Below are 55,780 nucleotides of genomic sequence, written 5' to 3'. Positions count from 1 at the left end.
AGCGTGTAGCGCTCGGTGTTGATCTGGTTCTCGTGGCGGTTGTTGTCCTCGCCGATGAAGATCGAACCACCGTTCGCGGTCTCGATCTCGACTTCAGGCTGGTCGACCGGGTTGCCGTTGACCTGGTCGAACTTCTGGTGGCTCAGCTTGATCTCGGTCGAGAAGTTCTCGGTCCAGTCGCTGAACAGCTGCAGCGAGGTGTTTTTGGTGATGTTGTCGATGTTGTACCAGTGGCTCGACAGCACCACGTTTTCCGGGAACGCATCGTACGGCGACGGGCGGAATTCCTCGGTCTGCTGGTAGGTCAGGCTGGCGCGGTGGTAGTCGCTGATGTTCCAGTCGAGCTTCACCAGGTAACGCTTGTTGTCGAGGTTGACGCCGGTCGAACCGTAGGTGCCCGGCTGCAGGCCGAGCGCCTGGGCGGTAGCGATCGCTTCCTGGACTTCATCGGAGGTGACGAAGCCGTTGCTCACGCCATCGGCAGCGGACACGCCGCCGAAATCGGTGATTTCCTGCTCCTCGTACGAGGCGAAGAAGAACAGCTTATCCTTCACGATCGGCCCGCCGACCGTCACGCCCATGGTCCGGTCGCGGCCGAACAGGTCGTAATCCTCGCCATCGCGGCTGCCGACCATGTCCTTGGCGTTCTTGTAGACGTAGTAGACCGAGCCGTGGAATTCATTGGTGCCGGACTTGGTCACGGCGTTGACCGCCGCGCCGACCGTGTCGGAGGCGACGTCGTAGTCGGAGACCTTGATGTCATAGGCCTCGATCGTGTCGACCGAGATCGGGCTGCCGGTATACGGCATGCCGTTGCCGTTCAGGCCGAAGGGGTCGCCCTGCGAGAGACCATCGACGGAGATGGTGTTGTAGCGGTTGTTCATGCCCGCGACCGAGATCGCGCCGCTGGCCTGGTCGGTCACCGAGACCCGCGGATCGAGGCGCGCGACGTCGTCGAGCGAGCGGCTGCCCTGGGGCATGATTTCGAGCTGGCGGCCGCCGATCGAGGTGCCGACGCCCTTGTTTTCCGCACTGAACACGGCAGAGCCGGCCACGCCGACCACCGAGACGGTCTGCAGGGTCGACACGTCGCCGGTCAGCGTGGTGTTGATCGCGTTGACCTGGTTCAGGGACAGGTAGACGTTGTCCTCGGTCCGGGTGCCGGCACCGGCCTTGGTGATCGTGATCTCGTACGGGCCACCCACGCGCAGGCCGCGGGCGTTGTAGCGGCCGCTGGCATCTGTGGTGGCGCGGCTGACGGTGCCGGATTCGACGTGGGTGATGACCACTTCCGCGCCCGCGACGGGCTGGCCACTGTTGTCGGTCACCGTGCCGCCGACGCCGGCGGAGGTGCTCTGCGCGAATACGGGGGCTGCGGCGAGCGCAGCGATCAGACCGATCGACAGCTTCGACAGTCGGATGCGGTTGCGGTGGGTCATGGGTTTGCCTCGATGCGGGGTGGTCGTGATGGCGGGACACCGGAACGCGCACCCACATGCGCCTGCGTCTGGGCAGGCCGTGGAGCGACTTCCGGTTAACTTCAGATTAACACGTTAACGGTTGCACATGACAGCAAAAAGACAGCTGTCAAAGTCGCGGAAGTGCTTGACCGGGCTGGATTTCATGCCAAGTCCAGATAGCGGCCCCAAGTGCTTGTTGTTGCTATGCAACATCAGCCCGGGAAGGAAAGCCGGAAGTACCCGGCCAGTCCGTCCAGCAGCATCTGCACGGAGATGGCGACCAGCAGCATTCCCATCAGGCGCTCGATCGCGGTCAGCGCGCGCGCACCGAGCAGCCGGTACAGCGACGTGGCCGAGAACAGGATGGCCGCGGTCGCGGCCCAGGCCACGAACAGCGCCAGGCTCCACTCGCCCAGGCGGTCGGGTTCCTTGCTGCCCATCAGCATCACCGCTGCCATGCCGGACGGGCCGGCCACCAGCGGGATCGCCATCGGCACGATGAAGGGTTCCCCACCGGGGATCTCCCCCATCAGCCCTTCGGGCGGCGGGAAGATCATGCGCAGGCCGATCAGGAACAGGACGATGCCGCCGGCGATCGCCACCGACTCCTGGCGCAGGTGCATGGCCTCCAGCGCGTACTTGCCGGCCCACAGGAACAGCATCAGCACCGCCAGCGCGATCAGCAGTTCGCGCGCCAGCACGATGCGCTGGCGCTGCGGTTCGAGCCGGCGCAGCATGCTCAGGAACACCGGGATGTTGCCCAGTGGATCCAGGATCAGGAACAGCAGCAGCGCGGCCTGGAGGATGGTCATCGGGGCGTGCCCGGCGCGGCGAGCAACGCGATGCACTCGGCGGCGAAGTGCGCCGGGTCGCGCGCCAGGCGGTCGTCCTCGGCGGCGTAGGCGCGGGCGCGCAGCGGCGTGCGCATCGGCCCGGGGCGCAGCGCGCGCACCCGCAGCGGCGTGGAGGCGGTTTCCGCGTCGAGCATCGCCACCAGCGCCTCCAGGCCGTGCTGGGCGATGCCGTAACCGCCCCAGTAGGCCGGCGCCGCGCACGGCGCGGAATCGATCGCGAACACCAGCGTGGCCGCGTCGGAGGCGCGCAGCAGCGGCAGGCAGGCCTGGCTGAGCCACCAGCGCGCGGTCAGGTCGACGTGCAGGGCGCGCGCGAAGGCGGCAGGATCGGTGTGTTCGAGGGGCGTGAGCCCGGCGAACTCGGCCGCGCAATGGACCACGCCGTCGAGCCGGCCGGGGCGCTCGCCCAGCCGCGCGGCCAGTTCGGCGTAGTCGTCGGGCACGGCGCCTTCCAGGTCGAGCGGGTACAGCAGCGCGTCGCCACCGGCCTTCTCGATGGCGTCGGCCACCTGTTCGAGCCTGCGCGACTTGCGGCCGAGCAGGACCGCGGTGGCGCCCGCCTGCGCACAGGCCAGCGCGACGGCGCGACCCAGTCCGCCGTAGGCGCCGGTGACCAGGATCGCCCGGCCTTCCAGCGCGCGGCCCGGCGTCGTCATGGCGCCCTCGCTCACGCCTTCTGGACTTCCGCGATCATCCGCGCCAGCTCGCCGCTCTCGTGCAGTTCCAGCGTGATGTCGCAGCCGCCGATCAGCTCGCCGTGGATGAACAGCTGCGGGAACGTCGGCCAGTTGGAAAAGCGCGGCAGGTTGGCGCGGACTTCCGGGTCGGCCAGCACGTTCACCGTGTGGATGCCGGTCGCGCCGGCGGCCTTGAGCACTTCGACCGTGCGACTGGAAAAGCCGCACATCGGGAACTGCGGAGTGCCCTTCATGAACAGCACCACGGGATGGTTTTTGACTTCGGCCTTGATGCGGTCCAGCGGCGTCATCACGCAACTCCTGTGCGGCGGCGTGCCGCGACGGCGCGCCCCCGGAAAATAGGTTTTGCGTATTGTATGCCGCGCTTTCCCGCTCCGCCCCGTCAACCGGACCCGCCATGCCGATCCAGCCGCATCCGCTGCCCCGCGAACCGACCGCGTTCGAGCCCCACCTCCCGGCCGAGGTCGTGGTGCGGCACCGGTCCGCGCAGCAGGCAGGGATCGACGCACTCAATGCGCTGCTGGGCGAGGCGTCGGCCGGAGATCCACCGGCGCTCGACGACCTGGCCCGCGAGGCGCGCGGGGCGCTGGCCGCGCATGCGGCCCAGGCCTGGGCCGAGGATTTCTACTGGTCGGCGCTGCGGCCGCCGGACGCCGGCCACCAGGACGAGCCGCGTGGCCCGCTGGCCGAGTCGATCGCGCAGTCGTTCGGCGACCTCAAGCGGATGCGCGAGTGCTTCGCCGAGGCGGCATCGCGGCTGTCCGGGCCGGGCTGGCTGTGGCTGGTGCAGCGCGGCGACCGTCGTCTGGCGATCCTCGCCACGCCACGATCGGGCACGCCCCTCACCGGTGCCGACACACCGCTGCTGGCCTGCTGCCTGTGGCCGCACGCCCTGCCCGATGAACGGCCGGACGCGCGCAGCCGGCACCTGGCCGCGTTCTGGGCTCTGCTGGACTGGAAGGCGGTGGGCGCGCGGATGCGTTGACCCGGGCGTCGGCCGGCGACATGCGCCGCCCGGCCCTCAGGCGTCCGTCGCCCCGAGCGCCCGCAGTACCGGCGCCACCTGCGCCTGCCGTCCCAGCGCCTCACCCGTGGCCCGCAGGCTCCGCGCCAGTTCGCCGGCATCGTCCGCGCGCAGCGTGGCGTGGCCGACCTTGCGGCCTTCGCGCGGCTGCTTGCCGTAGTCGTGCCAGTGGCCACCGGGCTGGCGCAGCACCGCGTCGGCCTCCGGCATCGAGCCGATCCAGTTGAGCATGCAGGCGTGGCCCAGCGCGCGGGTCTCGCCCAGCGGCCATCCGAGCACGGCGCGCAGGTGGTTCTGGAACTGCGAGGTTTCCGCGCCCTCGATGGTCCAGTGCCCCGAGTTGTGCACGCGCGGCGCCATCTCGTTGGCCAGCAGCACGCCGTCGCGGCAGAACAGCTCCAGCGCGAACACGCCCACGTAGTCCAGGCGCTCGGCCAGCGCGCGCGCATACGCGTGCGCCTGCGCGGCGAGCCCGGGCTCGCAAGCCGCAGGGGCCAGGCTCGCGGACAGCACGCCGTCGACGTGCCAGTTCTCGGTGAGCGGCCAGGTGCGGAACTCGCCATCGCGACCGCGCACGGCGACCACGCTCAGCTCGCGCTCGAACGGCACGAACGCCTCGAGGATCAGGCCCACCGTCTGCGCCTGCGCGCCCAGCGCCTGCCAGGCCGCCTCGACATCGTCCAGCGAGCGGATCCGGAACTGGCCCTTGCCGTCGTAGCCCAGTCGCCGCGTCTTGAGGATGCCCGGAACGCCAACCTGCGCGACCGCCGCATCGAGTCCTTCGCGCGTCTCGACCGGCATGAAATCGGGCACCGGGATGTCGAGTTCGCGGAACAGGGACTTTTCCACCAGCCGGTCCTGCGCCGACGCCAGCGCTCGCGGCCCGGGATGCACGTGCACCCGCTGCGCCAGCCATTCGGCGCTGGCGGCGGGCACGTTCTCGAAATCGAAGGTCGCCACGTCGATGCGCGAGGCGAATCCGGCCAGCGCGGCCTCGTCGCGATAGTCGCCCACCACCAGCGGCGCGCACTGGCCGGCGCAGGCATCGGCGACGGTGTCCATCACCAGGAAGCGCAGGCCCAGCGGCGCGCCCGCCAGCGCCAGCATGCGCGCGAGCTGTCCGCCGCCGAGGATGCCGACCGTCGTCATCGGCCGCTCACCGGCGCGGGTCGTCGGCGCCGGTGACCTCGTCGGTCTGGCGCTGGCGGAAGTCGGCCAGGGCAGCCGCGACCTCCGGCTGCCCGTGCGCGAGCATCGCGGCGGCGAACAGCGCGGCATTGGCGGCACCGGCCTGGCCGATCGCGAACGTCGCCACCGGCACGCCGGCGGGCATCTGCACGATCGACAGCAGCGAATCGAGCCCGTTCAGCGCGCGGCTCTGCACCGGCACGCCCAGCACTGGCACCGCGGTCTTGGCCGCGAGCATGCCCGGCAGGTGCGCCGCGCCGCCGGCGCCGGCGATGATCGCGCGCAGGCCGCGCGCCTGCGCCGTGGCGGCGTAATCGAACAGCACGTCGGGGGTGCGGTGCGCGGACACCACGCGCACCTCATGGGCGACGCCCAGCGCTTCGAGCTTCTGCACGGCGTGCTGCATGGTCTCCCAGTCGGAGCGCGAACCCATCACCACCCCGACCAGCGGGCTTGCAGGAGAAGCGGACATTCGGTGTCCCCGGACCTAAAGACGTATTCTAGCGGTTCATCCGATCGCCTTCCCGCCATGGACCGCAAGCTGCTCGACCTCCTCGTCTGCCCCGTCAGCCGGCAACCGCTGGCCCTGCTCGACCCGGCCGGCCTGGCCGCGATCAACGCCGCGGCGGCCGACGGCGCCCTGCGTCGCGCCGACGACTCCGCGCAGTCCACGCCGCTGCGCGAAGCGCTGGTGACGCACGATCGCAAGCTGGTTTACCGCATCGACGACGGCATCCCGGTGCTGCTGGCCGAGGAAGCGATCCCCACCGGGCAGGTCGCGGATTTCCCGAAGGCCGACAGGTCGCACGCCTGACGCCGGCCTGGCATTGCCCCGCTGGCGACGTGCGATCGCGCAGCCGTCGCCGCGCCGGGCCCGGGCCTTCCCATTCCAGCCGTGCGGAGCGCCATGATCGCCACTGACCTTTCCGAACCCGACAGCATCGAGGCGGACGTCGCCCGCGCGCTGTCCGAGGACCTGGGCGGCGGCGACGTCACCGCCGCGCTGCTGCCCGATGCGCCCGACCAGGCCTACCTGCTGTGCAAGGAGGACGCGGTGGTCTGCGGAAGACCCTGGTTCGACGCCTGCCACCGCGCGCTTGATCCGGGCGTGCGCATCGACTGGCGCGTCGCCGAGGGCGACCGCGTCGCCGCCGGCACCGTCCTGGCCGTCCTGCACGGCCGGGCGCGCGCCCTGGTCAGCGCCGAACGCGCCTCGCTCAACTTCCTGCAGACGCTGTGCGGCACCGCCACCGCCACCGCGGCTTACGTGGCCGCCGTGCACGGGACCGGCACGCGCATCCTCGACACCCGCAAGACCCTGCCCGGCCTGCGCGCGGCGCAGAAGTACGCGGTGCGCACCGGCGGCGGGGACAACCACCGCATGGGCCTGTACGACGCGGTGATGCTCAAGGAAAACCACGTCCGCGCGTTCGGCTCCGTCGCCGCCGCGATCGCCGCCGCACGCGCCGCGCAGCCCGCCCTGCCACTGATCGTCGAGGTGGAAACGCTCGACCAGCTGCGCGAAGCGCTCGTCGCCGGCTGCGACCGCATCCTGATCGACGACTTCGATGCCGCGAGCCGCCGCGAGGCGGTCCGGATCGCCCATGGCGCCCCCCACGACGGGAGGATCCCGCTGGAGGTGTCCGGCGGCGTCGACCTGGACGGCGTGCGCGCGATCGCGCTCGACGGCGTGGACTGCATCTCGATCGGCGGGCTGACCAAGCATCTGCACGCGATCGACCTGTCGCTCAAGCTCGGCCCGCCGCCCGCCTGATCCGGCGGCGGATCCGTACCCGCGCCGTGGCCGCGCCCGCGCACGGCGCCGATTGCCAGCGACCTGCCACACCCGCCTGCGGATCGACGATTGCAATCGGTCCGTCGCGGCGCCACATTGCCGCCATGCCCGACTTCCCTGCCCTGATCGCGCTGATGATTGCCGGTGCCGCCGGCTATGCGTGGTGGAACTCCGCCCGTGCCGCGGCCGAACGTGCCGCGATCGTCGGCCGCGGCGCCTGCCAGGCGGCCGGGGTGATCTGGCTCGACCAGAGCGTGCACGCCAGCGGCCTGCGCCTGCGCCGGCACGCGAACGGGCGGCTCGGCCTGGAGCGCAGCTTCCGCTTCGAGTACTCGGAAGACGGCGAGCAACGCCACGTCGGGCGCCTGGTGCTGCACGGCGATGAGCTGGTCGGCTTCAGCGGACCCGCGCGGGCGACCCAGGTGGTCGCGTTGCACTGACACGCGCGGCGGCGCGGGCGAACCCGTTGCGCCTGGATGCCCGCCGGACCCGGCAGGCAGGTGCCACCGCTACTTGATTACCCGCAGATGCGCGCCGCGCCTGGGCACGTCCTCGCCCGGCGTATCGTCCGGGGGCGTGGGTTCGTCGTCGGGCGGCGCGGTGTTGCCGGTGTCCTCCGGCAGGGCCATGCCCTGCCCGGTCTCGCGCGCATAGATCGCCAGCACGGCGCTCACCGGCACCACGACCGGATGGCTGACGCCGCCGAAACGCGCGGTGAAACGCACCGCCTCGTTGTCGAGCTCGAGCTTGGCCACGGCGCGGTCGGCGATGTTGAGCACCACCCGGCCTTCCTTGACGGTATGCGGCGGTACGCGCACGCCCGGCAGTTGCGCGTCGACCAGGATGTGCGGGGTCATGCCGTTGTCGGCGATCCACTCGTACAGCGCCCGCAACAGGTACGGGCGATGGCTGGTCATGGTGGCGGGGGAGTCGGACATCGAGGGGATCCGGATCAGGGCCTGGGGGCGTGCGGGCAAGGCCGCGCTCCAGCCCTGCCTCCGTCAGTCGGGCAGTTCGCGCAGGTGCTTTTCCTGCGGGGTGAGGCTGCGCGCGAAACCCGGGTTGCGGAAGATGCGGTTGCCGTAGTCCTCGATCACCTTGCCGTCCTTGGGCAGCGGCACGTCCAGCGCCGGCAGGCGCCAGATGATCGGCGCCATCGCACAGTCGGCCAGGCTCATCTCGGGGTTGAGGAAGAACTTGCTGGCCTTGAACAGCGGGATCGAGGCGGTGAGCAGTTCCTTCAGCCGCTTGCGCCCCGCCTCGGCCTGCTGCCGGCCGCCGAACTGGATCGCCTGCACCTGCGGCACCCAGTCATGCTCCAGGCGCAGCATCGCCAGACGCAGGCGCGCGCGAGAGAGCGGATCGACCGGCATCAGCGGCGGATGCGGATAGCGCTCGTCGAGGTATTCGCTGACCACGCTGGCCGCGTACAGCACCTGGTCGCGCTCGACCAGGGTCGGCACCGAGTGGTAGGGATTGAGGTCGATCAGGTCGGGCGGCGGGTTCTGCGCGTCGACGGGGATCAGGTCGTAGGTGACGCCCTTGGCGGCCAGGACCAGCCGCACCCGATGGCACAGCACATCGTCGACGGACGAAAACAGGGTCATTGCATTGCGCATACGTGGACTCGCTGCCATCAACGGCTTCTCCCGCGGCCGGAATCCGCCGGCCGCATGGTGCCGCCTGCCCGTCGCAGGGGGTCACCCGGTCTTCGCCCCGCACGATGCCAGGCCACCGCGATCCGCCACTGCCGGACCGCGCCGCCCGCGCCGCATCGCCGGATTAGTGCACGTCCCTCCAGTACTCGTTCTTCATCAGCCAGGCCAGCAGCGTGAGGAACGACAGGAACAGGATCACCCACACGCCCAACCCCTGGCGCTTGAGCGCGGCCGGCTCGCCGGCGTACTCGAGGAAGGCGGTGAGGTCGCGCACGGTCTGGTCGAACTCGGCCGCACTCTGGGTGCCCGGCGAGGAGATTTCCAGCCGCTCGACCACCGGGTCGCCACCGCCCTCCGCCTGCTCGGCATAGACGGCGTGCTGCAGGCCCTGCTGCTTCCAGAACGGATTGGGCATGGAGGCGTTGGGGAACAGGGTGTTGTTCCAGCCAAGCGGGCGCGTTTCGTCCAGGTAGAACGACTTCATGTAGGTGTAGACCCAGTCGCTGCCGCGCACCCGGCTCACCAGGCTCAGGTCCGGCGGGACCTGCCCGAACCAGCGGCTCGCCTGTTCGGCCGGCATCGCCGAGACGATGTGTTCGCCGAACTTGGCGCCGGTGAGGTTGAGGTTGGACATCACCTCCTCCTCGCTCAGGCCCAGGTCCTCGGCCATGCGCGAGTAGCGCAGGTACTTGAGCGAGTGGCAGCCCGCGCAGTAGTTCATGAACAGCTGCGAGCCGCGCTGCAGCGACGCACGGTCGCTCAGGTCGGTGCCCGCGTGCTGGAGGTCGCCGCCCCCCGCGGCCAGCGCGGAGAACGACAGCAGCATCGCGCCGGCGAACGCCGCGACGCGGGTGATGAAGGTCTTAGTCATGCGTCGTCACCCGATCCGGCACCGGCTTGGTCTTGTCCCAACTCGTCCACAGCGGCATGGTCAGGAAGAACAGGAAGTAGAAGGCGGTCAGGAACCGGCCGACGATGGTCTCGACCGGATCCGTACCCGGGCCGGCGCCGATCTTGCCCAGCCAGATGAAGCTGATCGCGAACAGGCCCAGCAGCACCTTCGACAGCAGCCCGCGGTAACGGTAGGACTTGACCTTGGCGCGGTCCAGCCACGGCACCGCGAACAGGATGGCGATCGCGCCGAACATCACCAGCACGCCCGACAGCTTGTGCGGCACCACGCGCAACATCGCGTAGTACGGGGTGTAGTACCACACCGGCTTGATGTGCGCGGGCGTCACCAGGCGGTTGGCCTCGGTGAAGTTGTCGTGTTCGAGGAACCAGCCGCCGAACGCCGGGGCGAAGAAGATGATGAAGGCCGCCACGATCAGGAAGAAGCAGACGTAGAAGCTGTCCTTGACCGTGTAGTAGGGGTGGAACGGGATGCCGTCGGCCGGGGCGAGCTTGGACCAGCGGTTGCCCTTCGGCCCCTTCTTGATCTCCACGCCGTCGGGGTTGTTCGACCCGACCTCGTGCAGCGCGCCCAGGTGCAGCACCACCAGCAGCAGCAGCACCAGCGGCAGCGCGATGACGTGCAGGGCGAAGAAGCGGTTGAGGGTGGCATCGGAAGGCAGGTAGTCGCCCATGATCCACTCGGTCAGGCCGTTGCCGATCACCGGGATCGCGCCGAACAGCGAGATGATCACCTTGGCGCCCCAGAACGACATCTGGCCCCAGGGCAGCACGTAGCCCAGGAAGGCCTCGGCCATCAGCACCAGGTAGATCAGCATGCCCAGGATCCACACCAGCTCGCGCGGCTTCTGGTACGAGCCGTACATCAGGCCGCGGAACATGTGGATGTAGACCACGATGAAGAACAGCGAGGCGCCGGTGCTGTGCATGTACCGGATCAGCCAGCCCCACTCCACGTCGCGCATGATGTACTCGACCGAGGAGAAGGCTTCCGCCGCGCTCGGTTTGAAGTGCATCGTCAGGAAGATGCCGGTCAGGATCTGGTTGACCAGCACCACGATCGACAGGACGCCGAAGATGTACCAGATGTTGAAGTTCTTCGGAGCGTAGTACTCCGACATGTGCTTGCGGTAGAACGGCGAGAAGCCCGGCGCACGCAGGGTGAACCAGTCCAGCAGGCCATTGGTGGTGCGTTGGATCATGTTGGCCATGTCATGCCGCTCCCGGATCGACGCCGACGACGATGGTGTTGTCGTCCGCGAAATGGTGCGGCGGCACCACGAGGTTGGTCGGCGCAGGCACGCCCTGGTAGACGCGGCCGGCCATGTCGAACTTCGACTTGTGGCAGGGGCAGAAATAGCCGCCCTTCCACTCCGGGTCGAACGGGGCCGGACGGATCTCGGCCACCATCTCCGGCGAGCAGCCCAAGTGCGTGCACAGGCCCACCAGCACGGAGATCTCCGGCTTGAACGAGCGCAGCTGCGGGCTTTCCTGCTGGATGTAGCCAGGCTGCTGGTCGGCGTTCTCCGAATTCGGATCGCGCAGCTCGCCATCGAGCGTCGGCAGCGCCGCCAGGATCGCGCTGGAGCGCCTGACGATCCAGATCGGCTGGCCGCGCCACTCCACGATCAGGCGCTGGCCGTCCTGCAGGGCGCTGATGTCCACCGTCACCGGCGCGCCGGCGAGCTGGGCGCGGGCACTGGGGTTCCAGGACTTGATGAACGGCACGGCCGCGAAACCGGCCCCTACCGCGCCGACCGCCGCCGTGGTGGCGGTCAGGAATCTGCGCCGGCCCTGGTGGTCGGGCGCCCCGTCTTCGGGGTCGAATACCGCTTCGTTGGCCATCCGGCTCTCCGCGAAACTGCTTAGGTAGCTGATTTCTGAATGTGGCTGCCGCGTGCGCCCCGTCCCCGGAGGCGGACGCGCAAAGAACGCCGAAGTGTAGCGGAACGCTGAATGCGGCGACAACGCCTGCCCATCCGTGACCACTGCTTTCCCTTGCCGATCAGCCGTTTGCCGGGGTTCGCCGTAAGCGTCGCGACACGCCCGCGGAGCCCGCGTGGTGGTACTGCGCGCGGGCTTGCCGGGCGCGGCGCGGTAAAGCCCGGGTTCGCGCACGCAGCCAGGCCGATGGAGCGTGGCGGCCGGTGCGCGGGGGGGCGGGGCAACGTGCGATCGCGGCGCGTGCCCTTGTCGCGCAGCGATCTGCCTGCCACGCATCACTGCCCGCGTGCACGGGCACGCAGGACCGGCCGGGTACGAAGTCGGCGCAGCGCGTTCGATCCGGGAGCCGCAAACTCGCGGAGGGTGACCCGTCGGCCGCACGGATCCGCGGACATGCCCACCGTCAGCGACGGGACCCAGCGACGCGGCTTACCGGGCGGCGACGTGCCCGCGGTAGCGTTCGGCCAGCTGCGCGACGCGCACGACGTAGCGCTGGGTCTCGCTGTAGGGCGGGACGCCCTTGTGCCGGTCGACCGCGCCTTCGCCGGCGTTGTAGCCGGCCGCGGCCAGGGTCAGGTCGCCATTGAAGCGCTTGAGCAGCCAGGCCAGGTACTCGACCCCGCCGCGGATGTTCTGGCCCGGGTCGTAGGCATTGGTGACGCCGAAGCGGCGCGCGGTGGCCGGCATCAGCTGCATCAGCCCCTGCGCACCGGCGCGCGAGAGCGCATTGGGATTGAAGGCCGATTCGGCATGCATGATCGCGCGCACGATCGCCTCCTCGACGCCGAATTCGGCGGCCGCCGACCGCACCTCGGAGGCGAAGGCCGAGGTGTTCAGGCGCACGTTGCCGAAGTTCACGCCCGGCAGCGGAGCGCAGGCGTAGCAGGTCTCGAAGAAGCTGTAGTTGATCGTGCGCACCGCGCTGGCGCCCGCGCCGCGGGGGCGCTGGCTGGTGTAGTGGCGCACGCCGTCCTTGACGTAGGAATACACTTGGCCCTGCTGCAGCCGGCGCGTGGACTGCGCCGGCGCCGTCGAAGCGACCGCGACCGGGCGCGCCGCCGCGGCAGGCGCCGCGCCGCTCCCGCCCATGAAACTGGCCGGCGGGTTGTTGTGGATCGTCGCGGGCGAGCCGGCCACGCGGCTGGCCGGGGACGCGCTGCCCGCGCCGGGCGCTGCGGCAGGCCGGGCCGCGGGTCGCGACGGCGCGCTGCGGTAGTTGCTCACCGCCACGCAGGCCGCGCCCTTGACCCGCTTGCTGACATAGCTGCGGGTCCCGTCGCTGGTGTCGCAGCGGTAGATGGTGCCCGCCCACGCCGAAGAGGCCGGCGCCAACAGCGCCAGCCCGACGATCGCGATCAGTCCCCGCCCCCCTTTCATGCGCGCAGTGTCCACTCTTGCCGCCCGTCTGCCAAGTCCTTGATTGTTAAACGGCGCACGGTTTCGAAAGCGGACGCGGCAAACGGCCTGGCCCGCGAGCGCCTACACTGTCGCGCCCCTGGGGTCGCTGCCCATCAGCGCGCCCGGACGCCGCGACCGGCCTGCCCCGGCAGACCGATCCGCCGCGACGTCCCGGACGGCCGGGCGGCCGCCCGCTCCCACCGCCATCCGGCCCGGAATCCCCGCCGCGCCCCCGGAAACGCCATGATCGAACTGCCCGTCCTCCCGGATACGACCGACGCCCTCCCCGCCGCCGCCCCGGGCGCCGCGCGCGGCAAGCTCTTCATCCAGACCCACGGCTGCCAGATGAACGAGTACGACTCGGCGCGCATGGCCGACGTGCTGGCCGCCAGCGACGGCCTGGAGCTGACCACCAACGTCGAGGAAGCCGACGTGGTGCTGGTCAATACCTGCTCGATCCGCGAGAAGGCGCAGGAGAAGGTGTTCAGCCAGCTCGGCCGCTGGCGCGTGCTCAAGGAAAGCCGGCTCAAGGCCGGCGGCCGCGACGTGATCATCGGCGTCGGCGGCTGCGTGGCCTCGCAGGAGGGCGAGGCGATCGTCAAGCGCGCCCCCTACGTCGACCTGGTGTTCGGGCCGCAGACCCTGCACCGGCTGCCCGAGCTGATCCGCGCCCGCCGCGAACTCAAGCGGCCGCAGGTGGACATCAGCTTCCCCGAGATCGAGAAGTTCGACCGCCTGCCCGAGCCGCGCGCCGAAGGCCCGAGCGCCTTCGTCTCGATCATGGAGGGCTGCTCGAAGTACTGCAGCTTCTGCGTGGTGCCCTACACCCGCGGCACTGAGATCAGCCGGCCGTTCGAGGACGTGCTGGTGGAAGTCGTGCAACTGGCCGGCCAGGGCGTGCGCGAGGTCAACCTGCTCGGCCAGAACGTCAACGCCTACCGCGGCGCGATGGAGGGCAGCGACGAGCTGGCCGACCTCGGCCTGCTGATCCGCACCATCGCGCAGATCGACGGCATCGACCGCATCCGCTTCACCACTTCGCACCCGCTCGAGTTCAGCGATTCCCTGGTGGAGGCCTACCGCGACGTGCCGCAGCTGGCCAACTACCTGCACCTGCCGGTGCAGTCGGGCAGCGACCGCATCCTGGCGGCGATGAAGCGCGGCTACACCGCGCTGGAGTTCAAGCAGAAGCTGCGCCGGCTGCGCGAGGTGCGCCCGGACATCTCCATCAGCTCGGATTTCATCGTCGGCTTTCCCGGCGAGACCGACGCCGATTTCGAGAAGACGATGAAGCTGATCGAGGACGTCGGCTTCGACCAGTCGTTCTCGTTCATCTACTCGCGCCGCCCGGGCACGCCGGCGGCCGACCTGCCGGACGATGTCTCCGACCAGGTCAAGCATGCGCGGCTGTCGCGGCTGCAGGCGGCGATCAACGCCAATGCCGCCCGCATCTCGCAGGCGATGGTCGGCAGCGTGCAGCGCGTGCTGGTGGAAGGGCCCTCGCGCCGCAGCGCCGAGGAACTGACCGGCAAGACCGAGAACATGCGCTCGGTGAACTTCCCGGCGCCGCCGCGGCTGGTCGGCCGGTTCGTGGATGTCGTGATCACGGCCGCGATGAGCAATTCGCTGCGCGGGCGCGTGGCTGGCAGCGCGGACGAGGTCTAGCCGCAACGCCGCCTGCGCAACAGGCAGTCCGCGCAGAGGCCGCACAGGGAGACCGCACAGGCCGGTTGGCCGGATGCCCTGCCGCGCGCGACGGACGATCCAGCGGACGTGCGCCGCTCAGGGCGGATCGAGCCGCCACAGGGTGCGGCCCTGGGCGCCGTCGAGCACCCACCAGCGGCGATCGGGCGACACCAGCACGGCCTGCTTCACGCCGGCGCCAGCAGGCAGGCCAACGCTGGCAAGCCGGGCCGCCAGATCGTCCGGGTCCGGGCGCAGCGGCTGCAGCGATGCGCGACCCAGCGGCGCGCCGCGATCGGAGTGCGCGTCGGTGACGTTGGCCGGCAGGCGCTCGATACGTTCCTCCACCACCGCGCACTGCCGGTCGAGCCAGACCTGCCGTCGCAGCATGCCGACGCCGTCCGAATGCGAGTAGGCGGCCACCACGGCGCCTGCGTCGTCGACCGCGAGCAGGCGGTCGGCCTCCACGCCTTGCGCGCTGCACGCCCACGCGCCATCGCGCCACAGCTGCGGCACATCGGCGATGACCCAGAGCGCGTCGTCGGGGGAGAAGCCGAGGTCGGACACCCAGCTGCCGACCGGCAGGCGCGTCTGGCCGGCATCGCGGTCGAGCGCACGCAGGCGCACCTCCTCCCCGGCCGCCCACGCCAACGTCGGCTGCGCGGGATGGAACGCGACCGCGCCCGCCCCCTGCAGCGGTCGCGGATCGACGAGCTGCGCGCCGGCCTGCTGTCCAACGGCCTGCTGCGTGTCGGCCTGCTGGACAGGCACCCCGGCGGGGCCGGACTGCGGCACCGCGCGCTCGCCATTGCCCGAGGCCGTGCATGCGGCGAGCGCTGCCGCCAGCACGCAGCCGGCGACGACGTGCAGGCACGATGCGCGGGCATCGGCTCGATGCGGAAGGAAGTGCGTCATGCGGCGCGAGTGTGGCAGATCGCGTGGGGGCTCACGGCTGCTGGCCGATCCCCATGCGGTCCCAGACGCCTTCCAGCCCATCGCGACGATGCACGCCGATGAAGTCGCCGGCATCGCTGGCGCCGAAACCGGGGTGGTATTCGACATGCGGGCGGTCGGGATTGCGCCAGCGCCCGCCCCAGGTCAGGTCCTGGCTTTCGGCGATCTCGCCGTAGCGCGTCCAGTTGCCGTCGTCCGGCCAGGACGGCTGTCCCTGCGGCGTACTGATGACGACGTCGGCGCCGAGCCCGTAGTTGTGCCAGGAGTGACCGCCGCGCGCGCCGGTCACCCGGTTTCCCGGCTCGGTACGGCCCTGCGCGTACAGCGCGTCCTGCTGGGCCACGGTCCGGTAGACCAGGTCCATCTGCATCGCGAGCCCTTCCTGGCGGGTGCGCACCAGGGTGTCCTTCACCCGGTCGGCGAAGTCCCGATTGACGTTGGCATCGTCCAGCCGGCCGCGACGGTCGGCCGGATGCAGGTCGAGCAGGGTCTCCAGCTCGCCGTCGACGGTCTCGCGCAGCTGCACGCGCGCACCCAGGTCGGTGTAGACGTTGCGCGTGCCGGGTTCGCCTTCCAGCTGCACCACGCCATCGTTGGTGATCGTGCCGGCGGTCCGGCCGTCGGCGTCGATCAGGGCGCCGCGGTCGATGGAGAAGGTCTGTCCGGCGATGGTCAGGGTGCCCGCGTCGGGCGAGACCAGCGTGTGTGCGCGCGCCGGATCCACGCCCAGCGTCTGCGCGATGCGGCCCTCCACCCAGGCGGCCGTGGCGGCGTTGGGCGCGGCCATGAAATCGTCCAGCGCCTGGACCCGCTGCGCGTCGCTCAACACGTAGCAGTCGAGGTTCGCGGCCAGCCGGTCGAGCGCCTGCAGCGCCTGCGGATGGCTCGCCAGCCCGGTGCGGATCTCCTGTTCGCGCCGGCTGGCTGCGGTGTCGACCAGGCTCGCCAGCGCGTCCGAAACGGACAGGCTGCTGGTCGAGTCGATGCCATGGTCGCTGCCGGTGGTCATCGTGCGCCTCCCTGATCCCGAATGCCGCGCCCGCGATGGACGTCGCCGACAGCAGGCTAGCGGCGCGTGCCACGTCGCGGCAGCTGGGGCCGACCCCAGTTGCCGATGCGCAACGACGGGCAACGCGACGCGCGCACGGCGCCGGATGCGCGCTCCGGCGCCAACGCTTCAGTCCAGCCGCTTGCGGAAGCGCAGGATCGCCAGCGTCATCGTGGCCGCGGTGAACGCCAGCAGCGCCAGCACGCCGGGCCAGAGCTCCTGCAGGCTGGCGCCGCGCAGCATGATTCCGCGCACCAGGCGAAGGAAATGGGTCATGGGCAGCAGTTCCGCGCCCCACTGCACCACGTCCGGCATGCCGGCGAACGGGAACATGAAGCCGGAGATCAGGATCGACGGCAGGAACACGAACATGGTGATCTGGATCGCCTGGAACTGCGTGCCGGCGCGGGTGGAGATCAGCAGTCCCATCGCGAGGTTGGCCAGGATCAGCAGCAGCGAAGCGACATAGACGTCCAGCAGGCTGCCGCGCAACGGCACGTCGAACATCCAGATGCCCAGCGCCAGGATCAGCGTGGTCTGCACCAGCCCGATGACCGCGTACGGCAGCACCTTGCCGATCATCAGCCCGGCGCGGGTCAGGGGCGTGGCGATCAGCAGTTCCATGTTGCCGCGTTCGCGCTCGCGTACCACCGCCATGGCGGTGAACATGGTCATCGTCATGGTCAGGATGATGCCGATCAGGCCGGGCACGATGCTCACCGCCGAGCGCCGCTCGGGGTTGTAGAAGCTCACCACCTCGATCTGCGCAGGCAGGGCCTGCGCGCGGCGGCCGTTCACCTGTTCCAGCGGCAGCTGCGCCAGCTGCACGGCCGCGGCCTGCACGACGGTGTCGGTACCGTCGACCATCACCTGCACCGCGCGCCTGCCATCGGCCAGGCGCCGTTCGTAGTCCGGCGGCAGCACGATCGCCGCGCTGATGCGCCCCCGCCTCAGCTGGTCCATCGCCTGCGCCGGGCTGTCGCCGACGCCGGTGATCTCGATGATGCCGGTGGCGCGCATGTCCATCACCGCCGCGCGCGAGGTCGCGGTGTTGGCCTGGTCGACGATCATCGCGTCGAGGTTGCGCGGGTTGAAATTGATCGCGTAGCCGAACATCAGCAGGTCGATCACCGGGATCGCCACGATCAGCAGCATGCTGATGCGGTCGCGGCGGAGCTGGCGCAGCTCCTTGAGCACGACCGCCCACAGCCTGCGCCATGACTTCATGGCCCGGCTCCGTCTTCGGCGCGTCCGCGGGTGGCGGCCACGAACACGTCCTCGAGGTTGGCTTCCGACGGCAGCACTTCGGCTTCCAGCGCGGCTTCGTGCAGCGCGCGCGTCACCGCCTCGGCGCCGTCGTGGCCGGGCGCCGACAGCACCCGCAGGGTGTTGCCGATCTGGGCCACGCTCAACACCCCGGGCAGGCCGGACAGCAGGCGCTGGACGCGGCGGGGGTGGACTGCGCGCACCTCGACGCTGCGGCCACGCAGATCCGCTGCAAGGCGGCCGGGCGCGCCGTCGGCGACCAGCGCGCCGCGGTCGAGGATGGCGATGCGGTGGCAGCGCTCGGCCTCGTCCATGTAGTGGGTGGACACCAGCAGGGTGGTGCCGGCATCGGCCAGCTCGAAGAGTTTCTCCCAGAAGTCGCGCCGCGATTCGGGATCGACCGCACTGGTGGGCTCGTCCAGGAACAGCAGTTCGGGCTTGTGGATTACCGCGCCGGCCAAGGCCAGGCGCTGTTTCTGTCCGCCACTCAGGGTGCCGGCCAGCTGCCGGTGCCGGTCTTCGAAGTGGTACAGGGCCAGCAGCTCTTCGACGCGCGCACGCGCCTCGCTGCGCGGCAGGCCGTACACCGCGGCGAGGAACTCGAGGTTCTCGCGCACGGTGAGGTCCTCGAACAGCGAGAACTTCTGGGTCATGTAGCCGGTGCGCATGCGCAGTGCGTCCGCCTGCTCCGGGATCTTCAGGCCCAGGACTTCGATCTCGCCGCGGGTGGGCGTGAGCAGGCCGCAGAGCATGCGGATCGTGGTCGACTTGCCCGAGCCGTTGGGACCGAGGAAGCCGTAGACGTGGGCGCGCGGCACGGTCAGGTCGACATGGTCCACCGCGGTCAATGCGCCGAAGCACTTGACCATGCCGCGTGCGCGGATGGCGACGTCGCGATCCGCGTCGTCCGCGGTGGCGGCAGCCGTTCCGGCATGCATCACGGCTGGAATTCCACCCGCAGCGGCAGCCCGGCCGGCAGCTCGGCCACGCCCTCGCCTTCCAGCTCGACCTCGGCCAGGTAGCTCAGACGCGCGGCGTCCTTGCCGGTCAGCGCATAGTAGGGAGTGAAGGTGGGCTCGCTGCGGATCATGCGCACGCGGCCGCGATAGCTGCGCCCGCCGTCGGCGCCGAGATGGACCGTGGCGACATCGCCGACCGCGACCTGCATGCGCAGCGGCTCGGGCACGTACACGCGGGCGTAGGGCGCGTCGCCGACGAGCATCACCGCCACCGGCGCGCCGGGCGGCGGCTCGTCGCCCAGCCGGTACGGCAGGCTGTCGATGCGGCCGGCGCGCGGCGCCAGCACGTCGAGCTTGCCGGTGGTCACCGACTGCGCGCGCAGCTGCGCCTGCGCGGCGGCCAGCGCGGCCTCGGCCTGGGCGATCTGCTCGGGGCGGACGCCGCGCTGGAGTTCGGCCAGCGCCGCGCGGGCCGCCGCGACCTGGGCGTCGGCGCTGGCGGCGGCCGCGCGCGCCCGATCGACTTCGGCCGCGGCCACCAGTTGCCTCGATCCCAGCGGCTGCAGCCGCGCCGAGTAGGCGCGCGCATCGCGCGCCTGCGCCTGCGCTGCGGCGAGATTGGCGCGCAGCTGGGCGATGTCCTCGCTGCGTGCGCCGTTGCGCAGTTCTTCCAGCACCTGGCGCTGGCGCGCGACGTCGGCCTCGGCCGCGGCCAGCTGCGCATCGCCGCGCGACGACTCCAGGCTGAGGATGCGCGCGCCGGCCTCGACCCGCTGGCCTTCGCGCACCACGATCTCGGCGATGCGTTCGGCGGCCGGCGCCGGCAGCGCGATGCGATCGTATTCCAGCGTGCCCAGGGCCTGCGGCGGCGCCTGCCGGCAGCCGGCGAGCAGCAGCAGGGCGACGGACAGTGCGGCGGCGCACAGCGCGCGCGACGGGGTGCAGACGGTCATTCGGGCAGCTCCAGCCCGCGCAGGAGCAACGCAAGCGCGTGGTCGCGGATATCGTCGATGCCGAGCGATTCGCTGTCGAAGATCTGGCGCCAGATCGGCGTGCCCGCGGCCGGAAACAGGGTCAGTCCCACCACCGACACCATCAGCAGGCGCGGATCGAGCGCCGGATTGAGCCGGCCGGCAGCCTGCTCCGCGGCAAAGCGCGCCGCCAGCACGCCGGCGATCTGCGGCGCCAGCCGCTGCGCCAGCAGGTCGCGCAGGCTGCCGCCTTCGCTGACCACCTCGCGGATCCACAGCGGCGCCAGCCAGGCATGGCGACGCACCGCGTCGCATAGTGCGTCGACGAAGGCGCTGAGCACCTCGCGCAGCGGGGCGTCGGGCATGCCCAGCAGGAGGTCGCGGATCCGGGTGAAGACGGGCATCAGCCGTTCGGCGGTCACCGCCTCGCGCAGGCCGGCCGCATCGCCGAAGTAGTAATGCACCAGCGCCGGCGTGACGCCCGCACTGTCGGCGATGTCGCGCAGGCTGGTCGCGGCGATTCCGCGACGCACGTAGCAGGCCAGCGCGGCATCGAGCACCAGGCTGCGGCGGTCGGCATCGTCGGGCGGACGGCCCGGCGCGCGCTGTGCGGTCCGACCGGGGGGAGACGGGCGTTTCGGAGCGGGCTTGCGTTCCATGCGGCAGATATTAATTGCTCAATCAATTAATGCTCGAACACGGCCTGAATGCGAAGCGTCCACCACCCGGCCCGACGGTCGGGTGCGCTACCCTGCCCCGCCTATGGCACACCAGACCCAGCGCGACTTCACCCTCGACCCGGCCGACACCGAACGGCTGGCCAACCTCGGCGGTCCCTTCGACGCCCACCTGCGCCAGATCGAGCTGCGGCTCGGCGTGGAGATCGCCAACCGCGGCAACGTGTTCCGGGTGTCCGGTCCCGACGCGCGAATGGTGGCGCAGGCCGAGCGCCTGCTGCGCGATCTGTACGAAGAGGCCGCCAGCGAAACCTTCGACAGCAACGCGATCAACCTGCGGCTCAACGACGCCAACGTCGACCGCGCCGGCGACACCACGCCGCAGGACGTCGCGATCCGGGTCAAGCGCGGCACCATCCGCGGCCGCGGCGCCAACCAGGCTAAATACCTGCACGCGATCGCCACCCACGACATCAACTTCGGCATCGGCCCGGCCGGCACCGGCAAGACCTTCCTGGCCGTGGCGATGGCGGTGGAAGCGCTCAACGAATCGCGGGTGCAGCGCGTGGTGCTGGTGCGCCCTGCGGTGGAGGCCGGCGAGAAGCTCGGCTTCCTGCCCGGCGACCTCAGCCAGAAGGTCGATCCCTACCTGCGCCCGCTGTACGACGCGCTCTACGAGATGCTCGGCGTGGAGAAGGTGCTCAAGCTGCTGGAGCGCAACGTCATCGAGATCGCGCCCCTGGCCTACATGCGCGGGCGCACGCTCAACGATGCCTTCGTGATCCTGGACGAGGCGCAGAACACGACCATCGAACAGATGAAGATGTTCCTGACCCGGCTCGGTTTCGGCTCGACCGCCGTGGTCACCGGCGACATGACCCAGATCGACCTGCCCAAGCACGTGAAGTCCGGCCTCAAGGACGCGATCGAGGTGCTGCGCGACGTCGGCGGCGTGAGCTTCACCTTCTTCGAGGCCCGCGACGTGGTCCGCCACCCGCTGGTGGCCCGGATCGTCGATGCCTACGACCGTCGCGACGCGGACGGAGCGACCGCCGCGGGGTAGGATGGGTCCATCGGGCGTGGGGACGCCCGCGACGGGGACCCGCCATGCGCACCCTGCTGCTCGGATGCTGCGTCGCCTGTGCGCACGCCCTGTCATCCGCCTCCGCGACCGCAGCGGATGACCCTCCCGCTCCCGCGTTCATCGAACGCACCCATGTCGTCGCCCCGCATCGGGTCGGCGATTTCGTCCTCGAGGCCACCCGCTACGACGCCGGCAACCGCCTGGCGGGGGTGATGCTGCGCTACCTCGTGCCCGGACACGATGAGACGCGCATCGACCTGTTCGTGTATCCGCATGGGCAATCCGGAGCCGAAGAGGCGCTCGACAAGGGCATGGCCGATTTCCACGCCAGCCTGGAGGCGGCCGTGCAGGCGGGTTACTTCCGCGGACTCGTGGCCGTGGATGCCGGGGAGTTCGACGTCGCGCTGCCCGCGGCCTCGACCGCTGTGTCGCCGTCCGTCCCGCACCCGGACGCGGACCATGACCCAGGCCTCGAGGATCCGCCAGGGTCGCTGCCCGTCCAGGACGACTCGCGCGAGGCGCTGCTGGCGTCACTGCCGGCCCGCGCGCCCCGCCACGTCGATGGGCGGGCGATCGAACTGGGCTACGACGCTCCCGGCGCGGGCGAGAACGACTGGTTCGCCATGCGTTCGCGCGGCTACCTGCTCTACCGCCAGCTCCACTTCTTCAAGGGCCGGATCAGCGCGACTGAATCCCGGATCGGCCGGGACGAGTTCACGGCGCTCGCCGACCGCGCCATGCGGGAACTCGTCCCCGCGGTGCAGGCCTACAACGTCGGCGGTTGCGGCGATACGACGATCCACGTCGACTCCGATCTGGAAGAACAGGCGCTGGGGGAGGCGCTGATGCGGCAGCTCGTGGCCGCCGAAATCGGCAGCGCGGCCCGCAACTGCCACCGCACGCTCGACGAGGAGGCGCTGGCCGCCCTGGCGCAGGACGCGGAGATCGTGACGATCGACTACGCGCCCGAGGACTGGGGCGGGCACTGACGCGCGGGCGCTCCGGGCGCGACCGGGCGGTTAGACTGGTCGCCATGACCCAGGGTCCCATCCGTCTCGATATCGCCGTCGGTTACGCCCTCCCGCGCAAGGGCCTGCCTTCGGCGGTCTCGTTCCGGCGCTGGGCCACGGCCGCACTGGCCGGGCGCATCCGCGAGGCCGACCTGGCGATCCGCCTGGTCGGGAGCAAGGAAGGTCGCGCGCTCAACCGCCACTACCGCGGCAAGGACTATGCGACCAACGTGCTGAGCTTTCCCGCCGAGCTGCCCGAGGGCCTGCCGCCGGGCGTCCGCATGCCGCTGCTCGGCGACCTCGTCATCTGCGCACCGGTGGTGGCGCGCGAAGCACGCGAACAGGGCAAGGTCCTGAACGCGCACTACGCGCACCTCACCGTCCATGGCGCGTTGCACCTGCTGGGCTGGAACCACGAGGACAGCCGCGAGGCCGAAGCGATGGAGCAGCTCGAACGCGACATCCTCGCCGGCCTCGGCATAGACGATCCCTACGCCTCCGCGGACCATTAGACCCGACGGAAGGCCGCGGCGAAGCGACCTCGTCGGGCGGCACTGGATACACGCGGCAACGGCAGCCGGGGCCGACGCAGCGACGTTGCAGGGCGTCCGGGCCTACTAGAGGCAGTCGATCAGCGCGTCCATGACGCTGCGCTGTTGCCCGGGCAGCGGCGCGTACAGCGGCGCGTCGACCGCGAGCGCATCGAGCAGCTGGTCGATGCGCGTGCCCGCCCCGAGCGGCATCCGGCACTCCCAGAACGCCCGCTGGACCCCGATCCTGCCGGTCGCCTGGGCGATTTCCTCCTGACTGGCCGCGAACGTCCACACGCACATCCCGACACGGCCGCTGCTGCGGTGCACCGAACAACTGAACCGCAACGGCTGGATGTTGCTGTAGTCGCCCTCGCAGAAGGTATCGCCGCAGATCCAGTCGAAATCGCGCCGCAGGTTGCGCACCAGGGTGAACCAGGCCTCGTACTGCGCCTCGGTCTCGAAGAACTCGACCGCATCGCCGTAGCCGGGACGGTCGGCGGCCAGCGCGGCAGCGGGCACCAGGCAGGCCAGCAGGCCTGCCGCGAGAATGGTCTTGCTGGACATGGACGTCCTCCCTGACGTCGTCGATGAAGTTCCAGCATGGACGCATCCCCCGGCGCGGGCCATCGGTGCTCGCCGCAGCCGCGCGTCGGAAAACTCCGGCCCCGCGTCGGCCCGTGGCAGGCAGCGCGGGTTTTCCCCAGATTGCCCCGCCGCGAATGGGGACAGCACAATCGGGCCATCCCCCATCCGTGCAGGGTTCCCATGGGCGTGTTCGACAGCATCGGCAACGGGCTTTCCCAGGTCGGAGGGGTGTTCAAGGGCGCAGGCGAAACGCTGTGGGAGACCGGCAAGGGCGTGGTCGACCTGGGCGTGGGCGTGGCGAAAACCGGCTACGACCTGAGTGGTGCGGGCCTGGTGACCGACGCCTACGAAGGCCTGACCGGCCAGGACGCGCCGGACTGGCTGCCCTCCGCGCAGCGCGGCGCGGACCGCGTCGAGAACGCGTTCGAGACCGCGGCCACCATCGCCCGCAACCCGGGGCTGCTGGTCGATGCCGTGGTCGAGCCGATCGTGGACGACTGGAACAACGGCAACTACGGCGAGGCGATCGGACGGGGGCTGACCGAGGCGGTGCTGGTGGTCGTCGGCACCAAGGGCGTGGACAAGGCGGCCAAGGGTGCGCGCGTGGCCGATGCCGCGGCGGACACGGCCGACGCCGCGCGTGCGGCGAGCCGCCTCGACAATGCCGCGCCATTGACGCGCGCGCAGGCCGACGGGATCACCGCCCTGCCCAAGGGCAGCCGGCCGGATCCCTCCGAATACCTCTCGCCGCAGTACATCAGCGAGCACCTGGCCCTGTTCGATGATGGCGCCACGCGCTTCCAGCTGCGCAGCGGCCTGGACAAGTACGGCCCCGGCCAGGTGGACGGCACCTCTTTCGTGATGCCGCGCGCCCAGGCCGATGCGCTGCTGGCCAATGCCGGCGGTGACCCTCGCGCGCTGGAACGCGCCCTGGGCCTGCCCGAGGGCCAGCTGGACGGCAACACGCTGATGCGGGTGGACTTCGAGCAGCCCCGGCAGCTGGACCTGCGCGTGCCGTCGGGCAACGAGGCGGGCGCGAACGATCTGTGGATCCCGGGTGGACGCCTGCCCGATGGCAGCGCGGAAGCCGTGATTGACGTTGGCGCGATCCCACCCTCAAGATACACCGCGACCCCGGTCGACCCCTGACGCCACCGGAAACGCCTTGAAATTCAACGATCTGTTCGTCAGCCGCGAGCACCGTTTCTCGCTTGGCATCGAGGAAGGCTCGGGCCGCTACTACCTCTCCATCCCGGTGGCCAACCGGATGGTGGATTACGAGGAGTACTACGAGATCGACCGTGCGGCGTTCGAGCGCTACCGGCTCGATCCTGCGGCCGCCGAGGGGCTGCTGGCCCGCTGCCGTGCCCGGGAAGCGGACGAACTGCTGATCCTGAAGCCCGGCAGCGACCGCGGCGTGGCGACCTGACCGTTGGGTCGCCGGCCCGCAAGCGGCTAGACTTGTCCCTGCCGCCCGCGACGGGCGATTTCGAATCAGACACTTACTGCAATGTCCGAGGACGACAGTAGTAGCGCCTCCGAAACCCCGGAAAAGCGGCGCAGTTGGCTGGAACGGCTCAGTTCGGCCATCTCCGGCGAACCCAGCACCCGCGAAGACCTGGTCGAGCTGCTGCGCGACACCCATTCCGACGGCCTGATCGAGGCTGACACCCTGCGCATGATGGAGGGCGCGCTGGCCGTGTCCGACATGAGCGTCGGCGACGTGATGGTGCCGCGCGCGCAGATGGTGGCGCTGTCGGCCGAGGCGAAGTTCCTCGACCTGATGCGGCAGGTGGTCGAATCGGGCCATTCCCGCTTCCCGGTGCACGGCGAGGACAAGGACGAGATCCTGGGCATCCTGCTGGCCAAGGACCTGCTGCGCGGCGTGGTCGCCGACAACGGTCCGGGCTCGGTCCATGAACTGCTGCGGCCGGCGGTGCTGATTCCCGAGTCGAAGAAGCTCAACGTGCTGCTGCGCGAGTTCCGCCAGTCGCGCAACCACATGGCGATCGTGATCGACGAGTACGGCGGCGTCGCCGGCCTCGTGACGATCGAGGACGTGCTGGAGGAAATCGTCGGCGAGATCGACGACGAGCACGACGATGCCGAGGATCCCGAGGCGCTGATCGCCGCGCAGGCCGACGGGCAGTACGTGGTCGATGCGCTGACCCCGATCGCCGATTTCAACGAGCGCTTCGGCGCCGACTTCGACGACGACGAGTACGACACCATCGGCGGCCTGGTCACGGCCGAGATCGGGCACCTGCCCGAGGCCGGCGAGGAACTGACCCTGGGCCGTTTCGGATTCCGCATCGCGCGCGCCGATGCGCGGCGCCTGCATGCCCTGCACGTGAGCGTGCATGGCGACCACGATGCCGCCTAGCGCCGGCGGCGCGATGGGCGCGATGTGGGGGAACCGGCTTGCCGGGGCGCACATGGCATCGGCGGACCCGGCTGCGCATGCGCCCGTGAACCCGCGCCTGCACCTCGCCGCCATCCTGCTTCTGCTGCTGGCCACGCTGCTGGCGCTGGCTGCGCCGTTGCAGGCCGCGCCGCGCATCGGCGTGGCCACCATGCAGCCGGGCGAGATCTTCTTCGAACGCTTCGGCCACAACGCCATCATCGTCGACGACCCGGCGCTGCCCGAGCCGGTGTCGTACAACTTCGGCTTCTTCGACATGGAGGAGCCCGACTTCGCCTGGCGCTTCGTGCTCGGCGACATGCGCTACCGACTGGTGGCGCTGCCGCTGTCGCAGGACCTGGCCTACTACCGCGAGGTCGGGCGCGGCGTGTCGGTGCAGTGGCTGGACCTGGACCCGGCGCAGGCCCAGGCTCTGTCCGAGGCGCTCGCACTGAATGCGCGCCCGGAGAACGCGGTCTACCGCTACGACTACTTCACCGACAACTGCTCCACCCGCGTGCGCGACGCGCTCGATGCGACGCTCGGCGGCGCGCTCGAACGCCGCCTCGCGAGCCGCTCGCGCGGCAACACCTACCGCGGCGACGCGGTGCGGCTGGCCTCACCGGCGCCCTGGATGTGGCTCGGGTTCGACCTGGGCCTCGGTCCCGCGGCGGACCGGCCCAACTCGCTGTGGCAGGACGCCTTCGTGCCGATGCGGCTGGCCGACGCGCTGTCGGGCATGCGCCTCGACGATGGCCGGCCCCTGGTCATGGACATCGAGGAGGTGCTGCCGCACCGACTGCCGCCGGAGCCGGTGGAGGCACCGCGCCCGTGGTGGCCCTGGCTGCTGGCCGGCCTGGTGCTGGCCGCCGGCGTGCGGGCCTGGGGACGCCGGCGTCCATCGACGGTGGCGGCCGTGGCCCTGCCCTTCTGGGCGCTGGGCGGCGTGCTGGGGCTGGTGATGGCCCTGCTGTGGGGCTTCACCGAACACCGCTTCGCCTGGGCCAACCAGAACCTGCTGCTGCTTTCGCCGCTGGGACTGCTGATGCTGCCCGGCGGCTGGCGGATCGCGCGCGGCCGCGAGACCGGCGCGCTGTTCCGCGTCCTGGCATGGATCCTCGCCGCTGGCGCGGTGGTCGCGCTGTTCCTGCACCTGCTGCCGGTGCTGCCGCAGCGCAACGCGCACTGGATCGCGCTGCTGTTGCCGCTGCACGTGGCGCTGGCCTGGACGTTGGGCGCGCGCAGGCGCCACTGAACATGCAAGGCCGCAGGGGCCCGCGCTGACACGATCTGCGCGGGCTCGCACGATCGGCCGGCCTGGGACGGAATCTTCCAGCCACCCGCGGCAACGCGCAGCTTGCGTCCTGCCGTCGCAAACCTGATCGCCGCTATCGCTCTGCATACGTATGCACGGACCGGCTCGGCGACGCTGTGGCACCATCGAGCGAAGCCGCAACAACGAGGACGCACGATGCCGATCCGCAGCCTGCCCGCCGCCCTGCTGCTGTGCGCGACGGCGGCCACCGCCTCCGCTGCCGCACCGCCGTCGAAGGCCCAGGCCTGTTCGCCCGGCAACGTGCTCTGCGTCGAGCTCGGCACCGACAACGACGGCCGTCCGAGCTATGCGGTACTGCGCGAGGGCCGCGCGGTGATCGCGCCATCGCGGCTGGGCATGCTGTTCACCGACGTGCCGAAGTTCGAGCGCAACCTCGAGATCGCCGCGCAGCGGCAGCGCCGCTTCGACGAGACCTGGGAGCAGCCCTGGGGCGAACGCCGCGAGATCCGCAACCACTACAACGAACTCACCGTCACCCTGCGCGAGCGCTCCGGCCCCCGGCGCGACTTCGACGTCGTGTTCCGCCTCTACGACGATGGCCTCGGCTTCCGCTATGCGTTCCGCGACCAGCCGGGACTGGCGCACCTGAACATCGCCGAGGAACTCACCGAGTTCACCCTGGCCGAGGACGCGACCGCGTGGTGGATTCCCGCCTTCGAATGGAACCGCGAGGAGTACCTCTACAACACCACGCCGCTGCAGCAGGTGGGCGATGCGCAGACGCCGATCACCCTGCGCACCGGCGACGGCCTGCACGTGTCGATCCACGAGGCCGCGCTGGTCGACTATTCGGGCATGAACCTCACCCGCGTCGAGGGGCGCAGGCTCAAGGCCGCGCTCACCCCGGGCAGCGGCACATCGGCGAAGGTCTCGGTGGCCACGCCCTTCAGCACGCCATGGCGCACGCTGCAGGTCGCGCCGCGCGCGGGCGACCTGGTGGAATCGTCGCTGATCCTCAACCTCAACGAGCCCAACCGGCTCGGCGACGTGTCCTGGGTCAAGCCGATGAAGTACGTGGGCGTGTGGTGGGAGATGCACCTGGAGCGCAAGACCTGGGCCTCCGGCGAGAAGCATGGCGCGACCAACGACAACGTGCGCCGCCACATCGATTTCGCGGCCGAACACGGCTTCGGCGGCGTGCTGGTGGAAGGCTGGAACCTCGGCTGGGACGGCGACTGGTTCGGCAACGGCGGGGAATTCAGCTTCACCCGGGCGTATCCCGACTTCGACCTGGAGGCGCTGGCCGCCTACGCGCGCGACAGGGGCGTGGTCCTGATCGGCCACCACGAAACCTCCGGCCACGCGGCGCACTACGAAACGCAGCTGGCCGATGCCTTCGACCTGTACCGGCGCGTCGGCATCCCGGCGGTCAAGACCGGTTATGTCGCCGACGCCGGCCAGGCCAAGGTGCGCGCTGCCGACGGCACCATCGCCTACGGCTGGCACGAAGGCCAGGACATGGTGAACCACCACCAGCGCGTGATCGCCGAGGCTGCGAAGCGTCATATCGCGGTCAACCCGCACGAGCCGGTGAAGGACACCGGACTGCGCCGAACCTGGCCCAACGCGATCACCCGCGAAGGCGCGCGCGGCATGGAGTTCAGCGCCTGGGGCCAGCCGGGCAACCCGCCCGGGCACGAGGCCAACCTGGTGTTCACCCGCCTGCTGGCCGGCCCGATGGACTACACGCCCGGCATCTTCGGCATGCAGACGCGCTCGCCCGGCGGCATCCAGACCACCTGGGCCAAGCAGCTGGCGCTGTACGTGGTGGTCTACAGCCCGCTGCAGATGGCGGCCGACCTGCTGGACAACTACGAAGCCAACCCCGCGCCGTTCCAGTTCATCAAGGACGTGCCGGTGGACTGGGAGACCACGCGCGTGCTCAACGGCGAGGTCGGCGATTTCGTCACCATCGCGCGGCGCGAGCGCGGCGGCGACGACTGGTACCTGGGCGCGGTGACCGACGAGCATCCGCGCACGCTGGAGGTGCCGCTGGACTTCCTGGAACGCGGCCGACAATACAGCGCGCAGATCTATCGCGACGGCGATGCCGCCGACTACCGCTCGCATCGCGAGGACATCGTGATCGAGACGCGCGAGGTCTCGGCCACCGACACCCTGCGCCTGCACCTGGCGCCCGGCGGCGGGCAGGCCATCCGCTTCTCCGCGCACTGAGCCGCGGAAAGCCGGTCGTCGCCACCCGCGCGCGGTTGCCGCTGCGGTCGTGCTGGCGCAGGATGTGGCGATGGAAACCGCCGCCGTCCCGAACCCGCCCAGCGTGATCAACAGCGCCGTCTACGGGCGCGACGGCGTGCGCCGCGACGTGCCGCTGGATGCGATCAGCGACGTGCTGGCCGACGACGACGGCGGCTTCGTCTGGATCGGCCTGTACGAACCCGACGACACCGTGCTGGAAAAGCTCCAGGAGGAGTTCGGCCTGCACGACCTGGCGATCGAGGACGCGCACAAGGCGCACCAGCGGCCCAAGATCGAGGCCTACGGCAACTCGCTGTTCGTGGTGGCGGGCACCGCGCAGGTCGTCGAGCAGAAGATCGCCTTCGGCGAGACCCACGTCTTCTTCGGCCCGCGCTACCTGGTGACGGTGCGTCACGGCGCCTCGCTGTCGTACGCCCCGGCCCGGGCGCGGGTGGAGCGCGAACCGGAGCTGCTGGCGCTGGGGCCGTCGTTCGCCCTGTACGCGGTGCTCGACGCGATCGTCGACAACTACCTGCCGATCGTGGCCGAGTTCAAGAACACCCTGCTGGCGCTGGAGCAGGACATCGTCAGCGAGTCGTTCGAGCGCGCCACCGTGATCCGGCTCTACGACCTCAAGCGCGAACTGACCTACATGCAGGTCAACGTGGCGCCGATGCAGGACGTGCTGTCGCAGCTGGTGCGCAGCAGCAGCCCGCTGGTCCCCGAGGAAGTGCGCCTGTACCTGCGCGACGTGCTCGACCACAGCGTGCGCATCAACCAGACCGTGGACCTGCTGCGGGACATGCTCGGCACCGCGCTGGCGGTGAACCAGGCGCTGGTCACCCAGACCCAGGGCGAGGTAGTGAAGCGGCTGGCCGGCTGGGCAGCGCTGCTGGCCGCGCCGACCCTGATCACCAGCTGGTACGGCATGAACTTCGTGCACATGCCGGAACTGCACGGGCGCTGGAGCTATCCAGTGCTGGTCGCCGGCGTGGCGCTGGTGGTGGGCGTGCTCTACCGCTACCTGCGCAAGGTGCGCTGGCTGTAGCCGGCCAGGGGCCCGGACCAAAGTCGAACCCCGATGTGTGCTGCCGTCATTGGCGTTCCATGCCGGACAGGCGTAAAAGACAGGCAATTCCCCCAAGTCGAGGCACCCCATGAAAGGCGGATTCGGCAAGGTTGTGTGGGCGGCGCTCGCCCTGGTCGGCGCATTCTGCCTCGGTACCGTGGCCCTGCGCCGCGGCGAGTCGATCAACGCGCTGTGGATCGTGATCGCGGCGGTGTCGATCTATCTGGTGGCCTACCGCTACTACGGGCTGTTCATCGCCAACCGGGTGCTCGGGCTCGATCCCACCCGCGCCACGCCCGCGGTGCTGCGCAATGATGGCCTGGACTTCGTGCCGACCAACAAGCACGTGCTGTTCGGCCACCACTTCGCCGCGATCGCCGGCGCCGGCCCGCTGGTCGGCCCGGTCCTGGCCGCGCAGATGGGATACCTGCCGGGCACGCTCTGGCTGATCGCCGGCGTGGTCCTGGCCGGCGCGGTGCAGGACTTCATGGTGCTGGTGATCTCCAGCCGCCGCGACGCGCGCTCGCTCGGCGACCTGGTGCGCGAGGAGATGGGCAAGGTGCCCGGCACCATCGCGCTGTTCGGCGCCTTCCTGATCATGATCATCATCCTGGCGGTGCTGGCGATGATCGTGGTGAAGGCGCTGGCCGAGAGCCCCTGGGGCATGTTCACCGTGATCGCCACCATCCCGATCGCGATCTTCATGGGCGTGTACATGCGCTACATCCGGCCCGGGAAGATCGGCGAGATCTCGGTGGTCGGCATCATCCTGCTGGTCGCGGCGATCTGGTTCGGCGGCGACGTCGCCGCCCATCCGACCTGGGGTCCGGCCTTCACCTTCACCGGCACCCAGATCACCTGGATGCTGATCGGCTACGGCTTCGTCGCCGCGGTGCTGCCGGTGTGGCTGCTGCTGGCGCCGCGCGACTACCTGTCCACCTTCCTCAAGATCGGCACGATCCTCGGCCTGGCGGTCGGCATCCTGATCGTCATGCCCGAGCTGAAGATGCCGGCGCTGACCCAGTTCACCGACGGCACCGGCCCGGTATGGAAGGGCTCGATGTTCCCGTTCCTGTTCATCACCATCGCCTGCGGCGCGGTGTCCGGCTTCCATGCGCTGATCAGCTCCGGCACCACCCCGAAACTGCTGGCCAACGAGCGCCATGCGCCCTACATCGGCTATGGCGGCATGCTGATGGAGTCGTTCGTGGCGATCATGGCCATGGTCGCCGCCTCGATCATCGACCCGGGCGTGTACTTCGTCATGAACAGCCCGGCGGCGGTGATCGGCACCGACGTGGCGAACGCGGCGCAGGTCGTCTCCAGCTGGGGCTTCACGGTCACCCCCGAGGTACTCACCGCCACTGCCGCGGACATCGGCGAGAACTCGATCCTCTCCCGGGCCGGCGGCGCGCCCACCCTGGCGGTGGGCATCGCGCAGATCTTCCACGCGGTGATCCCCGGCGAGGGAATGATGGCGTTCTGGTACCACTTCGCGATCCTGTTCGAAGCGCTGTTCATCCTCACCGCGGTCGATGCGGGTACCCGGGCTGGACGCTTCATGCTGCAGGACCTGCTGGGCAGCTTCGTGCCGGTGATGCGCAAGACCGAGTCCTGGGGCCCGAACCTGCTCGCCACCGCCGGCTGCGTGGCGCTGTGGGGCTACTTCCTTTACCAGGGCGTGACCGATCCGCTGGGCGGCATCAACATGCTGTGGCCGCTGTTCGGCATCGCCAACCAGATGCTGGCCGGCATCGCGCTGATGCTGTGCACGGTGGTGCTGTTCAAGATGAAGAAGGACCGCTACGCCTGGGTCTCGATCGTCCCGACCATCTGGCTGCTGGTGTGCACCACCTATGCGGGCTGGATCAAGATCTTCGACGCCAATCCCGGCGTGGGCTTCCTCGCCCAGGCCAGCCGCTACCGCGACGCCATCGCGCGCGGCGAGCTGATCGCGCCGTCCAGGGATTTCGACGGCATGAGCCAGATCATGATCAACAACTACGTCAACGCGGGCCTGACCGCGCTGTTCCTGCTGGTGGTCCTGAGCGTGCTGTTCTACTCGGTGCTGGCGATCCGCAAGGCGCGCGCCAGCGCGGTGCGCACCGATCGCGAGACGCCGTACGTGGCGCTGACTCCCGAGCAGCAGAAGGCGTACTTCTGATGGCGGGCGCACTGGTCACCCTCGACCACTTCGCCACCCACAAGGTGGTGTGGCGAAGGCTGGTCCAGACGGCGCGGCTATGCTGCGGGGTGCCGGACTACGACAACTACGTCCGGCACATGCTGGAGAAGCATCCCGACCGCGAACCGATGGACTACAAGACCTTTTTCCGCGAGCGGCAGGAAGCGCGTTTCGGCGGCAGGAATGGCTTCCGCTGCTGCTGAGCGGCTCTCTTCAGCGCTCCGGGAAGTTCACGTATATCGGGTTGCCGACCAGCAGCAGGCGGCCATCCGCCGCGCGGACGTCCACCCGCAGCCAGTGGCGGCCGCCGTCGCTGCGCCAGCGCCACGCAAGGCGCTGGTCCGGCCCGACCACGTTCGCATCGGTCAGCAGCGGGGCGACGGCTCCGTCGACGATCACCTCGACCCTGGCACCCGGCGCACCGGACACCCGCAGCTCGAACCCGGCCTCCGCGTCCCGCGGCAGCGCCAGGTTGCCTCCCATCGCCACCGTGGTGTCGCCGTGCCGTGCGACCAAGTCGAGCGCGGCGCCACTGCCGTCGGCGTCGATGAACACGCGTCCGACGCGGATGCCCTCGAGGATCGCCTGCTGCGAGAGCGATGCCGCATGCACGACCGTCGTCGGTGCGCCAACGCGGCTGCGGCCGAATCGCGAGTCGCGCAGCGTCGCATCGTGGTTGTCGCTGCCGCCGATCCCGGTCAAGCGGTGGCCTTCGTCCAGGCGCGCGTGCCAGAAGGGGATTCCCGACACCGGCGTGCCGGCGTCCTGACCGTTGACCGCTTCCACGGCCGCTACCCTGGACCAGTCGGTGCCGCCCTCGGGCCGCCATCCACAACCCATGCAGCGCTCGTCGCCGGGCAACGCGGGATGGTTGACGGAGATCGGCAGCCCCCGTCGCTCGACCTCCACGAGCAGCGCGTTCCAGTCGCGCACGGCGTCCCCGACACGGAAGTCCAGCCCCGCCTGCAGGCCGAAGACGTTGGCGTGTCCCTCGAACGTCGTCACCTCCATGCCCGGCACCAGCAGCAGGCGATCGAAGTACGGCTGCAGGCCACGCAGCTCCTGCAGGTGCGACGCCGTGTTGTGCTCGGTGACCGAGACGAAGTCGAGCCCGCGCTCGGCGGCGGCCTGCAGGGTCAGGAACAGGGGACAAGGGACCTTGGCGCCCTGCTGGCTCGGGCAGCTGGCGTCGCTGTGGCCGGTGTGCGCGTGCAGGTCGCCGCGGTACCAGCCTGGGCCGTCGCGCAGCACCGGCTGCAGCACCGCCGGCAATCGCTCGGGCGTGGCCGCGGGCGTCAACGCGATGCGCGCGGTGTAGTCGGACACCGCACCCGCGCGGATGTTCGGCACGCCCAGCAGCAGTTGCCAGCGACCGGCCGGCAACGGACCGGGGCGATAGGAGGGCGTGGCGTCGTCGACCGCGACGGTGAACATGCGCTTGTTGCCTCCGCTCCAGCCGCGGAGACCGTGCGGATCGACCAGGCCAAGGTCGATCGTGGTCTTCTCCTCGCGACCGCTGTAGTCGAACTCGACCGTGATGCGCCCGGTCCCCTCCGGCACCTCGAACGGCAGCTCGATGTAGCGCTCGTGCGCGTCGGCGTCGATACGCCCCGACAGGACGAAGTCGCCCGCAGCCACCCCCGTCGCGGCAGGCGCCAGTGCGCAGAGCAGAAGCAGCGGCCAGGCGCGGTGGCATTGCATCGTCGGCGCCTCCCGGCTCAGAACCGGTACGTCAGTGCCAGGCGGACGTTGCGTCCCAGCAGCGGGCGCGCAATGAACGTGTTGGCACCGGCGTCCCCGTTCTCAAGTTCGCCCTGGCGCGGGTTGCCCTCGGTCAGCCCCAGCGAATTGTCGAGGTTGTCCACGTAGCCGTAGACCGAGAAGCGGTCGCTGACGTCGTACCGCGCGGAAAGATTGAACACGTCATAGGCCGGCAGGCGCACCGAATTGGCGGTGTCGACGTAGCGCGCGCCCTGGCGCTCGTAGGCCAGCTGCACGCGCAGCCTTCGATCGAGGAAGTTCAGTCCGGGCACGATGCGCAGGCTCTGTTTCGGCACGCGGATCAGCTGGTTGCCGTCGTAGTCGTGGGCATTCCCGTCGCGGTCGGTGTACTGCAGCCCCTGGTACTCAGGCTGTTGCACGGTGGCGGTGGCGGAGACGTCGAACCAGTCGGTCGGGCGATACGCCGTCTCGAGTTCGAGGCCCAGGGTTCGGGTATCGGCGTAGCGCGCCTCGTTGACGATCACGCCGTCCAGGCCGACGCGGTAGTTGCTGAAGCCGACGTTGTCGTACCCGGTCCAGAACGCGGTCGCGTAGAAATCGAGCGGGTTGCTGCCGTACTTGAAGCCGACCTCCGCCAGGTCCATCGTCTGGATGTCCGGCGTGGCGGCGGCGTTGGTGATGTAGTTGCCGAGGCTGGGCAGGCGGTTGGTCGCCGTGTAGCGCGCGAACACGCCCGAGCGTTCGTCGAACTGGAAATTCGCACCCACGGTCCAGCCGAGCCTGCTGAAGCTGTCGTCGTAATGCGCGAACTCGCCGGTACCGGTCCACACCTGCGAAGTCGCCGGGGTGCCGAGGTCGACCTGTTGCTTGCGCTCGACGCGGCCCCGCGCGGTCATCTCTTCCCAGCGCAGACCGCCATCGAGCCGCAGGCGCTCGCCGACCTGCCACTCGTCGGCGAGGTAGAACGCATGCGTGGTCTGCTCGCCGGATGCGTTCTCCCATTCGTAGCCGTAGCGCCAGATGCCGTTGTCGGTCAGCGACTGCACCACGCTGCCGCTGGCATCGACCGCGACGAGGTCGAGCAGGCGCGCATTGTCGCGCACGTCGAGCAACGCGTTCGAGGAGTAACGGCTGAAGTCCTCTTCGATGTGCGCGTGGTAGTAGCCGAAGGTCAGGTCGTGCCGCTGTGCGCCGACATCGAAGCCGCGCGACAGCTGCAGATCGTTCATGATTTCGGTGACCGGCATGGTCAGTCCGCGCAGGCCACCGACGATGACCAGGCCGTTGCCATTCTGGTCGGCGACGTCGTACACCTGCTCCGGTGACGTCACGTAACGCAGCTGCAGGTCGACGGCCCCCGGGACGCCCGCCAGCAGGCCGCCGGTCTGCTCGAGGAAGCTGCTGGCGCTCTGCAGGAGATTCGGGAACACGCCATTGCGCTGGGTTTCGGTGTCGTTGTATCGCAACTTGTCGCGCAGCATCCAGTCGCCGCCCAGGTCGAATTCGAAGGCGGCGGTCAGCTGCGTCCGCTCGATCTCGGTGCCGCGGGTGTTGTCGAACAGGTAGTCGTCGCCGCCAGCCATGCGCATGCGCACCAGCGACGTCTCCGGGCCGGCCACGCTGCCGTGGTTGCCGTCGAAGCCGGGGACGGCGCGGATCCTGCCGTCGGCTGCGCTGCGCATCGGGATGCCGGCATAGAAGGCCACCGTGTCGTCGACGCGCTTGAGGTCGAAATCGACCCTGCCACGCTCGAACTCGCGCCCGAGGCTGACGCGCAGCTGGCCGCCCCGGTTGCCGGTGAAGCCGAGATCGCGCACGCCGTCCTCGCTGCGGTAGAAGCCGCCCACGCCGAGCGTCCATCCGTCGCCAACCGGAGCCCCGTACCAGAAATCGGTGCGGAACAGGCCGGCATCGCCGACCGTCAGCTTCACCAGGCCTTCCGCCTCGTCCCCGGCCCTGCGCGGGATGAAGTTGATCGCACCCGCAGGCGCGTTCGAATAGAACACCGACGACGGCCCGCCACGGACGACCTCGATGCGCTCGATGGTCTCGTCGAGGCGGAACGCCTGGTCGCCGTTGAGGTAGCCGAGCGCCGGATCGTGCTGGATCGGCATGCCGTCCTCCAGCAGCTGCACCGAGCCGAATCCATCGACCGGCACGCCGCGCGCGCGGATGTTGCCGCTCGCCTCGCCGCCCGAAGCCTCCACCCAGAAGCCGGGCACCGACTTCATCGCCTCGGTGACGCTGGTCGGCGCCTGCAGGCGCAGGGCTTCTTCTTCGATGTTGGTGATCGAGTAGCTGGTCTCGGCCTTGGTGCGGAGATCGCTGCCGGCGCGGCCGGTGACGATGATCGTATCGAGGTCGCGAGCGGTCGGATCGCTCGTTTCCGGCGATCCCTCCTGCGCCACGGCGCTGGTGCTCGTCGCCATGATGCCGAAACCAAGAAGCAGGACGTGCCGGATCGATTCGCCGAGGCGGTTGTGCGGGAGCTGCATGCGGATACCTGTGTGGGGATTGGCGGCGTCCGTGCCGGAAGCCGCCTACCCTCGCCCAGGAATCTTTATGCGCCGTGACGCGCCGATGACGAAGCTGTCACACCCACGGCTCGCGCGACGCGGAGCCTAGGCGCCGGCCATCATCCGCAGCAGCTGCCCGGTGATGTACGCGCAGTACGTCCCCAGCGCGTAGCCCAGTACCGCCAGCAGCACGCCCACGGGGGCCAGCGCCGGATGGAAGGCGCTGGCGACCACGGGCGCCGAAGCCGCGCCGCCGATATTGGCCTGCGAGCCTACCGCCAGGAAGAACAGCGGCGCCCGGATCAGCTTGGCTACCAGCAGCATCAGTCCTGCATGCACGCTGATCCAGATCAGGCCCAGCAGGAACAGCCAGGGCCGGTCGAGCAGCGCGCCGATGTCCATGTGCATGCCGATAGTGGCCACCAGCACGTAGAGCATCGCCGAACCGACCTTGGACGCGCCCGCGCCTTCCATTTCCCGCGCGCGCGTGAAGCTCAGCGCCAGGCCCACGGTGGTGGCGATCACGACCATCCAGAAGAAGCCGGACGTGAGGCTGTAGTCCTCCAGGTTCCAGGAGGCAGGCAGGCCTTCCATCCAGACCACCAGCGGCGCGGCGAGCAGGTGCGACAGGCCGGTCGCGCCAAGTCCGATGGCGAGGATCACCATCAGGTCGGTCAGACTCGGGTTACGCGAATGCTGCGCCTGGTAGGCCTCGATCCGCTGTTTCATGTCCTCGATCGCGGACGTGTCGGCACCGGTCCAGCGATCGAATGCGTTCGCCCGTGCGGCCAACAGCAGCACGATCGCCATCCATACATTGGCCACCAGTACGTCGACCGCGATGAACTGGCCGAACAACGTCGCCTCGACCTCGAACACTTCTTTCATCGCGGCCTGGTTGGCGCCACCGCCGATCCAGCTTCCGGCCACGGTGGTCATGCCCCGCCAGGTGTCGCCCGCCACCGATTCGGGATGGATCCAGCCCATCGCCGCGAAAGCCACCAGGGCGCCGAGCATCACCCCTGCCGTGCCGGTCAGGAACATCACCACCGCCTTGGGCCCCAAACGCAGGATGGCGCCGAGGTCGATCGCAAGGCACAGCAGCACCAGCGCGCTGGGCAACAGGTAGTCGCGCGCCATCGGGTACAGCCCCGAGGCATTGCCGTCGATCAGGCCGATGCTGTTGTAGACCGCCGGCAGCAGGTAGCACAGCAGCAGCGCGGGCACATAGCTGTAGAAGCGCTTCCAGAAGCCGCTGGGCCGGGACGAGGTCCAGAACACCAACCCCAGGGTCACGGCCAGCAACCCCATCACCACCGCGTCGTTGGTGATCATTGCAGTCGAAGGTCCGGCGTTCTCGATCGCCATTGGTCAGCTCCGTTGGGTCGCGCGATGCGTCCGCGCAAAAGGGAAAGCCGGCGGGCGCCGGCTTTCCGCGGGACTCATTGGCCGGTGTGGCGCTTGAGCCAGGCGTTGACGGTGTCGTGCCACAGGATGCTGTTGTGCGGCTTGAGCACCCAGTGGTTCTCGTCGGGGAAGTAGAGCAGCTTCGACTCGATGCCCTTGCGCTGCAGCGCGGTGAACGTGGACAGGCCCTGGTCCACCGGCACGCGGTAGTCCTTCTCGCCCTGCACCACCAGCATCGGCACGCGCCACTTGGCGACGTGGTTGACCGGGTTGAACTTCTCGTAGTTCTCCGGCTTGTCGAACGGCGTGCCGCCGTTTTCCCATTCGGTGAACCACAGCTCCTCGGTCACGTAGCCCATCGAGCGGGTGTCGAATACGCCATCGTGGTTGACCAGGCATTTCCACGGCGAGCGGCCGTCCCGGTCGAACCAGTTGCCGGCGATCCAGTTGACCATGTAGCCGCCGTAGCTGGCGCCGAGCGCACAGGCGCGTTCGCCATCGAGGAAGTCGTACTTCGCCAGCGCCTCCGCCCAGCCCTTCTGCAGGTCCACCAGCGGCTTGCCGCCCCAGTCGCCGCTGATCGCATCGGTGAAGGCCTGGCCGTAGCCGGTGGAACCGTGGAAGTCGATCATCACCACCGCGTAGCCCTGGCCCGCGTAGGTCTGGGGGTTCCAGCGATAGCTCCAGCCGTTGCCGAAGCTGCCTTGCGGGCCGCCGTGGATCAGGAACGCGACCGGATAGCGGCGACCCTCCTCGAAGCCCGAGGGCTTGACCACGTAACCATGGACCGTGGCATCGTCCGCGCCCTCGAACGAGAACTGCTCGTAGGACCCGAACTGGACGTCGGGCAGGCGCTCGGACGCGGTCGGCGTGATCTGGCGCAGCGGCCCGTCGCCAATGGCGACATGCAGCGTGTCGCCGCTGTCGATGCTGTTGCGGGTCAGCGCGATGGTGTCGCCCTCGACCGCGAAGGCCGAGACCGTGCCATCGGCCACCAGTTCGGTGACTTCGCCGCTGCCGATGCCGATGCGGAACAGCGGGTACTCACCCATGCTCTGCGCCGCCACGTACAGCGACTTGCCGTCGGCGGCCGGCTGCAGGCTGCTCGGCGAACGGTCCCAGTCCGGTGCGATCTCGCGGGTTTTCCCGGTGGCCACGTCCATCGCCATGATCGCGTAGCGGTCGGCCTCGAAGCCCGGGCGCTTCATCGCGCGGTAGAACAGGGTCGTCCCGTCGGCGCTGTACACCGGACCGGCATCCCAGGCCGGGTTGGCCTCGGTCAGGTTGACCGGCGTGCCGCCCTCGAGCGGCAGGCGGTAGAGATCGAAATTGGTCGACCAGGGCTCGCTCCTGCCGGCGATGCGCACGCTGGCGACCACGTGGCTGCCATCCGGCGCCCAGGTGTAGTCGCCGGCATCGCCGAACGGCTTGGCGGGGATGTCGCCATCCAGGGCGCCGCTGAGCGGGGTGGCACGGTCGACGGGCGCCGCACCCTCGCCCGGCAGGCTGGCCAGGAACAGGCGGCTGCGGCGGCCGTCGCTCCAGGTGTCCCAGTGGCGCACGAACAACTGGTCGTACACGCGCCCGCTCGCCTTGTCGGCTTCGCGGCCGTCGAGCTTCTTCTTCGTGCAGGCAAGATCGGCGGCGCATTCGGCGAAGGTGTCGGCGCTGAAGGCCACGCGCGCGCCGTCGGGCGACAGCCGGTAGCTGCCCACGTCCAGCGCGAACGCGGTGAGCTGGCGCGGCTCGCCGCCCGCGGTCGGCATCGCGTAGAGCTGCTGCGAGCCACCCTTGGCGCTCAGGAAGTACAGCGTCTGCCCGTCGCTGGAGAACGTGGGCGAATTGACGTTCCAGCCCTCCGGCGTGATCCGCGCCGGCGGCGCCGCATCGCGGGTGACCAGGTTGCGCGCGTACAGCGCGGTAGTCGCCTTGAGCGCATCGTCCACGCTGCGCTGGGCGTACACCACCACCCGGCCATCGGGCGACAGCAGCGGCGAGGACACCCGGTCGAGCCTGACCAGGTCGCGGACGTCGAAGCCGCGCGCATCGGCCAGCGCGGGGAGCGCGGCGAGCAGGCAGATCGGCAGCAAGGCGTGTCGTGGCGTCATTCTGGACCACTCCGGATGAGGACTGGCCCGGATGGTAGGCGCTCGCACACGCCCCCGCAAAGGACGTCCGGCACATGCGCCACGGCGCGGGGGCCGCCCGGTACGGCGCGACCCCCGGGATCGGGCCGGGCGGCGGGCTGCGGCAGCCCGCCGCCGCCTGCTTCAGCCGCGCCCGGGACCGATGTGACGGTCGAGGAAATCCAGCATCCTGGTGTAGAACTCGCGGCGGTGCTCGGTTTCGTAGAAGCCGTGGCCTTCGTTCGGGTAGTAGAGTGCGTCGACCGGCACGCCCGCCCGCTTCAGCGCCGCCTCCATGCGTTTGGTGTGATCGATGGGCGCGATGAAATCCTTGCCACCGGCCGCAAGGAAGACCGGCACCTTGATATCGCCGGCGCGCCGGTTCGGCGACGCCGCCTCCAATGCCGCACCGTCGGTGCCGATCCATTCGTTCGCCCAGGTCGCGCTCGACCGGTCGCGGGCGGCAAGATCGCGCTGCATCATCGGCAGATCGAACACGCCAACGTAGCCGATGGCACAACGATACAGGTCCGGCTCACGGACTGCTCCCATCAGGGCGGCATATGCGCCATAGCTGGCGCCGTAGATGCAGACCCGCTGGGGATCGGCGTATCCCTGTTCGATCGCCCAACGGGTGGCATCGGTCACGTCGTCCTGCATCGCGGCGCCCCATTGGCGAGCCCCGGCCTGCTTGAACGCCCGCCCGTAGTTGCCCGAACCACGGAAATTGACCTGCAGCACCGCGTAGCCCGACGCGGCAAGCAACTGCGCATCGGCATTGAATCCCCAGGCATCGAATACGCCGAACGGCCCGCCATGCGGCAACACCACCAGCGGCAGGCCCTTGTCGCCAGCGCCGACAGGCAATGTCATGAAGCCATGCAGCGCAACCCCGTCACGCGCCTTGAGCTCGATGGCCTTCATGGGCGACATGCGTTGGGAATCGATCTGTTCGTCCCGGGCGACGATCAGGCTCGCGCCGCGGGCCTGGGTGTCGAAGAGATAGAAGGAGCCGGGATCGACGTCGCTCTCGACAAGGACCACACGCAGTCGCCCATCCCGCGTGGACGATGTCGTTGTCGCGCGACTGCCCGGGAACGAGCGCTGCAGCGTGTGCTGCAGGCGCGCCTCCTCATGCGTCTCGTCGAAGAACGCGAGGCGGGGCTTGCCGCCCAGGTACCAGGCCCCGATTGGACGCGCCCAATCGAGATAGATCGGTTGCGGGTCGACGGATTCATCCGCCGCGACCTGCGTGCGTTCGCCAGTCCTGGTATCCAGCGCCACGATCCGGTCGGGCCCGGTCGTCTGCGATACGCGCAGATAGGCGATCTCGTCCCCCTCGGCGAAACCCAGGGGCCGCTCGACCCGGCCGCTGACGCGCTCATGATTGAGTTGCTCCCAGGGCGAGGCGTCGTCCTTGCGGTGGAACAGCTGGCTGTAGTTGTCCGACAGGGAGCCCACGGTGAACCGCACCCGTCCTTGGTGGTCGGTCACGAAGTCGGCCTGCGCGACCGGCGCGGAGGCGACCCGCACCCGGCGACCGTCGTTCACGTTCATCCGTTCGACGCGGGAATAGGGATCCCTGCTGAGCGGCCGGATCGAAAGCAGGACGTGATCGTCGTCCTCCGGCAACGGATCGACCAGGAATGCCGCGACCTGCCCTTCCCTGTCCACCCCGACCCGTGTGCCGGTCTGCGGCCCGCTGGCGCGATACCCCACCAGCAGTTCCTTGCGTCCCCCATCGGCGTTCATCCCGTACAGCTCGCCAGTCGGGATCGGGTCGTCACGGGTGCCGAAGGTCTCCGCCAGCGACATGATCACGCGTTCGTCATTGACCCACCAGAAATCATGCACGTGGGTATCGCGCGTGAATCTCATGAAAGCCCGCGGCGCCGACTGGCCGCGTTCCAGCACCATCAGTCCCGTCTGCCCATCCATGCGGACCGACATCGCCAGATACGCACCTGTCGGCGAGATTTTCACATCCCGGACTCCGCTCTCCTCGATGAACGGGTCGACCTTGTCGCGCGTGACGGCCCCTCCCGTGATCGGCAGAAGCAACGCGCACAGACATGCGGCGAGCAGCGCCGCGACCGGCATTCTCATCTCGGTTTTCCCCTTGTCGACATCCTGTCCCCTCCTGCGAGGGCGGGCGCGCCCCCGCGCCCACCGGCACCCTACACCAGAACGGAGTCGAGGGCTGCTTCCCAGGGTGGCAGCTCAATCCCAAAGTCGTGCTCGAGCTTGCTGCAATCCAGCCTCGAGTACGCGGGCCTGCGGGCGATCGTGGGATAGTCGCCCGTTGCGATCGGCACGGTGCGCGGCACGCGGTCGATTCGCCCAAGCGACTGCGCACGCGCGACGATGGCCGCGGCGAAGCCATGCCAGGTGGTCCCGCCTTCCGCCGTCAGGTGCCACAACCCTGACCGAAGGAATGGGCGGGCCAGGATCTCCGCCGTGGTGTCGGCAATCAGCGAGGCCGGCGTCGGGGTGCCGGTCTGGTCGGCGACCACGCGCAGTTCATCGCGCTCGCGCGCCAGGCGCAGCATGGTGAGCATGAAATTTCTGCCGCGATCGGCATAGACCCAGGCGGTGCGGAAGATCATGTGCCGCGCGCCGCTGGCCTGGATGGCCTGCTCGCCGGCGAGCTTGCTTTCGCCGTACACTCCCAACGGTGCAACCGGGTCATCCTCGCGGTATGGGCGCGAGCCGGTACCGTCGAACACGTAGTCGGTGGAGTAATGCACCAGCAGCGCGTCGCGCTGCACGCAGGCTTGCGCAAGCGCGCCAGGCGCGTGCGCATTGGCCCGGAAGGCGGCGTCGCGCTCGGACTCGGCGCGGTCCACGGCGGTATAGGCAGCGGCGTTAACCACGATGTCGGGACCGGTCCGCTCGACTAGCGCGGGCAGCGAGTCCGGCACGTCGAAATCTGCGACCTCGCAGGCGCTGCCGTCTTCCAGGCAACCGCTCCGGGTGGTGCACACCAGCTCGCCGAGCGGCGCAAGCGCGCGACGCAGTTCATGGCCAACCTGTCCATTGGCGCCCAGCAACAGGATCTTCATGGCGCGTATATGGGCAAGCGGTCCTGCGCCACGTCCGCCAGAAACGGCGCATTCGCATCTTTCGGCGAGAGCTGCGGATCCGCGATCGGCCAGTCGATGGCCAGGTCGGCGTCGTTCCAGCGGATGTTCGCATCGGCCGCAGGATCGTAGGTGGCGGTGCACAGGTAGGTGAACACGGCGCGCTCGCTGAGCGTCACGAACCCATGCGCGAAGCCTTCCGGGATCCAGAAGTGGCGGCGGTTTTCTCCACTCAGCAACACTGCGGTCCAGCGACCGAACTGCGGCGAGCCGCGACGGATGTCTACCGCGACATCCCAGACCTCTCCCTCCAGCACCGAGACATACTTGCCCTGCGGATTGGGCCACTGGTAATGCAGTCCGCGCAGGACGCCTCGTGCCGACGACGACACGTTGCCCTGTACGAACTGCGGGGCGAGGCCGTGTGCGGCCAGCTTGTCGCGGTTGAACGACTCGAAAAAGAACCCGCGCTCGTCGCCGAACACCTGAGGTTCGACGACGACGCAGCCTGGCAGGTCGGTCTCGATCAGCTTCATGGCACGTATCCGCGTTCGCCCAGGCTCAGCAGGTAACGTCCATAGCCGTTCTTGGCCAAGGGGACAGCCAGCGCCTCGAGTTTCGCCTCGTCGATCCAGCCGTTGTTCCAGGCGATTTCCTCGGGACAGCAAACCCGCAGCCCTTGGCGGGCCTCGATGGTCTCGATGTAGTTCGAGGCCTCGAGGAGCGACTGGTGGGTGCCGGTGTCGAGCCAGGCATAGCCGCGCCCCAGCCGCTCCAGGTGCAGTTCGCCCTGGTCGAGGTAGCAGCGGTTGAGGTCGGTGATCTCGAGTTCGCCGCGCGGCGAGGGCTTGAGCGCGGCGGCGAAATCGCTGGCGCGCGCGTCGTAGAAGTACAGCCCGGTCACGGCGTAGTTCGACCGCGGCTTGGTTGGCTTTTCCTCCAGCCCGATGACGCGGCCGACCTCATCGAACTCGGCCACGCCGTAGCGCTCGGGATCCGAGACCCAATACCCGAACACCGTGGCGCCGGTCTCGCGCGCATCGGCACGCTTGAGCATCGTGGTCAGGCCGGGGCCGTGGAAGATGTTGTCGCCAAGCACCAGACAGCTTGGCGCGCCGGCGAGGAAATCGCGGCCGATCAGGAAGGCTTGCGCCAGACCGTCCGGGCTCGGTTGCACCGCGTACTCGATGCGCATGCCCCACTGCGAACCGTCGCCCAGCAACGCCTGGAACAACGCCTGCTCGTGCGGGGTATTGATGATCAGCACTTCGCGGATGCCCGCCAGCATCAGCACGCTGAGCGGGTAGTAGATCATCGGCTTGTCGTAGACCGGCAGCAGCTGCTTGCTGATGGCCTGGGTGATCGGATACAGGCGGGTTCCCGAGCCGCCGGCAAGGATGATGCCCTTGCGCGCGCTCATGCCGCCGCCCCGATCCGCTCCAGGCGGTAGCTGCCGTCGAGCACACGCTCGACCCAGGCCTGGTTGGCCAGGTACCAGTCGACCGTCTCGGCCAGGCCGCGCTCGAACGTATAGCGCGGTTCCCAACCCAGCTCTTCGCGCAGCTTGCTCGCGTCGATCGCGTAGCGGCGGTCATGGCCCGGACGGTCGGCGACGAAGGTGATCTGGGACTCGCGCGGCTGGCCGTCCGGACGCGGGCGGCGCTCGTCGAGCAGGGCGCAGATCGCCTTGACCACCTCGATGTTCTGCTTCTCCGAATTGCCGCCAACGTTGTAGGTCTCCCCCAGCCGTCCCTTGGCCAGCACGGTGCGGATCGCATCGCAATGGTCGGTGACGAACAGCCAGTCGCGCACCTGCTTGCCGTCGCCGTACACTGGCAGCGGCTCCCCGGCCAGGGCCTTGGCGATCACCAGCGGGACCAGCTTTTCAGGGAAATGGTAGGGCCCGTAGTTGTTCGAGCAGTTGGTGGTCAGTACCGGCAGGCCGTAGGTGTGGTGGAACGCGCGCACGAGGTGGTCGGAGGCCGCCTTCGACGCCGAGTACGGAGAGTTGGGCGCATATGGCGTGGTCTCGGTGAACAGGCCCGTCTCGCCCAGCGTGCCGTAGACCTCGTCGGTGGACACGTGCAGGAAGCGGAATGCCTCTCGCGCCTCGCGCTCCAGCGATTTCCAGTAGTCCCGCGTGGCTTCGAGCAGGGCCAGCGTCCCGACCACATTGGTCTGGATGAAGGCGGCCGGGCCATCGATCGAACGGTCGACGTGGCTTTCGGCGGCGAAGTTCACCACCGCGTCGGGCCGGTGCTCGGCAAGCAGGCCCGACACCGCTTGGCGATCACCGATGTCGCCGTGCACGAAAACGTGGTCGGGGTTGCCGCCCAGGTCCTTGAGCGTGTCAAGGTTGCCCGCATAGGTGAGAGCGTCGAGATTGACGACGCGAATGCCGCGCGACACGGCGTCGCGCACGAAATTGCCGCCGATGAAACCGGCACCGCCGGTCACTAGCCAGGTTGGCACGAAACCTCCTGATGTTCGGTTTGGCAAGGAACGCAACGCGGATCAGAACGGTTGTGCACACATAGGTGTGCTCCCAAGGACGCCGGACTGCGCCCCAACCATCTGATCTTGTTGACATTCTCTTGGCAAGGGCCTACTCCTTGATCGACTAGTTGGCCGCTACTTGTAGAGAACGCAGCCGCAGCGAACGATTTTAGCGTGTTTTCTCACCACTTCCTGCCAGCCCTTCAGAACGACTCTAGCAGGCTGTTGAGAAACACCCCGCGATTGCCGTGTCGATAGCTCCTGTCGATTGTTCCGGCGAGGGTTCCGTAAGCTCCCCCTGATTCCGCACACCCGAGAAGTAGAGCTTTCTGGCATCTTTTGAGCCAGGAGGTTCCATGAAGAAGTCGAAGTTCAGCGAGACCCAGATCGTCTCGATCCTCAAGCAGGGTGACGCCTTTCTTCGGTCTTCTGGGGCGGTGATTTACGCGACCTGCAGTGTCGGATAGTCTGTATAGCCCTTGGCGCCACCTGCGTAGAACGTGTTGGAGTCAGGCGCGTTCAGCGGTGCCTTGGCCCTGATGCGTGCGGGCAGGTCCGGGTTAGCCAGGAAGGCGGTGCCAAAGGCCACAGCGTCAAGCTTACCTTCGGCAATAGCTGCCTCTGCCTCATCAGCGCTGTAACCCATATTGCCCACCAACACACCCTTGTACTTTTCACGCGCTACGGGCATGACATCGGCCTTCTGCACGCCGAGGAAATCGGCGCGCATCACGTGCAGGTAGGCTAGCTTGAAGGCATTGAGCCTATCGGCCACGAAGCCGATGAGGGCCAGCGCGAGCAGGACTACGACCAGAAAACCCAGGTGCTGTCGGTGGAAGGCGTCTACCGCCACGACCAGCATTGGGAAGTGGCCGGCAAGCTCGCCCGGCGCGAGGGCGAGGTGCGCTACGGACGCGGCAGCGGGCCGTGGTTCGACTCGGCCACCGACTTCGCCGCGCTACAGCTGCGCTACGAGGTGGTCTACGCCTGGCACGCGCTGGCCGAATACCGCTGGCTGGACGTGCAGGCCGGCGGCACGCGGCAGGGCTGGCTGGTCGGACTGGACCGCGACATCGGCAAGAACTTCCGCATCGGCGCCGGCTACAACTTCACCGAGTTCAGCGACGACCTGACCGATTTCGACTACGACCACGAGGGCTGGTTCCTCAACATGGTCGGGATGTACTGAGGGTGCCGGTCCACGCAAGACCGTCGACGTTCAGCCGTCCACGGTCTCCTCGCCGCCATCCTTGGACAGCTCTTCGGCCCGGCGCTCATCCAGGTGGCGCTGCAGGCGGGCCACGTCTTCGGGCGACCAGTCGTCGATGCCGGTGACTTCCAGCCAGGCGTTGATGTAGTGCGATGGCGCGTAGACGTGGCCGAAACCCATTGGTGCGCTCATCGACAGCGAAGTATCCATTGCCATCTGCATCATCGTCACGACCGGATACCAGCGCATCGCCGGGGATACGTCCGGCGGGCGCGGGGCATCGAGCAGTTCCGGTTCGCGGAAGAAGCCGTGACGGTCGAAGAACGTCACCGCGTCGCTGCCGTACTGCAGGTAGACCACGCGCATCGGGCCCCACGGCGTGCCGGGCGGGGTGGAGCTGCCGTCCTGGTTCATGAAGCGGACGAACGAGCCGTCCTGGAACTGCGGCAGCCACACCGGCGAACCGGGATTGCGCGAGCGGGTCAGCCCGGCCCACTTGCTGGCGGCGAACGGAGGTCCGCTCCAGACCGCGCCATCGAATGGTTCGCCGAGCAGCTCGAACATCTCGAACGAGCGTTCCGAATTGAGCGCGCCCAGGCTCAGGCCGTGCAGGTACAGCTTCGGCCGCCGCTCGGGCGGCAGCGTGCGCCAGTAGCCGTAGACCTCGCGGAACAGTGCGCGCGCGGTGACCCCGCCTGTGTCCGGATCCAGGAACAGCGTCAGCGGACTGGACAGGTACGAGTACTGCACCGCGACGCTGGCCACATCGCCGCGGTAGAGATATTCGATGCCGTCGATGCCGGACGGGTCGACCCAACCGGTGCCGGTCGGAGTGATGATGATCAGCGCCTTGCGCTCGAAGCCGCCGACGCGCTTGAGTTCTTCCAGCGCCAGCTGGGCGCGCTCTTCGGGCGTGTCGCCGGTGGGCAGGCCCGCGTACACGCGCAGCGGCGCCTTGGCGCCGGGACCGGCGTAGGCGGCGAGTTCGTCGGCGGTGGGGCGGGCATCGACGTAGCGCCGGCCCATGCGCCCGAGCTGGTTCCAGGCCACTAGCGACTGCGCGCTGCCGGGGCTGTCCCATTCGGTCGGCGGCGGCATGTCGGGCGGGATCAGTGCATCGGCCTGGCGATAGGAGGCGTCCAGGGTGTCCAGCAACGAGGACAGGATCACGCCGTTGACCAGGCCCACCAGCAGCAGCACGCCGGCGATCGCACCGACCACGTGCGCGATCCGTCGCGGCACCTTGCGGGTGACCAGGCGCATCACCGCCTTGATGATCATCAGCGCGATGCGGCCCAGCACGACCAGCAGCAGCGCCACGACCGCCGCACCCGCGAGTACGCCCAGGATGCGCGATGGACCGGCGGGAGCCAGGTGCATCAGTTCGCGGACGATGTTTTCCCAATGCTGGCTGCGCCAAAGCGCGAGCGCGGCGATGACCGCGCAGGCGACGACCGCGATACGGCGGCGACGCGGCTGTCCCGCCGACCCGGGGAGCGGCAGCTCCAGGTATCCCCACAGCCAGCGCAGCAGCACGCCCAGGCCGTAGCCGGCGGCCAGGCACATGCCCGACAGCACCGCCTGCGCGACCGTGATCCGTGGCGTGAGGCTGGGCGTGAGCGAGGCGGCGAAGAACAACGTCCCCAGCACGAGCCCGGTATTGCCAAGGCGCGCCAGCAGCGAACGCCGGAGCCGGGTGAACCAGCCATCGGATGTAGTACCGGAAGCGAGTGCAGCGTCGTCGTCCTGTCGCATCAAGTATCCCCTGCGAGTGGTCCCCTTGGGCCAATATGCCGGACACGGATAGGCGTTTTAACCGCATGAGGCCAAGTATCGCACCGCGGAAGCGCCATCAAGCCGGCTGAGACACTCGATTTTCCCGCCCAGGTGTCAGGTTCACCACCAGGGTTTGGCGTTCAGGAGAGTGATTTGCGGCGCTCGGCGTGTACCGGGCGCAGAGCCAGTTCGCGGCAAGTCAAAATCGCCGCTTTGTTCATTCACCAACTGATGCGCTGATCGACCTCAAAGTCCGGTGCCGGTTGCGCCGCTAGGTCCCAGTCTGCTGGCTCGGTTTGCGCCCCGTCATCCATCTGCGCATCACTACAGTCATCCCACAGCGGTGGCCCGCGCGCCGGGGAGATGCGGGGTGGCTCTGAATCTGCCCCGATGTGGTCCAGGATGTGCCGGATGTCAGCGCTGTGCGTAATGAACGCGATGATGCGCATCTGCCCGCCACACAGCGGACACAAGAGGGGGAACACCTCGTAGATGCGGGCGATCAGCACCGCCCACAGGTAGTGCGCTGCACGCTTGGGCAGCACCGGCTCGCTCTGGGATGGCAGCGCGCTGCTCATCGGTACCACACCAGGCGCGCACTCCCCCGTGCTGATCGACGCGCCCAGCACGGGAGCGGCTTGCGCCGGTGTCGCCAGCGCCGTCACCGCAGCCCTGAGCGGCGAGTTGGGTGCCAACACGCCAAAATAGCGGTGCCGGTGGGTGCGTGGCGGGGGAACCAGCGCGGCAATGCGGTCGATCAGCTCCAGCGGTGTGAGGTGCAGCTCATCAACCTTGGCACCGCGCTTGTCACTGGTGAGCTCGCTGCGCTGCTTGCCGCAGCGGTACACCAGTTTGCTTCCCTCTTTGCGTAGGCGCTCCATGGAAAACGGTGGACGCGCGCAATAGCGCAGCAGCCGCTCCAGCGCAGCGCGGTCGTGGGCTTCGATGCACACCCCCGCATCCACCGAGAAGCCGCTGTGTTTGTAGCCCAGCATGTCTTTGGCGTCACAGTTCTCCAGCGGGCCCCGAGCAACGAAGGCGCGCAGGATGCGTTTTTGCAGTGTGGTCTGCACTGGGGCCACGGTAGCCGCATCGATGCCGGTGGCCGCGTGAAAGATGACACCCGGCGATGAGATTCGAGGGGTCGCATCAGCATCGCCCTCGCCCTCCACTTCCTCAAACACCCCGTCCACCACACAAACGTGGAAGTGGACGTGTTCATTGAGGCTGGAGCCGAATCGGTGAATGAAGGCGATGGCACCGATGTGCAGGCCTGCCTTGTCCATATGGGCCGCACCGGGGCTGTGGGTCTGCAGAGTTTGTGCGATCACCCGCAGAAAGATGCGCAGCACCATGCTCAGCACCGCTCCGTCGCGTTGCATGAAGTACCGCAACCTCTTGGGCACGGAGAGCACCCACTGGCGCACCGGCAGGCGGGGGAAAACGTGGTCGCTCAGGTGTGCCGCCGTCTCCACCATCCGCCGCGTGGTGCACGAGGGGCAGACTCCCCGGCCTTTGCAGGAGAAGGCTACAAAGTAGTCGTGCCCACAGTCGCCGCAGCGAGCGCGGGCAAAGCCATGGGCAAAGATGCCGCACTCAAGATACTTGGCAAACGCTTTGCGCACGAAGGGCTTGGGGGTGTGGTGGTCGCCCTGGCCGTCGAACTGACCCGCGCTGGCCAACTCTAGCCAGGTCTCGTAGTGCTCGGCTACCGTTTGGTAGAGCAGCGTGCGTTCGGGGTGGCGTGGGTTGTAGAGCTTGGGCTTGGAATTGGCTGACATGAATACTGTACAAATGCACAGTATTCTGCGGCGATTGTTTGGGTACGCAAAGCACAAGGCCCGAACCGTCGCCAGTTCGGGCCTTGGCAGGGTAGCTTGGCTGCGGACTTACTTGCGCGCAGGCGGCACATCCGTGCAGCTGCCATGCGCCACTTCCGCCGCCATGCCAATGGATTCGCCAAGGGTTGGATGCGGGTGGATGGTCTTGCCGATGTCCACTGCGTCGGCACCCATCTCGATAGCCAGCGCGATCTCTCCGATCATGTCGCCCGCGTGGGTGCCGACCATGCCACCGCCCAAGATCTTGCCGTGGCCCCGGCCAGCATGGCCGTCTCCTGATCCTGCTTCGGGGCTGTCGTCGAACAGCAGCTTGGTGAAGCCTTCGTCGCGCCCGTTGGCAATGGCACGGCCGGAGGCGGCCCAGGGGAACAGGCCTTTCTTGACCTTGCATCGAGATGCTGGAGGCGACGACTATTTGAGGGGCCGCATGCCGGTCGATGCGCGCACGCGCCAGCCTGCGGGCGTGCTGCACGGCGGCGTGTCGGTGGTGTTTGCCGAAACGCTGGCCTCATGGGCTTCGGCCTATGTGGTCAACCCTGAGGAGACCACCTGCGCGCCGCCGCCGATGGCTGGGTCTACGGCGTGGCGCGGCCGCTGCACCTGGGCCGCTCCAGCCACGTGTGGGACGTGCGCATCATCGACGAGGCCGACCGCCTGGTCTGCGTGTCGCGCGTGACCATGGCGGTGCTGAAGACGCCCGGGCGCTACTGAACGCCCCAGGGCGAGGCGCCCCGGCCCGCCCAGGGTTCATGCGGCCTCGCACAGCACCGCGTCGGCGCGGGGGTGATTGGCCGCCAACCACCGATCGACCAGCCGATCCACGGCACCCATGGCCTGTGCGACGGAGCGGGCCAGCACCTCGCCACCCAGCTCCTCGCCTTCGATGGCGATACCGTGCACCTCGGTGATGCCGAGGAAGCCCAGCACCGTGCGCACGGCCGGGTCGAGGTGGTTCATCGCCGCCATCTCGCCGCCGTCTTCGTAGCCCAGGCCGCCGCGCGAGCTGAGCAGCACCGCGCGCCGGGGCCGGTCGGCCAGCAGCGGCACGTAGGGGCTGTCGGCGCGTTCGGGCTGGTAGTCGAAGGTGCGGCCGATGCGCACGATCTGGTCCAGCCAGGCCTTGAAGCCCGAGGGCGGGCCGAAGTTGTACATGGGCACGCCCAGCACCAGCAGGTCGGCGCGCAGCAGCTCATCGACCAACGCGTCGCTTTCGGCCAGTACGGCGTGCTGCGCGGGCGTGCGTTGCGCGGGCGGCGCGAAGGCGGCGGGCACCCAGTCGCCGCTGACCGGCGCGGGCGGGCGCAGGCCGACGTCGCGGTACGTCAGGGCATCGCCCGGGCGGGCGCGCGCCCAGCGGCTGACGAAGCGGTGGGTGAGGGCACGCGTGTGCGATCCGTGCGGGTGTTCGCCCGCGCGGCCGGGGCGGGCGCTGGCGTCGAGATGGAGCAGCTGAGTCATGGTGGCGTCCTTTCGGTAAGTGAATCAAAATCAGCTGAAAATCGCTGATGGCTGCAATCTAGGCGCGCCACTGCTTCCGGACAAACGATGATTTTTGGCACCAAACGGAAAGAAAAATTCATCCATGAACGCACGGGTTCTGCCTTCGCTGTCGGCGCTGCGCGCCTTTGAAGCCGCCGCCCGGCACCGCAGCGCCAAGCGGGCGGCGCAAGAGCTGTCGGTCACGCCCACCGCCATCAGCCACCAGGTGCGCCAGCTGGAGGAAGCGCTGGGCACCGCGCTGTTCGTGCGCACGCCGCGCCAGCTGGTGCTGACGGCGCCGGGGCGCGAGCTGCAGCAGGCGCTGACCGCCTCGTTCGACGCCATGGCCGAGGCCGTCGCCCGCCTGCGGGCGCCGTCCGCGCGGCAGGCCGTCACCATCTCGGCCACGCCGGCCGTGGTGGCGCGCTGGCTGCTGCCGCGCGTCGAGGCCTTGCACCAGCGCCACCCGCAGCTGGACCTGCGCTTTCATGTGTCGCACCGGCCCGAGGCGCTGGATGGCGTGACGGCCGACGTGGCGGTGCGCTACGGCAGCGGCCAGTGGCCGGGGCTGGTGGCCGAAAAGCTGTTCGACACCGTGTTCGTGCCCGCCTGCAGCCCCGCGCTGGGCCTGCGGCGGCGCGCCGACCTGCCGCGCCACCCGCTGCTGCACTTTGCGCCGCTGGGCGTGTTCGACCTCGACGTCGATTGGGCTGTGTGGCAGCGCCGCGCGCGTGTGCCGGGGCTTGACGTGTCGGCCGGCCCGGTGTTTTCGGACGAGACGCACACCGTCACCGCCGCGCTGGCCGGGCAGGGCGTGGCGCTGATGGGGCGCGCGCTGATCACCGCCGAGCTGGCCAGCGGCACCCTGGTGCAGCCCTTCGGGCCCGAGCTGCCGGGCCAGCCGTTCCACCTGGTCTACCCCGTCCAGCGGGCAGGCGACCCGCTGGTGCGCGCCGTGCGTGACTGGCTGCTGCACGAACCCGAGCCTGAGCGCCGCACAATGCCCCATGCCTGACGCGATGCCGTCTCCGATCACGCGCCGCCACCTGCAGCGCCTGCGCCAGATGTACCGCTCGGCCGGCTGGCCGTGCCAGGACGTGCTGGAGGTCGAGCTGCTGGCGGCGGGTTTGCTGGAACGCCGCACGACGCCCGACGGTTGCGAGACCCTGCGCGTGACCGACGCCGGCATTGCCGCCCTGAGCGCCGCAACGGCGGGTCATCGCGCGGCGCTGTCGGCGCACGAGACGCTGTTGCGCCGTGTCGCGCTCGACCAGCAGCGCGCAGGCCGCATCGCCTGGCGTGGGCTGGCGCTGCGCGTGCCGCTGCCGGTGGCGGAGGATTCAGAGCCAAATCAGCCTCCAACGCCCGCCAACCGGGCGCAAGCAGCTATCAAATGGGAAGCGAATGTGGAGGACGCTGACATCGCGGCAACGCCTGCCGTGCGCTGGCACATGGCCTGCCCGGACCTGTTCTCCGTGAGTCTGACCAGCGTCGAGGCCTACCTGGACCCGGTGGTGCACGAGATCAAGGTCAGCCGCGCCGACCTGCTGGCCGACCTGAAGCGCCCGCACAAGCGCGCCGCCTACCTGGCCATGGGCGGCGCCTGCTGGTACGTGCTGGGGCTGGACGCGCGTGGCCGCGCCATCGGCAGCGCCGACGATGTGCCGCCCGAATGCGGCGTGATGGTGGCGACGGGCGATCGATGCCTGGTGCTGCGCGCCGCGCCCCGCCGCCCCGTGGAGCGCCTGCCCTTCGCGACCTGGATGGCGCTGGCGCGCGCCACACCCCTGGCCGGTCGGGACGATGACGATGCGCAGTCGGTCTTGCGTGAATCGGATTGAAATCGGCCGCTGGTGCAGTGTGCGCCAGCGCAGTCAGCTATGGATGTAGGCGCATTTCCGTGCCTGGGCGCATGATGACCTTGGCGTTGGCTGGCGCGGCCAAGGGCCACCGCGTGACCCCCAAGCGCATGGCGGCCCCGCGGCCGATAATGCCCGCGTGAACCCCTCACCAGAACTTCCTCGCACACCCGCCGATGGCGTTGGCCGCCCGCGCGTTCAGGTCTCGGTGTTGATGCGCCGCGTGCCCAACCACGGCAGTGCCGCGCGCTGGCAGCCCTGGCGTTGGGTGCTGGACGACGTGGTGCCCCAGCAGCCGCAACGGATAGGCGTTTTAACCGCATGAGGCCAAGTATCGCACCGCGGAAGCGCCATCAAGCCGGCTGAGACACTCGATTTTCCCGCCCAGGTGTCAGGTTCACCACCAGGGTTTGGCGTTCAGGAGAGTGATTTGCGGCGCTCGGCGTGTACCGGGCGCAGAGCCAGTTCGCGGCAAGTCAAAATCGCCGCTTTGTTCATTCACCAACTGATGCGCTGATCGACCTCAAAGTCCGGTGCCGGTTGCGCCGCTAGGTCCCAGTCTGCTGGCTCGGTTTGCGCCCCGTCATCCATCTGCGCATCACTACAGTCATCCCACAGCGGTGGCCCGCGCGCCGGGGAGATGCGGGGTGGCTCTGAATCTGCCCCGATGTGGTCCAGGATGTGCCGGATGTCAGCGCTGTGCGTAATGAACGCGATGATGCGCATCTGCCCGCCACACAGCGGACACAAGAGGGGGAACACCTCGTAGATGCGGGCGATCAGCACCGCCCACAGGTAGTGCGCTGCACGCTTGGGCAGCACCGGCTCGCTCTGGGATGGCAGCGCGCTGCTCATCGGTACCACACCAGGCGCGCACTCCCCCGTGCTGATCGACGCGCCCAGCACGGGAGCGGCTTGCGCCGGTGTCGCCAGCGCCGTCACCGCAGCCCTGAGCGGCGAGTTGGGTGCCAACACGCCAAAATAGCGGTGCCGGTGGGTGCGTGGCGGGGGAACCAGCGCGGCAATGCGGTCGATCAGCTCCAGCGGTGTGAGGTGCAGCTCATAAAGGCCGATATGAACCGGCCGGGGCGGGCGCAAGCCTGAGCAGCCATTCCCTGCACCGGAGTGTTTCGTGCCGCGCCTCGCCGCGACCGTGTCGCAGCTGCAGGATGCCGTGGCGCACGCAACGTCGCCGGCAGCGCATCTGCCCACGGCTCGCTATGCGCCTCACCGTCCCGAGCGCACGCTGCTGTACGCGCTAGTGCAGGCGCACTACCCGGACTTCATCGCGCGTCTTGAGGCCGAAGACCGCCCGCTGCCCGAGTATGTGCGCGAGGAGTTCGAGACCTACCTGCGCTGCGGCGTGCTCGAGCACGGCTT

At 69.2% G+C, this 55,780-nt stretch carries 52 protein-coding genes and 3 pseudogenes (1 of these 55 cut by a window edge); 21 read left to right on the top strand and 34 right to left on the bottom strand.

Translation table 11 applies throughout. From position 1 onward, the window contains the following. The 4 genes from Q0863_RS16195 to grxD form a co-directional block, all read right to left on the bottom strand. Positions 1-1,439, bottom strand: partial view of a TonB-dependent receptor gene (locus Q0863_RS16195; RefSeq protein ID WP_298580859.1) — the start only. 1,735 nt of this gene lie to the left of the window's left edge; 1,439 of the gene's 3,174 nt are visible here — the first part of the coding sequence; it begins with the start codon at positions 1,437-1,439; its stop codon lies beyond the left edge, outside the window. 233 nt (positions 1,440-1,672) lie between these two features. Then, positions 1,673-2,272, bottom strand: coding sequence for a YhgN family NAAT transporter (locus tag Q0863_RS16190; RefSeq protein WP_298580856.1), 600 nt, complete (start codon positions 2,270-2,272; stop codon positions 1,673-1,675). Beyond that, a complete protein-coding gene (locus Q0863_RS16185) occupies positions 2,269-2,970 on the bottom strand; it encodes an SDR family NAD(P)-dependent oxidoreductase (RefSeq protein ID WP_298580853.1) in 702 nt (233 codons plus the stop codon). The genes Q0863_RS16190 and Q0863_RS16185 overlap by 4 nt, the downstream gene beginning before the upstream one ends. Positions 2,971-2,981: 11 nt before the next feature. Next, on the bottom strand, positions 2,982-3,302 hold the full coding sequence (grxD, locus tag Q0863_RS16180; protein WP_298580849.1) for a Grx4 family monothiol glutaredoxin: 321 nt from the start codon (positions 3,300-3,302) through the stop codon (positions 2,982-2,984). A gap of 107 nt (positions 3,303-3,409) precedes the next feature. Here grxD and Q0863_RS16175 point away from each other — a divergent pair, with 107 nt between their 5' ends. Beyond that, on the top strand, positions 3,410-3,997 hold the full coding sequence (locus Q0863_RS16175; protein ID WP_298580846.1) for a Fe-Mn family superoxide dismutase: 588 nt from the start codon (positions 3,410-3,412) through the stop codon (positions 3,995-3,997). Between the two features lie 36 nt (positions 3,998-4,033). On the opposite strand, the gene Q0863_RS16170 is transcribed toward Q0863_RS16175, so the two are convergent. Next, positions 4,034-5,185 carry a 5-(carboxyamino)imidazole ribonucleotide synthase gene (locus Q0863_RS16170; RefSeq protein WP_298580843.1) on the bottom strand — a complete coding sequence of 384 codons (1,152 nt, stop codon included), beginning with the start codon at positions 5,183-5,185 and terminating at the stop codon, positions 4,034-4,036. 7 nt (positions 5,186-5,192) lie between these two features. After that, on the bottom strand, positions 5,193-5,696 hold the full coding sequence (purE, locus tag Q0863_RS16165) for a 5-(carboxyamino)imidazole ribonucleotide mutase (RefSeq protein WP_298580840.1): 504 nt from the start codon (positions 5,694-5,696) through the stop codon (positions 5,193-5,195). Between the two features lie 57 nt (positions 5,697-5,753). Here purE and Q0863_RS16160 point away from each other — a divergent pair, with 57 nt between their 5' ends. The 3 genes from Q0863_RS16160 (at position 5,754) to Q0863_RS16150 (ending at position 7,459) form a co-directional block, all read left to right on the top strand. Then, positions 5,754-6,038 carry a Trm112 family protein gene (locus Q0863_RS16160; protein WP_298580837.1) on the top strand — a complete coding sequence of 95 codons (285 nt, stop codon included), beginning with the start codon at positions 5,754-5,756 and terminating at the stop codon, positions 6,036-6,038. Between the two features lie 93 nt (positions 6,039-6,131). After that, complete coding sequence (nadC, locus tag Q0863_RS16155) at positions 6,132-6,998, top strand: carboxylating nicotinate-nucleotide diphosphorylase (RefSeq protein ID WP_298580834.1); 867 nt, start codon at positions 6,132-6,134, stop codon at positions 6,996-6,998. A 125-nt stretch (positions 6,999-7,123) separates the two neighbouring features. Beyond that, the gene (locus Q0863_RS16150) at positions 7,124-7,459 is read left to right on the top strand and encodes a DUF3301 domain-containing protein (protein WP_298580831.1); all 336 of its coding nucleotides are present in this window, start codon (positions 7,124-7,126) and stop codon (positions 7,457-7,459) included. A gap of 69 nt (positions 7,460-7,528) precedes the next feature. On the opposite strand, the gene Q0863_RS16145 is transcribed toward Q0863_RS16150, so the two are convergent. The 6 genes from Q0863_RS16145 to Q0863_RS16120 all read right to left on the bottom strand — a co-directional run bounded on the left by Q0863_RS16145 (position 7,529) and on the right by Q0863_RS16120 (position 12,910). Further along, positions 7,529-7,957: a ClpXP protease specificity-enhancing factor gene (locus Q0863_RS16145; RefSeq protein ID WP_298580828.1), complete on the bottom strand. Its 429-nt coding sequence runs from the start codon at positions 7,955-7,957 to the stop codon at positions 7,529-7,531. A 63-nt stretch (positions 7,958-8,020) separates the two neighbouring features. Continuing rightward, positions 8,021-8,656: a glutathione S-transferase N-terminal domain-containing protein gene (locus tag Q0863_RS16140; protein ID WP_298580825.1), complete on the bottom strand. Its 636-nt coding sequence runs from the start codon at positions 8,654-8,656 to the stop codon at positions 8,021-8,023. 145 nt (positions 8,657-8,801) lie between these two features. Then, on the bottom strand, positions 8,802-9,548 hold the full coding sequence (locus Q0863_RS16135) for a cytochrome c1 (protein WP_298580822.1): 747 nt from the start codon (positions 9,546-9,548) through the stop codon (positions 8,802-8,804). Beyond that, complete coding sequence (locus Q0863_RS16130) at positions 9,541-10,800, bottom strand: cytochrome bc complex cytochrome b subunit (protein WP_298580819.1); 1,260 nt, start codon at positions 10,798-10,800, stop codon at positions 9,541-9,543. Before Q0863_RS16130 ends, Q0863_RS16135 begins: the two co-directional genes overlap by 8 nt. A gap of 1 nt (position 10,801) precedes the next feature. Beyond that, positions 10,802-11,434 (bottom strand): ubiquinol-cytochrome c reductase iron-sulfur subunit, encoded by a 633-nt coding sequence (gene petA, locus Q0863_RS16125; RefSeq protein WP_298580816.1) that lies wholly within the window; start codon positions 11,432-11,434, stop codon positions 10,802-10,804. 528 nt (positions 11,435-11,962) lie between these two features. Then, entirely contained in the window at positions 11,963-12,910 is a 948-nt protein-coding gene (locus Q0863_RS16120; RefSeq protein WP_298580813.1) for a lytic transglycosylase domain-containing protein, read from the bottom strand. 264 nt (positions 12,911-13,174) lie between these two features. Between Q0863_RS16120 and miaB the strand changes: the two genes are divergently transcribed. After that, complete coding sequence (miaB, locus tag Q0863_RS16115; RefSeq protein WP_298580810.1) at positions 13,175-14,596, top strand: tRNA (N6-isopentenyl adenosine(37)-C2)-methylthiotransferase MiaB; 1,422 nt, start codon at positions 13,175-13,177, stop codon at positions 14,594-14,596. A gap of 117 nt (positions 14,597-14,713) precedes the next feature. On the opposite strand, the gene Q0863_RS16110 is transcribed toward miaB, so the two are convergent. The 6 genes from Q0863_RS16110 to Q0863_RS16085 form a co-directional block, all read right to left on the bottom strand. Further along, positions 14,714-15,529, bottom strand: coding sequence for a hypothetical protein (locus Q0863_RS16110; RefSeq protein WP_298580807.1), 816 nt, complete (start codon positions 15,527-15,529; stop codon positions 14,714-14,716). Between the two features lie 31 nt (positions 15,530-15,560). After that, the gene (locus Q0863_RS16105; RefSeq protein ID WP_298580805.1) at positions 15,561-16,577 is read right to left on the bottom strand and encodes a M15 family metallopeptidase; all 1,017 of its coding nucleotides are present in this window, start codon (positions 16,575-16,577) and stop codon (positions 15,561-15,563) included. 168 nt (positions 16,578-16,745) lie between these two features. Beyond that, positions 16,746-17,843 (bottom strand): ABC transporter permease, encoded by a 1,098-nt coding sequence (locus tag Q0863_RS16100; RefSeq protein ID WP_298580803.1) that lies wholly within the window; start codon positions 17,841-17,843, stop codon positions 16,746-16,748. Then, positions 17,840-18,766, bottom strand: a complete 927-nt coding sequence (locus tag Q0863_RS16095; RefSeq protein WP_298581001.1) for an ABC transporter ATP-binding protein — start codon at positions 18,764-18,766, stop codon at positions 17,840-17,842. Before Q0863_RS16095 ends, Q0863_RS16100 begins: the two co-directional genes overlap by 4 nt. Before the next feature lie 53 nt (positions 18,767-18,819). Then, entirely contained in the window at positions 18,820-19,794 is a 975-nt protein-coding gene (locus Q0863_RS16090) for an HlyD family secretion protein (RefSeq protein WP_298580801.1), read from the bottom strand. Then, on the bottom strand, positions 19,791-20,471 hold the full coding sequence (locus Q0863_RS16085; protein WP_298580798.1) for a TetR/AcrR family transcriptional regulator: 681 nt from the start codon (positions 20,469-20,471) through the stop codon (positions 19,791-19,793). The genes Q0863_RS16090 and Q0863_RS16085 overlap by 4 nt, the downstream gene beginning before the upstream one ends. 103 nt (positions 20,472-20,574) lie before the next feature. Here Q0863_RS16085 and Q0863_RS16080 point away from each other — a divergent pair, with 103 nt between their 5' ends. From Q0863_RS16080 to ybeY, 3 genes are read left to right on the top strand one after another with little or no spacing between them, the layout of a single operon-like run. Beyond that, positions 20,575-21,552: a PhoH family protein gene (locus Q0863_RS16080; protein WP_298580796.1), complete on the top strand. Its 978-nt coding sequence runs from the start codon at positions 20,575-20,577 to the stop codon at positions 21,550-21,552. A 44-nt stretch (positions 21,553-21,596) separates the two neighbouring features. Next, on the top strand, positions 21,597-22,562 hold the full coding sequence (locus Q0863_RS16075; RefSeq protein ID WP_298580794.1) for a hypothetical protein: 966 nt from the start codon (positions 21,597-21,599) through the stop codon (positions 22,560-22,562). Positions 22,563-22,606: 44 nt separating this feature from the next. Continuing rightward, positions 22,607-23,095 carry an rRNA maturation RNase YbeY gene (gene ybeY / locus Q0863_RS16070; protein WP_298580792.1) on the top strand — a complete coding sequence of 163 codons (489 nt, stop codon included), beginning with the start codon at positions 22,607-22,609 and terminating at the stop codon, positions 23,093-23,095. 105 nt (positions 23,096-23,200) lie between these two features. Here the strand turns inward: ybeY and Q0863_RS16065 are convergent, their stop codons facing one another. Continuing rightward, positions 23,201-23,680 carry a hypothetical protein gene (locus Q0863_RS16065; protein WP_298580790.1) on the bottom strand — a complete coding sequence of 160 codons (480 nt, stop codon included), beginning with the start codon at positions 23,678-23,680 and terminating at the stop codon, positions 23,201-23,203. A 201-nt stretch (positions 23,681-23,881) separates the two neighbouring features. On the opposite strand from Q0863_RS16065, the gene Q0863_RS16060 reads away from it, so the two are divergent. The 8 genes from Q0863_RS16060 (at position 23,882) to Q0863_RS16025 (ending at position 33,091) form a co-directional block, all read left to right on the top strand. Further along, entirely contained in the window at positions 23,882-24,850 is a 969-nt protein-coding gene (locus Q0863_RS16060) for a hypothetical protein (RefSeq protein WP_298580788.1), read from the top strand. A 16-nt stretch (positions 24,851-24,866) separates the two neighbouring features. Next, entirely contained in the window at positions 24,867-25,130 is a 264-nt protein-coding gene (locus Q0863_RS16055) for a hypothetical protein (protein ID WP_298580786.1), read from the top strand. An 81-nt stretch (positions 25,131-25,211) separates the two neighbouring features. After that, a complete protein-coding gene (locus tag Q0863_RS16050; protein WP_298580784.1) occupies positions 25,212-26,084 on the top strand; it encodes a transporter associated domain-containing protein in 873 nt (290 codons plus the stop codon). A 52-nt stretch (positions 26,085-26,136) separates the two neighbouring features. Continuing rightward, positions 26,137-27,357 carry a DUF4105 domain-containing protein gene (locus tag Q0863_RS16045; RefSeq protein WP_298580781.1) on the top strand — a complete coding sequence of 407 codons (1,221 nt, stop codon included), beginning with the start codon at positions 26,137-26,139 and terminating at the stop codon, positions 27,355-27,357. A gap of 216 nt (positions 27,358-27,573) precedes the next feature. Then, positions 27,574-29,613, top strand: coding sequence for a glycoside hydrolase family 97 protein (locus Q0863_RS16040; protein ID WP_298580779.1), 2,040 nt, complete (start codon positions 27,574-27,576; stop codon positions 29,611-29,613). A 70-nt stretch (positions 29,614-29,683) separates the two neighbouring features. Then, positions 29,684-30,682, top strand: a complete 999-nt coding sequence (locus Q0863_RS16035) for a magnesium and cobalt transport protein CorA (RefSeq protein ID WP_298580776.1) — start codon at positions 29,684-29,686, stop codon at positions 30,680-30,682. A 109-nt stretch (positions 30,683-30,791) separates the two neighbouring features. Continuing rightward, entirely contained in the window at positions 30,792-32,867 is a 2,076-nt protein-coding gene (locus Q0863_RS16030) for a carbon starvation CstA family protein (protein ID WP_298580774.1), read from the top strand. Further along, positions 32,867-33,091 (top strand): CstA-like transporter-associated (seleno)protein, encoded by a 225-nt coding sequence (locus tag Q0863_RS16025; protein WP_298580771.1) that lies wholly within the window; start codon positions 32,867-32,869, stop codon positions 33,089-33,091. The genes Q0863_RS16030 and Q0863_RS16025 overlap by 1 nt, the downstream gene beginning before the upstream one ends. A gap of 10 nt (positions 33,092-33,101) precedes the next feature. On the opposite strand, the gene Q0863_RS16020 is transcribed toward Q0863_RS16025, so the two are convergent. From Q0863_RS16020 to Q0863_RS15975, 10 genes are all read right to left on the bottom strand, one after another. Next, on the bottom strand, positions 33,102-34,589 hold the full coding sequence (locus Q0863_RS16020; RefSeq protein ID WP_298580767.1) for a CehA/McbA family metallohydrolase: 1,488 nt from the start codon (positions 34,587-34,589) through the stop codon (positions 33,102-33,104). 17 nt (positions 34,590-34,606) lie between these two features. Beyond that, positions 34,607-37,039, bottom strand: coding sequence for a TonB-dependent receptor (locus Q0863_RS16015; protein ID WP_298580765.1), 2,433 nt, complete (start codon positions 37,037-37,039; stop codon positions 34,607-34,609). 192 nt (positions 37,040-37,231) lie between these two features. Beyond that, positions 37,232-38,494: a DUF819 family protein gene (locus Q0863_RS16010; RefSeq protein ID WP_298580762.1), complete on the bottom strand. Its 1,263-nt coding sequence runs from the start codon at positions 38,492-38,494 to the stop codon at positions 37,232-37,234. A 74-nt stretch (positions 38,495-38,568) separates the two neighbouring features. Then, a complete protein-coding gene (locus Q0863_RS16005; RefSeq protein ID WP_298580759.1) occupies positions 38,569-40,641 on the bottom strand; it encodes a S9 family peptidase in 2,073 nt (690 codons plus the stop codon). A gap of 162 nt (positions 40,642-40,803) precedes the next feature. Beyond that, complete coding sequence (locus Q0863_RS16000; protein WP_298580756.1) at positions 40,804-42,765, bottom strand: S9 family peptidase; 1,962 nt, start codon at positions 42,763-42,765, stop codon at positions 40,804-40,806. 71 nt (positions 42,766-42,836) lie between these two features. Further along, a complete protein-coding gene (gene rfbD, locus Q0863_RS15995; protein ID WP_298580753.1) occupies positions 42,837-43,721 on the bottom strand; it encodes a dTDP-4-dehydrorhamnose reductase in 885 nt (294 codons plus the stop codon). Beyond that, positions 43,718-44,275: a dTDP-4-dehydrorhamnose 3,5-epimerase gene (gene rfbC, locus Q0863_RS15990; RefSeq protein ID WP_298580750.1), complete on the bottom strand. Its 558-nt coding sequence runs from the start codon at positions 44,273-44,275 to the stop codon at positions 43,718-43,720. The genes rfbD and rfbC overlap by 4 nt, the downstream gene beginning before the upstream one ends. Next, positions 44,272-45,159 (bottom strand): glucose-1-phosphate thymidylyltransferase RfbA, encoded by an 888-nt coding sequence (gene rfbA / locus Q0863_RS15985; RefSeq protein ID WP_298580747.1) that lies wholly within the window; start codon positions 45,157-45,159, stop codon positions 44,272-44,274. Before rfbA ends, rfbC begins: the two co-directional genes overlap by 4 nt. Continuing rightward, entirely contained in the window at positions 45,156-46,211 is a 1,056-nt protein-coding gene (gene rfbB, locus Q0863_RS15980; RefSeq protein ID WP_298580744.1) for a dTDP-glucose 4,6-dehydratase, read from the bottom strand. The genes rfbA and rfbB overlap by 4 nt, the downstream gene beginning before the upstream one ends. Before the next feature lie 466 nt (positions 46,212-46,677). Beyond that, positions 46,678-47,088, bottom strand: coding sequence for a hypothetical protein (locus tag Q0863_RS15975; protein ID WP_298580741.1), 411 nt, complete (start codon positions 47,086-47,088; stop codon positions 46,678-46,680). On the opposite strand from Q0863_RS15975, the gene Q0863_RS15970 reads away from it, so the two are divergent. Continuing rightward, on the top strand, positions 47,068-47,424 hold the full coding sequence (locus tag Q0863_RS15970) for a hypothetical protein (RefSeq protein ID WP_237740360.1): 357 nt from the start codon (positions 47,068-47,070) through the stop codon (positions 47,422-47,424). The genes Q0863_RS15975 and Q0863_RS15970 overlap by 21 nt on opposite strands. Positions 47,425-47,454: 30 nt before the next feature. Here the strand turns inward: Q0863_RS15970 and Q0863_RS15965 are convergent, their stop codons facing one another. The 3 genes and pseudogenes from Q0863_RS15965 to Q0863_RS15955 form a co-directional block, all read right to left on the bottom strand. Continuing rightward, positions 47,455-49,200 carry an alpha/beta-hydrolase family protein gene (locus Q0863_RS15965; protein ID WP_080114921.1) on the bottom strand — a complete coding sequence of 582 codons (1,746 nt, stop codon included), beginning with the start codon at positions 49,198-49,200 and terminating at the stop codon, positions 47,455-47,457. A gap of 242 nt (positions 49,201-49,442) precedes the next feature. Continuing rightward, entirely contained in the window at positions 49,443-51,002 is a 1,560-nt protein-coding gene (locus tag Q0863_RS15960; protein ID WP_298580736.1) for an IS91 family transposase, read from the bottom strand. Between the two features lie 108 nt (positions 51,003-51,110). Further along, positions 51,111-51,449: pseudogene (locus tag Q0863_RS15955) on the bottom strand (hypothetical protein); the annotation flags it as partial. A gap of 195 nt (positions 51,450-51,644) precedes the next feature. Here Q0863_RS15955 and Q0863_RS15950 point away from each other — a divergent pair. Further along, positions 51,645-51,773 (top strand): hotdog domain-containing protein, encoded by a 129-nt coding sequence (locus Q0863_RS15950; RefSeq protein WP_019186268.1) that lies wholly within the window; start codon positions 51,645-51,647, stop codon positions 51,771-51,773. Positions 51,774-51,809: 36 nt separating this feature from the next. Here the strand turns inward: Q0863_RS15950 and Q0863_RS15945 are convergent, their stop codons facing one another. Next, on the bottom strand, positions 51,810-52,520 hold the full coding sequence (locus Q0863_RS15945) for an NAD(P)H-dependent oxidoreductase (RefSeq protein WP_019186267.1): 711 nt from the start codon (positions 52,518-52,520) through the stop codon (positions 51,810-51,812). 124 nt (positions 52,521-52,644) lie between these two features. Between Q0863_RS15945 and Q0863_RS15940 the strand changes: the two genes are divergently transcribed. Both Q0863_RS15940 and Q0863_RS15935 read left to right on the top strand, forming a co-directional pair. Beyond that, positions 52,645-53,556: a LysR substrate-binding domain-containing protein gene (locus Q0863_RS15940; protein WP_019186266.1), complete on the top strand. Its 912-nt coding sequence runs from the start codon at positions 52,645-52,647 to the stop codon at positions 53,554-53,556. 49 nt (positions 53,557-53,605) lie between these two features. Beyond that, on the top strand, positions 53,606-54,382 hold the full coding sequence (locus Q0863_RS15935) for a hypothetical protein (RefSeq protein WP_298580728.1): 777 nt from the start codon (positions 53,606-53,608) through the stop codon (positions 54,380-54,382). 516 nt (positions 54,383-54,898) lie between these two features. Here Q0863_RS15935 and Q0863_RS15930 read toward each other — a convergent pair. Continuing rightward, positions 54,899-55,462 (bottom strand): annotated as a pseudogene (locus Q0863_RS15930) (transposase); the annotation flags it as partial. A gap of 70 nt (positions 55,463-55,532) precedes the next feature. On the opposite strand from Q0863_RS15930, the pseudogene Q0863_RS15925 reads away from it, so the two are divergent. Beyond that, positions 55,533-55,780, top strand: a pseudogene (locus Q0863_RS15925) (IS91 family transposase); the annotation flags it as partial.

Source organism: uncultured Luteimonas sp. (genome assembly GCF_947492465.1).
Classification (GTDB): Bacteria; Pseudomonadota; Gammaproteobacteria; order Xanthomonadales; family Xanthomonadaceae; genus Luteimonas.
Note: the sequence above shows the minus strand (reverse complement) of the source record. Positions and strands in the feature narration are given on the sequence as shown.

What these genes read in the sequence shown, in the direction of transcription:
- Q0863_RS16025 (WP_298580771.1), top strand. Translation starts at nt 32,867, where the DNA reads ATGGCGGGCGCACTGGTCACCCTCGACCACTTCGCCACCCACAAGGTG.
- Q0863_RS16160 (WP_298580837.1), top strand. Translation starts at nt 5,754, where the DNA reads ATGGACCGCAAGCTGCTCGACCTCCTCGTCTGCCCCGTCAGCCGGCAA.
- Q0863_RS15965 (WP_080114921.1), bottom strand. Translation starts at nt 49,200, where the DNA reads ATGCGACAGGACGACGACGCTGCACTCGCTTCCGGTACTACATCCGAT.
- Q0863_RS16145 (WP_298580828.1), bottom strand. Translation starts at nt 7,957, where the DNA reads ATGTCCGACTCCCCCGCCACCATGACCAGCCATCGCCCGTACCTGTTG.
- Q0863_RS16105 (WP_298580805.1), bottom strand. Translation starts at nt 16,577, where the DNA reads ATGACCACCGGCAGCGACCATGGCATCGACTCGACCAGCAGCCTGTCC.
- Q0863_RS16035 (WP_298580776.1), top strand. Translation starts at nt 29,684, where the DNA reads ATGGAAACCGCCGCCGTCCCGAACCCGCCCAGCGTGATCAACAGCGCC.
- Q0863_RS16085 (WP_298580798.1), bottom strand. Translation starts at nt 20,471, where the DNA reads ATGGAACGCAAGCCCGCTCCGAAACGCCCGTCTCCCCCCGGTCGGACC.
- Q0863_RS16100 (WP_298580803.1), bottom strand. Translation starts at nt 17,843, where the DNA reads ATGAAGTCATGGCGCAGGCTGTGGGCGGTCGTGCTCAAGGAGCTGCGC.
- ybeY (WP_298580792.1), top strand. Translation starts at nt 22,607, where the DNA reads ATGACCCAGGGTCCCATCCGTCTCGATATCGCCGTCGGTTACGCCCTC.
- Q0863_RS16065 (WP_298580790.1), bottom strand. Translation starts at nt 23,680, where the DNA reads ATGTCCAGCAAGACCATTCTCGCGGCAGGCCTGCTGGCCTGCCTGGTG.
- Q0863_RS16020 (WP_298580767.1), bottom strand. Translation starts at nt 34,589, where the DNA reads ATGCAATGCCACCGCGCCTGGCCGCTGCTTCTGCTCTGCGCACTGGCG.
- Q0863_RS16090 (WP_298580801.1), bottom strand. Translation starts at nt 19,794, where the DNA reads ATGACCGTCTGCACCCCGTCGCGCGCGCTGTGCGCCGCCGCACTGTCC.
- Q0863_RS16040 (WP_298580779.1), top strand. Translation starts at nt 27,574, where the DNA reads ATGCCGATCCGCAGCCTGCCCGCCGCCCTGCTGCTGTGCGCGACGGCG.
- Q0863_RS16190 (WP_298580856.1), bottom strand. Translation starts at nt 2,272, where the DNA reads ATGACCATCCTCCAGGCCGCGCTGCTGCTGTTCCTGATCCTGGATCCA.
- Q0863_RS16185 (WP_298580853.1), bottom strand. Translation starts at nt 2,970, where the DNA reads ATGACGACGCCGGGCCGCGCGCTGGAAGGCCGGGCGATCCTGGTCACC.
- Q0863_RS16110 (WP_298580807.1), bottom strand. Translation starts at nt 15,529, where the DNA reads ATGACGCACTTCCTTCCGCATCGAGCCGATGCCCGCGCATCGTGCCTG.
- Q0863_RS16150 (WP_298580831.1), top strand. Translation starts at nt 7,124, where the DNA reads ATGCCCGACTTCCCTGCCCTGATCGCGCTGATGATTGCCGGTGCCGCC.
- miaB (WP_298580810.1), top strand. Translation starts at nt 13,175, where the DNA reads ATGATCGAACTGCCCGTCCTCCCGGATACGACCGACGCCCTCCCCGCC.
- Q0863_RS16000 (WP_298580756.1), bottom strand. Translation starts at nt 42,765, where the DNA reads ATGAGAATGCCGGTCGCGGCGCTGCTCGCCGCATGTCTGTGCGCGTTG.
- grxD (WP_298580849.1), bottom strand. Translation starts at nt 3,302, where the DNA reads ATGACGCCGCTGGACCGCATCAAGGCCGAAGTCAAAAACCATCCCGTG.
- Q0863_RS16010 (WP_298580762.1), bottom strand. Translation starts at nt 38,494, where the DNA reads ATGGCGATCGAGAACGCCGGACCTTCGACTGCAATGATCACCAACGAC.
- Q0863_RS16050 (WP_298580784.1), top strand. Translation starts at nt 25,212, where the DNA reads ATGTCCGAGGACGACAGTAGTAGCGCCTCCGAAACCCCGGAAAAGCGG.
- Q0863_RS16015 (WP_298580765.1), bottom strand. Translation starts at nt 37,039, where the DNA reads ATGGCGACGAGCACCAGCGCCGTGGCGCAGGAGGGATCGCCGGAAACG.
- Q0863_RS16135 (WP_298580822.1), bottom strand. Translation starts at nt 9,548, where the DNA reads ATGACTAAGACCTTCATCACCCGCGTCGCGGCGTTCGCCGGCGCGATG.
- Q0863_RS16030 (WP_298580774.1), top strand. Translation starts at nt 30,792, where the DNA reads ATGAAAGGCGGATTCGGCAAGGTTGTGTGGGCGGCGCTCGCCCTGGTC.
- Q0863_RS16045 (WP_298580781.1), top strand. Translation starts at nt 26,137, where the DNA reads ATGGCATCGGCGGACCCGGCTGCGCATGCGCCCGTGAACCCGCGCCTG.
- petA (WP_298580816.1), bottom strand. Translation starts at nt 11,434, where the DNA reads ATGGCCAACGAAGCGGTATTCGACCCCGAAGACGGGGCGCCCGACCAC.
- Q0863_RS15935 (WP_298580728.1), top strand. Translation starts at nt 53,606, where the DNA reads ATGTACCGCTCGGCCGGCTGGCCGTGCCAGGACGTGCTGGAGGTCGAG.
- Q0863_RS16075 (WP_298580794.1), top strand. Translation starts at nt 21,597, where the DNA reads ATGCGCACCCTGCTGCTCGGATGCTGCGTCGCCTGTGCGCACGCCCTG.
- Q0863_RS16140 (WP_298580825.1), bottom strand. Translation starts at nt 8,656, where the DNA reads ATGGCAGCGAGTCCACGTATGCGCAATGCAATGACCCTGTTTTCGTCC.
- Q0863_RS16175 (WP_298580846.1), top strand. Translation starts at nt 3,410, where the DNA reads ATGCCGATCCAGCCGCATCCGCTGCCCCGCGAACCGACCGCGTTCGAG.
- Q0863_RS16060 (WP_298580788.1), top strand. Translation starts at nt 23,882, where the DNA reads ATGGGCGTGTTCGACAGCATCGGCAACGGGCTTTCCCAGGTCGGAGGG.
- rfbD (WP_298580753.1), bottom strand. Translation starts at nt 43,721, where the DNA reads ATGAAGATCCTGTTGCTGGGCGCCAATGGACAGGTTGGCCATGAACTG.
- Q0863_RS16120 (WP_298580813.1), bottom strand. Translation starts at nt 12,910, where the DNA reads ATGAAAGGGGGGCGGGGACTGATCGCGATCGTCGGGCTGGCGCTGTTG.
- Q0863_RS15960 (WP_298580736.1), bottom strand. Translation starts at nt 51,002, where the DNA reads ATGTCAGCCAATTCCAAGCCCAAGCTCTACAACCCACGCCACCCCGAA.
- purE (WP_298580840.1), bottom strand. Translation starts at nt 5,696, where the DNA reads ATGTCCGCTTCTCCTGCAAGCCCGCTGGTCGGGGTGGTGATGGGTTCG.
- Q0863_RS16170 (WP_298580843.1), bottom strand. Translation starts at nt 5,185, where the DNA reads ATGACGACGGTCGGCATCCTCGGCGGCGGACAGCTCGCGCGCATGCTG.
- rfbC (WP_298580750.1), bottom strand. Translation starts at nt 44,275, where the DNA reads ATGAAGCTGATCGAGACCGACCTGCCAGGCTGCGTCGTCGTCGAACCT.
- Q0863_RS16130 (WP_298580819.1), bottom strand. Translation starts at nt 10,800, where the DNA reads ATGGCCAACATGATCCAACGCACCACCAATGGCCTGCTGGACTGGTTC.
- nadC (WP_298580834.1), top strand. Translation starts at nt 6,132, where the DNA reads ATGATCGCCACTGACCTTTCCGAACCCGACAGCATCGAGGCGGACGTC.
- Q0863_RS16080 (WP_298580796.1), top strand. Translation starts at nt 20,575, where the DNA reads ATGGCACACCAGACCCAGCGCGACTTCACCCTCGACCCGGCCGACACC.
- Q0863_RS16005 (WP_298580759.1), bottom strand. Translation starts at nt 40,641, where the DNA reads ATGACGCCACGACACGCCTTGCTGCCGATCTGCCTGCTCGCCGCGCTC.
- Q0863_RS15945 (WP_019186267.1), bottom strand. Translation starts at nt 52,520, where the DNA reads ATGACTCAGCTGCTCCATCTCGACGCCAGCGCCCGCCCCGGCCGCGCG.
- rfbA (WP_298580747.1), bottom strand. Translation starts at nt 45,159, where the DNA reads ATGAGCGCGCGCAAGGGCATCATCCTTGCCGGCGGCTCGGGAACCCGC.
- Q0863_RS15940 (WP_019186266.1), top strand. Translation starts at nt 52,645, where the DNA reads ATGAACGCACGGGTTCTGCCTTCGCTGTCGGCGCTGCGCGCCTTTGAA.